A 57,671-nucleotide genomic window follows, 5' to 3' on the forward strand; every position below is an offset into this window, starting at 1 on the left:
CATTGGACGCTGTTTTCAAACAAAGTCATTCTCAACAACAGCCCCTTAATGTTGGTTCTGTGAAAACAAATATTGGCCATGCAGAGGCAGCAGCTGGTATTGCAGGCTTAATTAAAGTTGTGCTGCAGCTACAGCATAAAGAGATTGCTCCCCATCTCCATTTTTGTCAGCCCAACCCTTATATCGATTGGGAAAATGTGGCGATTTCTGTCCCCCAAGGACGAACACCTTGGTCAGAGGGCGAGCACCCGCGCATGGCAGGAGTGAGTTCGTTTGGGTTTAGTGGCAGCAATGCTCACATTATTGTTTCCGAGCTGTCAACTACTGAAGTCGCTTCTTCCCAGGCATCTACTAGTTCACCTGCGGCACATACATCACCGAGCCCACCGCTACAAATATTAAAACTATCGGCTCGGACAAAGACAGGACTCCAAGCATTAGCCCAACGCTACTGTCAATACCTTAATTGTTACCCTGACAGTGACCTTGCTGATGTCTGTTACACAGCCAATACTGGGCGCGCAGATTTTAACCATCGGTTGGCCATCTTAGCCCCATCAAAGACAGATCTCATTGCTAAGTTAAACCAGCTTGACAATCATCAAGAGACTCCAATTGTTCACCTCTACAGGGGGCAGGTGACCCGCCAAACTGAACCTAAAATTGCATTTCTGTTTACAGGCCAAGGGTCACAATCTGTAGACATGGGGCGACAACTTTACGAGACAGTGCCTCTCTTCCGACAGACCTTACACCAGTGTGATCAGCTTCTACAGCCCTATTTAGAGCAACCGTTACTCGATATTCTCTATCCATCTGACCATTCAGCAGCAAATCTTCTGCACAAAACTGCCTATACCCAGCCTGCACTCTTCGCCTTAGAATATGCCCTCTACCAGGTTTGGAACTCTTGGGGAGTGCTACCCACGGTTGTTATGGGACACAGTGTGGGTGAATATGTGGCAGCTTGTGTTGCTGGTGTGTTTAGTCTGGCTGATGGCCTGAAGCTGATAGCGGCACGCGGGCGGCTGATGCAACAGTTGCTGACTGAAGGCAAGATGGTTTCTCTAATGGCCTCCCAGGTAACGGTGGAAGAAGCGATACAAGCCTGTGAAGTGTCTGAGCTGAGTATTGCCGCTGTAAATGGCCCCCAAAGCATCGTGATCTCAGGGCCAGATTCTGAAATAGACACTGTCGTCGCAATCTTAACGCAGCAGGGAATTAAAGTGACTGGCTTGCAAGTTTCCCATGCCTTTCACTCAGGGCTAATGGCCCCGATGGTAGATGCCTTTAAACAAGTGGCACAGCAGGTTGATTATACCCAGCCACAACTCAAGCTGGTCTCTAATGTCACTGGGACAGTAGCCACTGCAGAAATCGCCACGCCTGATTATTGGTGCCGTCATGTGCTGGCACCGGTAAAGTTTTATCAGGGAATGAAAACGCTGTCAGCCTTGGAAATCTCCACCTTTGTAGAATGTGGTCCCAAACCGATATTACTGGGGATGGGGCGCTCATGTATCTCTGAGGACACTGGGGTATGGCTGCCTAGTCTCCGCCCCAACCAGGAGAACTGGGCAACCATGGGTGCTAGCCTGGGTCAGCTATATGTACGGGGTGTTGAAGTTGACTGGGATGGCTTAGGACGGCCTCACCAGAAAGTAGACCTGCCAACCTATCCATTTCAGAGACAATCCTATTGGACTGAAGCGACTACTAATGGACGAGAAGCACCCGCTGCTACCCTTCCAGCCTTGCCTATTATAGATCTCCTGAATCAGGGAGACAGTGATAAATTAACCCAACTTCTGGGTAAAAACTCCGCTGACCATCGAGAGGTCATTACTAGTTTGGTGCAAGAATATCAGCGCCAGTTGACGCTGGCGACCTCAGAAAATTGGTTTTACACCGTCAATTGGCAACCACAACCGTTCCTCCCTGACCGGGCAGTGGTGGCTAGTGGTGATTGGCTGATCTTTGCAGATAAGCTAGGTGTGGGTACTGTCCTGGCTGAAAAACTCACTCAGCAGAGCCATCAATGTACCCTTGTGAGCGCCCAGACGGCAACAGATGATCTGAACGGGATCGAGCAGGGCATCTGCGAGTATCGTGGACTCCAACCCGGTGACGCTGAGGCGATGGAGTCTTTGATTAAATCTTGGCTCAGTAGCGATCGCAGCCCCCGAGGCATTGTTTATCTGTGGGGATTGGATGCCCGTACTACGGCTGAAATGCCAACAGATAGCCTGGAACAAGGTATCACCTACAGTTGCCAAAACCTGCTCCATCTGATCCAGAGTCTGGCCAAACATCAAACGCCTGATTGTCGTTTTTGGGGCGTGACCCACAATGCGGTAACTTCAGAAACCCCAGCTACCGCATTAGCCCAGGCTCCCCTATGGGGACTTGGCAAAGTGATTGCCCTAGAACACAGCGATCTCTGGGGTGGATTGATTGATTTAGCTCCCACGCTCCCCGTTGCTACCCAGGCCCAACTCATTTGTCAGGAGATTGGTCAGCGTCTCCCTACAGATGACCAGGTTGCCTACGATGCCAGTGGGCGTTCTGTTGCCCGGCTGCAAAACCACCCATCTCCACCTATTCAGACCCTAAGCCCAGATCAAATCGGCAGTTATCTGATTACTGGTGGTCTGGGGGGGCTAGGGCTACAGGTGGCTCAATGGTTAGCCAGCCAAGGTGTGAAACAGCTGGTTTTGACAGGAAGGCAGATTGATCGGCCCGACACTGAAGCTGCACTGACTGCTTTAGAGCAGACAGGTACTCGGGTAAAAGTGATGGCTGCTGACGTCACCTCCCAGGCAGCCATGGCTCGGGTCATGAAGACCATCGAAACGTCATTGCCGCCTCTGAAGGGAGTGATTCACATAGCAGGTGTTTTAGATGATGGAATTTTGTTGAGTCAGACCTGGGAGAGCTTTAGCCGAGTCATGGCTCCAAAAGTTCAGGGCACCTGGATTCTTCATCAGCTAACAAAAACACTGCCCCTGGACTTCTTTATTTGTTTCTCATCAATTTCGGCCCTGATGGGAGCGCCTGGTCAAGCCAACTATGCTGCTGCCAATGCCTTTATGGATGCCTTTGCCACCTACCGGCAAACCTTGGACTTGCCAGGATTGAGCCTTAACTGGGGGCCGTGGTCACAACAGGGTATGGCGGCACGGTTAGAGTCAGATTATCAAAATCGAATTGCAGCGGTCGGTTTTCGGCCCTTTAGTGACGCCCAAGGTATTCAACTGTTGAGTCAGGTGCTACAGCAGCAGCGGCAGCTAGGAATTGTTTCTATCGACTGGGATACTTGGTTAGACCAGTTTTCCGGTCGACAGCGCGACTATTTTTCCACGGTACAGACCCAAAAAACAGGACAACATAACCTTAGTCAAAGGCAGGGGGATCTGGACGTAATTGTGGCATCGCAGCCCGAGCAGGCTCCCTTAGATATGTTGCGAACAATGCCAACGGCAGAGCAGTATGCCTTTTTAGTTGATTACTTTAGTCGAGAGATTGGTCAGGCTTTGCTATTAACTCCCGAGGAAGTAGACAAGGACGAGTTTCTAACGCTGATGGGCTTTGATTCACTGATGTCTTTAGAGTTACGCAATCGGTTGCGGACTCATCTCGGGGTAGATATCTCAGTTACTCAGTTGATTGAGGGGATAAGTATTCATACATTGGCGACGATAGTGCAGCAAAAGCTGTCTCAGCTTCTAGATCCATATGAAGCTGTTGAACTCAATGGAACAACTGAGCCGCAGGCGGTTATGTCCGGTGTTGTAGATGGTCAGGAGTGGTTTAGCGAGGGAGAACTTTGAATATGAATACCGTTGAATGGTTACAGCATCTTTCAATCCAGGGGTGGCAATTTTGGGCTGAAAATGGCCGATTGCGCTACCGAGCCCCTAAAGATGATGCAGAAGAGACTATAACCTCTGTACTGGCTAAACTCAAAGCGCAAAAAGCAGAAATTCTGGATATTTTGCAGGATACTCCTGATGTGGCAAATGTCTACCCGTTGTCCCACGGTCAGCGATCGCTCTGGTTTCTATGGCAGTTAGCGCCTGAGAGTGCTGCCTACAACCTTGGCTATGCTGGACGTATCCGTTCAAAGATAGATATTTCAGGATTAGAAAAATCTTTTCAAATTCTGGCGCAGCGTCATTCGGTCTTGACTAATGTCTTCCCTCGCTTAGATAAAGAACCTGTTCAACAGGCTCGTAGCCTGTCTGCTATTGCCATTGAGCAGATAGATGCAGCAACCTGGTCAGAAATAGAACTTGAAACAAACGTAACTGCAGCCTATCGTCGTCCCTTTGATTTAGAGAACGGCCCAATCATTCGAGTCCAGCTGTTTACCCGTTCATCTGAGGACCATGTTCTTTTGCTAGTCATTCATCACATTGCTTGTGATGCTTGGTCCATCGGTGTGCTTTTAGAGGAGTTAAAAACCCTTTACCCTGCTATCAGTCAAGGGCTTCCTAATCCTTTACCACCTTTAAAGTATGCCTATCGAGACTATATTTCCTGGCAGCAACAGATGCTAACCAGCTCAGAAGGAGAATCCTCTGGACATTATTGGCATCAACAGTTAGCCGGTGAACTGCCGGTTCTAAATCTACCAACAGATTATCCTAGACCGCCTGTTCAAACTTACCATGGAGCCTCTTATCCAATTACTATTAGCGAGGCATTAACTCAACAACTTAAACAACTTGCTCGACAGACAGGGGTGACCCTGTATACCCTTTCCCTAGCCGTCTTTAATGTTTTACTTCATCGTTATACAGGGCAAGATGAGATTTTAGTCGGCACACCAACCTCAGGGCGAAGTCGCTCAGAGTTTGCATCTCTACTGGGATTCTTTGTTAACCCGATTACGATGCGGAATAATCTCCCAGGAAATGTAACTTTTAAGGAATTTTTGGGACAGGTTCGCCAAACGGTTTTAAGTGCTCTAAGTCATCAGGACTATCCTTTACCCTTACTGATTGAGCGTCTAGAACTGAGGCGTAATGCAAGTTACTCTCCACTTTTCCAGGTTTCATTTGCACTTCAGAACCTACGCCAATCTCAAGACTTGAAAGCCCTTCATCTCCATCAAACGTCAGCTAGTGTAAATTGGGGGGGATTAGAGTTAGAACCGTTTTTAACGCTTCAGCAGGAGGGTCACTTTGATCTCTCCCTAGAGATGGTCGAGGCAAACTCAACTCTGACAGGTCACTTTAAGTACAATACCGATCTCTTTGAGGAGCAGACTATTGCTCGTCTAGAGCAACATTTTCAAACGTTGTTGGCAGCGATTGTAGCTGATCCTGATGCGCCCATTGGAAAACTCCCAATTGTGACTGATTCAGAGCGAGAGCAGCTACTCATTCTCTGGAGTGGAGCAAGTACTGTCCAATCACTTAAATCTAAGCAGTGTCTGCCTGATTGCTTTGAAGCTCAGGTAAAAAAAACACCTAACAGGTTGGCAGTGGTCTGCGGCGATCAAACACTAACTTATCGGGAACTCGATCATCAGGCTGATCAGTTAGCCAGTTACTTGCAACAACTTGGCGTTGGCCCTGATAAACTTGTTGGCCTTTATCTACCCCGCTGCCTCGATCTAATCGTAGGGATTATAGCTATTTGGAAGGCGGGGGGGGCTTACGTGCCGCTAGATCCCAACTATCCTGCTGAGCGGTCGGCCTACATCCTTGAGGATTCTCAAGTTTCTGTTTTACTGACTCACAAAGAGCTCCAGACGAACGTTAGTCCCTCTGAAATCCTGCCTGAACAAAAGATTATTTGTCTGGATCGAGATTGGGAAACTATTGCTGGTGCCAATTCCCAACCTGTCTCGCGCCTTACCCTGAAGCCTGGCCATCTTGCCTATGTTATTTACACTTCCGGTTCCACAGGCCAACCCAACGGGGTAATGGTAGAACATTCCTCAGCTATTAACCTTTGTGAGGGGTTAGAGCAGCGTCTCTATGCAGACTACTCAGGTATTCCATTGCAGGTGAGCGTCAACGGTTCCATAGCTTTTGATACATCTGTGAAGCAGATTGTTCAGCTGTTGCAAGGACGCACACTGAATGTCATTCCAGACTCAGTTCGCTTAGATAGTCACGCCCTCCATGCCTATTTGGAACGTTATCCTGTCGATGTTTTTGAATGTACTCCTTCCCAGTTAGAGCTTTTGCGAACAGGCGGATGGCTGGTAGACAGTGGCCCCTATCCTAAAATGATTTTGCTAGGGGGAGAAGCAATTTCGGAGTCTACCTGGCAATTGCTAGCTCAATCTGGCTCGACCCGCTTTTTTAATCTTTATGGCCCCACGGAATGTACCGTTGATGCAACCGTTGCCGAGATTAAGGTGACAGCTGCTAAGCCAATGTTGGGGACTCCATTGCCCAACGTAACAGTTTATGTTTTAGATTCCTATCGTCAGCCTGCGCCCATTGGAGTCATAGGAGAGTTATACATTGGCGGTGCGGGGGTTGCGCGGGGATATTTAAACCATCCCAAACGTTCCCAGGACAGATTTATTGATAATCCGTTTCAGCCCCAGACCCGGCTCTATCGGACTGGCGATTTAGCCCGATATCGCCCCGATGGCAGACTTGAGTTTTTGGGACGGACCGATGACCAAGTCAAGATACGCGGTTTCCGGATTGAGTTAGGAGAGGTTGAGTCAGCATTGAGTCAACATTCCCAGGTCAAGGAAGCAGTCGCTGCTTTGCGTGAAGATCAACCTGGTATTAAGCGTTTAGTTGGTTATGTAGTGCCTCAAACAGAGAATGTATTTTCTCCAGAGGCAGTCCGACGCTTTCTAAAACAGCATCTACCTGAGCATATGGTCCCGCTGGTAGTGGTGCCCCTTAAGCATTTGCCCATGACGCCCAATGGCAAGATAGATCGTCAGGCACTGCCTGTCCCTGACACTGTTTCCCGAGCCCTAGAAACACCATTCGTGGCCCCTCGAACACCGATAGAGATTACCCTAGCTCAAACTTGGCAAGAGGTTTTAGGGGTAAAGCAGGTGGGTGGCCAGGATAATTTCTTTGAGTTAGGTGGAGATTCTATTCTTGCTATTCAGATTATTGGTCGAGCTAAGCAGGCTGGGCTGAAAATTTCTCCACGGCTGCTGTTTCAATACCAGACTATTGCCGAACTGGCGAGTCTGGCTCAATCAGCACCTGTGATTCAAGCAGAACAGGGGCTAATTACAGGCCCTGTTGACCTCACACCAATTCAACAGCGATTTTTTGAACACGGTCATCACAATCACTTTAACCAGTCGGTTCTGTTGGAAGTAGGCACTGCTCTGGATACCCAAACCCTGCAGCAAGCGTTAGATGTGCTGGTAGCTCATCATGATGCCCTACGGTTGAGGTTTACGCTTCAAGATGGAGAATGGCAGGCCGTAAATGCTGGATATCTGGAGAATATTCAGAAAGCTGTGCAAATTGTAGATCTCTCTGCTTCGACAGCGGAGCAACAAACAGTTGCCATGCAGGCGAGGATCGCAGAAGTTCAAAGCAGTTTGAATATTACCACGGGGCCAATTTTGAAAGCATGTTTGTTCTATTTAGGGGAAGGTCAAACGGGGCGATTGTTGCTGACTCTGCATCATTTGGTAGTGGATGGTGTTTCTTGGCGGATTTTGTTGGATGATTTAAATCTTGCTTATGGTCAGGTTGCTCAGGAACAGCCTGTGCAGCTACCGCCTAAGACCACGGCTTTTCAAACCTGGTCTCGGCAATTACGAGCATTTGCTCAAACCTCTCAACCCTTGTTGGCAGAGGCTGGTTTTTGGTTGACGATGGGAGATACTGCAGATCCTTTACCTGTGGATTACGCGGATGGGCTTATCGCTAATACGGAGGCCTCTGCGCGACAACTATCGGTTACCCTGGGGCAAACTCAAACGCGTGAACTGCTGCAGGATGTACCTGCCACCTATAACACTCAGATTAATGACCTGTTGCTGACGGCATTGTTATTGAGTTTTAGAGCTTGGGCAGGAGTGAGATCGCTCCACATCGATCTTGAAGGTCATGGTCGAGAAGATCTTTTGGAAGGCGTTGATCTATCTCGCACCGTTGGTTGGTTTACTACCGTATTTCCAGTCCAGTTGAGCCTGGGGACTATTACTGAGCCAGGAGAGGCAATTAAAGTCCTCAAGGAGCAGCTGAGGCAAATTCCTCAACAAGGTATTGGCTATGGTTTACTACGATACCTCTGTCCCGACCTTGATCTACGTCAGCGACTACAGCAGCGTCCTATTGCCCCCATCAGCTTTAACTATTTGGGGCAATTTGATCAGCTCCAGCCGACGGACTCAGACCTTGTCTTGGGTCTGGCTCCCGAATCAGTCGGTCCCTTACGGGATCCTCAGGCTCATCGGCAACACCTTTTAGATATTACGGGACAGGTTTTAGATGGCCAGTTGCAAATTATCTGGACATACAGTGACCAGGTCCACAAAACCGCCACGATTGAAGCTTTGGCTGATCAGTATCTGCAGACGCTACAGCAGTTGATTGAACACTGTTTATCGGCAGATGCTGGCGGGTTTACACCATCCGATTTTCCATTAGTAAATTTAGACCAGACTCAGCTTGATCGGCTGTTACTCTCCCGTCAACCCATTGCCGATCTCTACCCGCTCTCCCCTGTTCAAGAAGGAATGTTATTTCATTCCCTTTATACGCCAGGCTCAAGCGTTTACTTTGAACAGTTCAATATCACTCTGGAAGGGGAGCTCAATATTTCAGCCTTTCAACAGGCTTGGCAACAAGTGGTTAACCATTACCCAATTTTAAGGACAACCTTCATAACCGAACTGGAACAGCCACTTCAGGCTGTTTGTCAACAGGTTTCTATCCCCTGGACTCTGTTGGATTGGCGAGAGGTGCCAGCAGTCCAGCAAACTGAACAACTCCAAACCCTGTTGCAACAAGATATTGTTCAGGGGTTCTCGTGGGAACAAGTTCCCCTAAGATTTACCCTGATTCAGCGTAGTCATAGTCAGGTCCAATTTATTTGGAGTTTCCATCATATTTTGTTTGATGGCTGGTGTCTTCCCCGCCTAATAGAATCAGTTTTGAGCTGCTATGAAGCTATCTGCAAGGGGACTCGGTCAGTTCTTCCTACAGTACGACCCTATCGGGACTACATCGCCTGGTTACAACGGCAAGACCGTGCCCAGGCAAAAATTTTCTGGCAAGGTCAGTTGGCAGGTTTTGAAGCCCCTACCCCCCTGGGTATTGATCAAGCTAGTACGTCTTCTCGCCAAACGGGTAAACGAGCGGTTGAAGCACACCAGACACTGCCATCTTCCCTAACAGCAGCTCTTAAAACTTTAGCCCAGCAGCATCGTTTTACACTATATACCTTGCTACAAGGGGCCTGGGCCTTGTTGCTGAGCCACTACAGTGGCGAATCCGATGTGGTGTTTGGTACGACTGTTTCAGGGCGCACTCCCGATATTGAGGGGATTGAGTCCATGATTGGTCTGTTCATCAATACTTTGCCAGTGCGGACCCAGGTCAGCGATGACACTGTGCTGCTAGACTGGCTAGCTCAATTACAAACTCAGCAGGTAGAACGGGAACATTATGCTGCCACAGCCCTGGTTGATATCCAAGGGTACAGTGAGGTCCACCGAGAGTTACCCCTGTTTGAAAGTCTGTTGGTGTTTGAAAATTATCCTGTCGATGCGGCGCTACAAGATAAACAGACAGGAGGATTAGTGCTCAAAGAGTTAGTATTTTTTGAGCAAACCAACTATCCATTGGCATTAATTGCCACACCTGCCCCTGAGTTTTCTTTGAGGGTCAGCTACGATCCAGAAAGGTTTGACGCGATCAGTATTGAAAAACTGTTGAGTCATTTACACTATCTGTTGGCGTCAATGGTGGATAATCCAACCGGTCAACTTGGTGAGCTTACACTTTTATCTGAGAGCGAGAGACAACAGATAGTTGTGGGCTGGAATCAAACCCGGCGGGCCTATCCAACTGATGGTTGTGTACACCATTGGGTAGAAAATCAGGTGCGACAAACTCCGGATGCGATCGCACTCTGCTACGAAGAGCAGCAGTTGACCTATCACGAGCTAAATACCCAGGCCAACCAACTGGCCCATTATCTTCAATCCTTAGGCGTTGGTCCTGAGGTACCGGTTGGCATATGTGTGCAGCGATCCTTAAAAATGGCTGTAGGAGTGTTAGCCATTCTCAAAGCAGGGGGAGGCTATGTCCCTCTGGATCCTAACTATCCGGAAGAGCGACTGAAGTTTATGCTCTCAGATACCCAGGCTCCGATCCTGTTGGTTGACAGTCAAACCCAACAGAAATTACCCTTCGACCTGCTCCAGCAGCGTCAGGTTGTCGTGGTCGACCAAGATTGGCTCACCATTAGCCAACAACCGGAGACCAATCCACTCACGCTAGTGGAGCCCACCAATCTTCTCTACATCATCTATACGTCTGGGTCGACCGGTCGCCCCAAGGGCATTCCCATTGCCCATGACGCCCTGGGAAATCTAATTCAGTGGCATTTGGAGACCCTGGAACCTGGTGGCATTCTTCAATTTGCCTCGCTAAGTTTTGATGCTAGCTTCCATGAGATCTTTGCCGCCTGGTGTGCCGGGGATACCCTGTACTTGATTCCCGAAGAGTTGTGTCAGGATACAGAAAAATTAATTCACTTTCTTAGCGATCATCCTGTACAAAAGGTAATTCTGCCCGTTGCCCTCTGGCAACAGATGACTGAGATGTATGGTCAACAGCCTCAACTCTTTGAACAGCTTACTGCTGTAATCACGACGGGTGAACAATTGCAAATTACCCAAGCGATGATCGAGCTAGCTAAGAAGCTCCCTCAATGCAGGTTCCATAACCACTATGGTCCGTCTGAAACCCATGTAGTGACTGCTTATACCTTTAGCCCTGATGCAGATGCCTGGCCGCTCTACCCCCCCATTGGTCAACCCATTGCCAACACGCAAATCTATGTTCTCGATAGTCGCTTTGAACCAGTGCCGGTGGGCGTGCCAGGTTTTCTCTGGATTGGTGGCGCAAATTTGGCACGGGGATATCTCCACCGACCGGTGCTAACCGCCGAGAAATTTATCCCCAATCCCTTTGGCCCAGGACGACTTTATCAAACTGGCGATCGTGCCCGTTATCTTCCTGATGGACAAATTGAATTTTTGGGTCGAGTTGATGACCAAGTTAAAATTCGAGGATTTCGGATCGAATTAGGGGAAGTGGAAGCTGTGCTGAATAAATGCCCGACTATTAGCCAAGGCATTGTTCAAGTTTATGGCACTAGCAGTTCCCACCGTCAGCTCGTTGCTTATTTGGTCGCTAACCATGATCAACCGTTAGTAGTTGAGAATGTGCGACAGTTTCTCCAGCAGCGGTTGCCTGCATATATGATTCCTTCAGTCTTTATGGAATTGGAGACCTTACCCTTAACCGCCAATCGCAAAATTGATCGCCGTGCTCTTCCCAAACCTAATCTCTCCAGCGCTATTCAACGGGCCTACACTCCTCCCCGTACCCCTACCGAAGAGGTGATGGTTAATATCTTTGCAGATATTCTAGACATTGACCGTGTGGGTATTCACGATAACTTTTTTGATCTGGGTGGGCATTCCCTATTGGCCACACGCATTGTTTCTCGCATGCGAGCAGCATTTCAGCTAGATATACCGCTGCGCTCTCTTTTCGAAGCCCCAACTGTGGCTGAACTAGGACAGGTGGTCCAGGATCTACAACACACGGAGGAAACACCTCCTCCCTCGATTGATGCTGTTTCTCGAAATCATAATCTGCCTCTTTCCTGGGCCCAGGAAAGATTGTGGTTCTTGGATAAATTAGAAGGAGCTAGTCTCACCAACAATATGCCGTCAGCCGTGGAGATCAACGGTTTACTGAATATATCAGTTCTAGAAGAGGCGCTAACAAAGTTAATTGAACGTCATGAAATTTTGCGGACCTGTTTTCCCACCGTCAATAACTCACCGGTGCAGTCTATTATCCCCGCCATACCCATCACTGTTCCAATAGACGATTGGAGCAAGCTACCTAGCTCTGAGCAACAGACCGCCATCCAAACACGGTTGGATCAGGAAATGAAGCAGTCCTTCAATCTGACAGATGGCCCGCTGATGCGGTTGCAACTAATTCAGTTAGGAGAGCACCATTATGTCTTGATTATTACGTTTCATCATGCCATCTATGATGCTTGGTCTGGCAGCATCTTTATCCAGGAACTGGCAGAGCTCTACCGTAGCTATCTCAGACAATCTTTGCCAACCCTGCCTCCCCTACCGATACAGTATGCTGATTTTGCGCTATGGCAACGACAGTGGTTACAAGGCCCCTGTCTGGAGCAACAGCTACATTACTGGCGACAGCAGCTGGGGGGAAGTTTACCAATTCTACAGTTTCCAATGGACTATTCTCAGCCTACTGTCCAAGACTACCGTGGGTTGCAGGAAACTTTCCTATTAGAGGTATCCTTAACAGATCAGCTCAAAGCGCTTAGTCAAAAAGCAGGGGCTACATTATTTATGACCTTGTTGAGTGCCTTCAAAGTTCTGTTGGCGCGTCATACAGGACAAGAAGATATTATTGTGGGTACCCCGATTGCTGGACGTAATCATTTGGGCACTGAAAACTTAATTGGCTTTTTTATCAATACTCTACCCCTACGCACTGATTTATCCGGTAATCCTAGCTTCCAAACATTGTTGGCGCGGGTGCGAGACGTGACCCTCGGAGCTTACGGACATCAGGATCTACCGTTTGTAAAACTAGTGGAGACTTTGCAACCGGAGCGCTCCCTAAATCGTCATCCGATCTTTGATGTGATGTTTAATTTCATCAATACACCGGATTCTCCCTTAGACATTTCAGGATTAACCTTCAAACCCCTGTCACTGAATGAAACCGAATCTCGTTTCTTGATGACGCTTTATTTGCAAGAGCAAGCAGATGGATTAAAAATTCGCCTTGTTTATCGTCAATCGCTTTTCGCACCTGAGCGCATGAGGCTATTGATGGCTCAGTTTCGGTGCTTACTGGAGCAAGTTGCGATCGCACCTGATACAGGAATATACAGCTACTCTCTTGCTAATACTTGGCGTGAAGACGATCTTCAGAAAATTCTCCCTGATCCAAAGGACGCTATCCCAGAGCCTTTTTATCCGCCTATTATCAACGATGTTTTGACTTGGGCAAAAAAACACCCGACCTATACGGCTTTGCGGCAAGGGACATCTGAGTGGACCTATCAACAGCTCGTCAGCCAATCTCAACAAATTGCCCTCCACTTAAAACACCAAGGTCTGCAGACGGGAGATGCCGTTGCCCTTTGCGGGTTACGCAGTTTCGGTTTTATTGCCAGCATGCTCGGCATCCTTCAGAGTGGTGGTGTGCTGGTGACTGTAGATCCAACCTTGCCTCGTCAGCGTCAACAGGTCATTCTGGAACAAAGCCAAACAAAATACCTAGTTATCGTAGGTAAACTTGCCAACAGCGTTGTGCTTGAACAACCATTGCCCGTTGTTCAAGTTGATCCCGTTAACACAACATCGCTGGCTAGTGTCGACGACGTGCCACTTCACAATGAGTTACCCACCCTCCAACCTGATGATCTTGCCTATATCTTTTTTACATCAGGCAGTACAGGCACACCAAAAGCGATGCTCGGAATCCACAAAGGGATTTCCCACTTTATCCAATGGCAACGAGAAACCTTTAAAATTGGTCCAGACGATCGAGTAGCTCAATTGATTCGTCCCTCCTTTGACGCGATTCTAAGGGATGTTTTTCTTCCCCTTAGCAGTGGTGCCACCCTTTGCTTACCGAATACAGAGGCTGATCTGGCACCGAAGAACTTACTTCATTGGCTAGAACAAGAGAAGATCTCTTTACTCCACACCGTACCGACTATTGCTCAAAACTGGCTAGTGAGCGTACCAGAGCCACCTAACTTAAAGTCTCTACGTTGGATATTCTTATCTGGTGAACCCCTCACTGACGCTCTTGTGCAACAGTGGCGACAAACATTCCCAGAGTCCGGGCAGATCGTTAATCTCTATGGATCTAGTGAAACAACGATGATTAAGTGTTTCTATCCGATTCCTGATAAGATACTAAGGGGAGTCCAACCCGCAGGATGGCCTCTGCCCCAAACCCAGGCTCTGATTGTTAATAGCGATCAGCAATGTTGTGGTATTGGTGAAGTCGGTGAAATTGTTATTCGCACACCGTTTCGGACCTTAGGTTATCTCAATGCTCCTAAAGAGCAACAAAAGCGATTTAGGCCTAATCTTTTTAATCCTGACCTCCAGGACTTACTTTTTTATAGTGGCGATCGCGGTCGTTATCGTCTTGATGGAACGCTTGAGATTCTAGGGCGTTTAGATGACCAACTTAAGATCCGAGGGATTCGGATTCAACCAGGAGAAATCGAATCTATCTTAAATCAGCATCCATCTATTCGTGAAAGTGTGGTTGCAGGTCAGCAATCCCCACCAGTCTTAGTGGCGTATCTCGTACCTAACCTTTCCGATAAATTAGATCTGAATGAGTTACGAATTTATCTCAGACGTCACCTACCTGAGTTTTTGATCCCTGCAAACTTTTTAACTCTAACGGAGCTGCCCCTGATACCCACCGGAAAAGTTGATCGGCGTGCGTTACCTAAACCAGATATAGTACAAGAAGATGAGGCAGAAATCGTTGCCCCTCGTAATCCAACTGAACAAAAGATCGTTGAAATCTTTGCCGAGATTTTACAACGGGAGATAGTTAGCATTCACGATAATTTTTTCGAAATAGGAGGTCATTCACTCTTAGCAATTCTAGTTTGCTCTCGATTGCTGGAAACGTTTGAGAGAGAAGTTCCTATCCGCAGCATTTTTGAATTTCCAAGCCCAGCAGGATTATCAACAGAGATTGAACGTTTGCTGATAGAAGATGATAGTACATCTGCGACTCCTCCTCCAATTACTAGAGTTTCGCGTGCGCGGCGTCGAGCAGTACTCTCGTCAGATGATGACCTACAATTATCTGATTCTTTGAGAGAAGAGATCTCTCAAAAGCAATAAAAACCACCTGCCATTATTCTACTCAGGAGATACACATGACTCAAAATAATCTAGAAGACAACGTAGCTTACCATGTTGTCATTAACCAAGAGGGACAATATTCGATTTGGCCTACTCATCGTAAAGTTCCATCAGGTTGGAAAAAAGATGATAAGACTGGCACAAAAAAAGATTGCCTTGATTATATTGCTCAAGTTTGGACAGATATGAGACCCTTAAGTCTAAGAAATATGACGGATAGCTCGTCTTCTACGTAGACTAAAAAATAGTTTTTACCGAGCTGATTGATATTTAATATCTCCACTGGATTTCCTGATTGTATTAGATGACTTGGTGTAAGTATTACAGTTATCTAAAATTTGTCGATCAATCGATCGATCGCTTCGCCTTTTATAAAGATATTACTGGAGACTCACCTATGCTTCGTGAAAGCAGCAGCATTGGAAATAGATGTTTCCAAGAGAAACCAATGTTAGGTGTTATAGGAGGAATGGGGCCATTAACTTCAGCAGAGTTTATCAAGACAATCTATGAGTTAAATCTCACAGGTAAGAAAGAGCAAAACGCACCTAGAGTGATTCTTTATTCTGATCCCTCTTTTCCCGATAGAACTGAGGCATTTCTTAAAGGTGACAATGAGTTATTGCTAGGCCTGTTAGTCAACGCTTTGAAGAATCTATATGCTTACCACGTATCTGAAGTTGTCATTTGCTGTATAACGTCTCATTACCTTTTACCTGATCTACCGTCATACTTAAGAGTGCGTGTGACTTCACTGATAGATATTGTTTTAAGTAAAGTTATAGAGAATAAAGAAAACTATTTATTGCTATGTACAAAGGGAACTAGAAAACTAAAGATATTCCAAAATAATAATTTATGGCAGTCTGCTAAGAACTACATCACATTCCTTGATGAACATGACCAAGACTCTATTCACAGGATGATATATCAAATTAAAGGTAATAGATATAAATTGGAAGACGTGGTAGGCTTTCTCAAAAAAATGAAACACAAATATCGAGCAGACTTCCTAATTGCTGGCTGTACAGAATTTCATATTCTTAATAGGGACACACTTCTACAAAACAATCAAGAATGTCCCCTTTTTTTAGATCCGCTGACTATTATTGCCGAAAAAATGTCGAGCTTAGATTTTTAGAAAATTTAGTATATAGGGCCAGCGGTGGCTCACTCTCTGAGGTTTTATACCGTGGACTATTTGCGCACCAAGGCAGCTACCTACCTAAGTTTTGCCCAAATTAACGGCAACCTGCTCTGAGGAGAGCAGGTCTTCCAGTCCCTGTATCCAAGGTTTGACAAGTGAATCCTCTGCATTGAGTAGAATTTCAATCAAGTCTCCTTGTTCGTTGAACACGAGTTTGCCAGTGGTGGTGAAGACATCGCGTATCAACCGGACAAAGCCAATGTGTTTAAGAGTTGGTTTTGCCGCTGTCAGCCACTGGTGAGCCCACACTAAAACATTATGGGCTAAGACTTCCAATTGCGTGAGCATTTGTTGAGCTTCAAAGCGTTTCTTGTTGCGCTTTTTAATCTTGAGGGCTTGATTATCTTGTTTGAAGGAGGTTTCGACGGCCCCACCACGTTGGTCATAGCAATTGCATATTTTCACAACTTCGGGCTCTTGGCGACTTTTGATACTGGTGGCGAAACATTCCTTAACCTGCCGATTGTTCCATCAGTTTGACGAACTGAGAAGTACGTGTGGCCTCTTGGGGCATGCCATTCAGCCAGTTATGGATGCGCTTGACATTAATTGCTGTCGCTGTCATCAGATGTTGCAAATGGGTTTTAGCCAAACCGATATAACGCGCCCGACGTAACCCATGAGCCCGGACACCCTCCGACAGGGTTCCTTCGATACCTGCACGTCGTGCATACTCTTTTTGGTACGCAGACGTGTTCTCTTGTTGTCGTCTCATTTCCAGCGCTTTATACTGAGCTTCTGGGCGAATTGTTACGGTCCGTCGTTTGCGCTGACTACGGGTACATAACTCTAAACTCGGGCAAACAGAACAATCGGCACTAGCAAATTTGATTTTGATGACCTCATTATCTCGACCATCAATAGCAGGTGTCCAAGAGGCACTTGTTTTTCCCTCCGGGCAGGTCAAGGAGTGGTTGTTCCAATCGACAGTAAAGTTAGCGGCTGCGAATCCTTGCGCATCGTTAGCCTGCTATCGATGGTCGGAGCGAGTCGGCCCAAATAAGTCTACTTGATAGTTCGCCTGAGTCGTAACCAAGAGTTCAGCATCGAGATATCCCGTATCCACAATATGTTTATCTGGAAGTAAGTTGTTGTTGTCGAGTGATGCATGAATGACCTCAGTCATATCTCCGTCATCAACTGGCCCTGCTGTTGTTTCAACGTTAGTAATCAAATGCAACTCACCAGGTTCACAAGTCTCACTTAAATGTACTTTATAACCAACCCAAGATGTTGTCTTTTTCTTCGCATAGTGAGCATCTGGCTCGTAAGGAGAACTAATCATTACTGATGCAGGAGGAATCTCACCCTGTATGCGCCAACGAATCTTGTTGTTGAAACAATAATATTGTTGAATCCACACTCGTCGTAATGTCTCTACTGCTGGAATGTGACGTAACCATTGAGGACTTGTGCTTTCAAAAATAGCATTCAACAGTCGAAATCCATCATTTCCATACAGTTCCGCCTGTTCCACTCGTTTCTTTTTAGACTTGGGCAGATGATAGTCTTCAATTCGCTCACTGTAGCGTTCTATCCACTCTGGTTGACTCTGAGGTCGCAACCAGTCTGGTGCGGCTACTGCCAAGGCATTTAACGCCACTCGAAGGGTTTCTCCGACACATTCCAGTCGAGTAACGGCACGAATAGCCGCTAAGACATGGGTTGAGTCTGTTCGTTGACGAGTTCGGGCTTTGAGCCAACCTTTGTCCTGGCACAGTCTCAGAAGTCGCTCAAATACTAAGCACTCAGCTTGTGCTGTAATCAGGCGAGTTCGAAACTCGCTCAACACGGTGTGATGAAAACCCACATCAGTCAACTCCAGACAGAGCAAATATTTCCAGTCAATGCGGCTACGCACAGCATCAGCCGTCTGCCGATCTGTTAAGCCTTCGACATACTGTAAAATCGTGACTAATGCGAGCCGCCAGGGAGATTCGGCGGGTTGACCTTGAGTCGAAAAGATTTCACTGAAATCCTGATCGCTCACAAACTCACTTAACGTATCGGCTAGGGTGAGGCAGAGGGTACCTTTTTGAAAAACTGCATGGGCGACTTTAGCGGTTTCTTCAGGTACCGTATATTGCTCTTGTGGTTGCAGTGACATCGAACAAAACCCCTGATGGCATTGATGTCTGACCATCCTACGGAATTCTTAATTAGTGTCCATGCATACGTTAAGGAATATTTCGCCACCAGTATCAAAAGCGGCCAAGAGCCCGAAGTTGACTGTGAATCACCTGCCGAAGTGAGTGTGATTTTGCACTGATAATGTCTACCTGCTCTTTCTGTTTCAAACGTAGCTCGTTCTAACCTTTGTTGCCAGAGCTTATCGAGTTCCCTACGGTCTTGTTCAACATGGGTTGCTACCGACAAAGACAGTTCTAGAGAAGCGGGTTGCAACGCCGCCAGTACCTGCTGAGTGACGTACTCATCTAAGCAACTTCCTGATAAGAACTGGCAGATAGGCTCACCCCGGCCAGAAACCCTACTACGACAGACATAGTTATGAGCATGAGGCCGATGATATCCTACACCCATACGAATCTCACACTTTTGGCAAACGACTAGCCCGGAGAGTAGTGCTTTGCCTGGACGCGCACTTCCTCGTTCACTCGCGTGGCTACGATTGCTTTTTAGCTGAGATAAGTTCCGTTGATACTGCTCCCAAGAAATGTAGGCAGGGTGGTGATCTTTAATCAACACCAACCACTCCTCAGGCGGTTTTACGACTACACCAGAACGAGACTGACCTTGCTTCTGTTTACGCGCATCTGTTTGTTTTCACCCATACGCGTAGGCTCCTGCGTAAATAGGATGATTTAACAGACTCATCAGAGTTGTACGTTTTGGTGAGCGCCATTCAAGTTCACCTTGGTTGAATCCAGTACGTGCTCGTATCCCTATCTGGACTTGGGAAGTCACGAGATAACGCAAGAGCGCATGGACAGTTCCTAGTTCCTCGAATTTACGAAAGATCAGGTGAACAACTTGTTGAGCTTGTTCATCTGGGTCGAATTCAATTCTTCCAGATGGGTCGTAGACATAGCCAATCGGTAATCCAAACTTGAGTTCACCACGCTGAGCTTTATTCAGTCTGCCTTTTAGCATCCGTTGCTTGATAATATGGAGTTCCGCTTCTGAAAACGTCCCTTTCAACCCCAGCAAAAGTCTGTCATTGTAGTCACTTGGATCATAGATACCATCTAGATCTGCTATCAGCGTACCGAACAATGCACAGATCTCTAGCAGCTGATGCCAATCTTTAGAAGAGCGCGCTAGCCGAGACATCTCAATGCCCAGAATCAGACCGACATGATTCAGCCCAACCTCTGTCACTAGACGCTGGAACCTAGCCCTGCCTTCTACGCTACTTCCAGATTTCCCCAAGTCATCATCAATCGTTAGGACTCTGTCTATTGACCATCCTAGGGCAGTCGCTCGCTGAGCTAGACCATATTGCAACTGGGTCGATTCTTGATGTTCTGCAACCTGGCGTAGGGTTGACTGGCGGACATAGACCACTGCTAGGCGTTCCAGATGCACTGTCTGTATCTTTTCCGAGGGCCAGTTACCCAGCTCATTTCTGGGGTTCATTGTCCGACACCTCCTGCATTTGTCTGGCTACTTGTGCTTCCAGCATTTGGCTGAGGACATTGATGATGCGGTTTTACTTCACCTGGGGTAACTGGCTCCACAGCGAAGCTAGTGGATGAATCGGTGGGGGGGCTTGATTGGCTTACACATGCAACCTCTGACAGTAATTGTGATGCTCTTATTTTGGCAACTAAGACGACTAAACGTTGTAAGCCATAAATCCCGATGACGGTTTGATCTAGTGACGAAGATGTATTGATGAGGGTATTGCAGTCAGTAGGTCGAAAGTCTCCGTCGCAAGCCCCGTGCTTTTCTCTACTGCCAATGGCAAACGGAGCTTTTGCCCAATGACCAGTGGCGATCTCTATGGGACTCACTCAAAACAACGATGGAGCCTGATAAAGCCGCTCGATTGATCACCGAAGCCCTCTATATTGCAGCGCCCCAAGACAACGAATCCCAGGTCGCCGAGTACTTACACCTCCAATTGGAGCAGGCCAGTCTGAGTGTGGCGGGACTACAACGGGCCTTTGATGCCACCCTAACGACCGACCAATGTCCCACCGTCACCTCAGTGCAACATGATTTAGCCAGCTATGACCAACTCCTCAACACCGCCCCAGGACGTGCCCTATCAGACTCTGATGAGCACCCTCAAACACCTCAAGCTCAAACACTTTCTCGACCAGTGGCAATCCCTCGAACACCAAGCCACCCAGGAGCATTGGTCCTACGCCCAGTTCCTGTTGGCTTTGGCCCAGGGCGAAGCCAGTCGGCGCGAACAAAATCGCATCACCCGCGCCCTAGCCGAAGCGCAGCTACCGTCCGCAAAGTCTTGGACCAACTTTGAGTTTGACCACCTCAGGGAGTTCAATCCAGCTGCGATGATGGCCTTCGCTCAATCGATTGACTGGATAGAGTCAGCTAGCAATCTCTTGCTATTTGGACCCAGTGGGACCGGAAAAACTCATGTTTGTGCGGCCTTAGGACGCTCCATTGTTGAGCTGGGCAAACGGGTTAAATTTGTCTCCGCGACCGCCTTAGTCCAACAGCTCCAACTGGCTAAGCTCCAACTCGAATTACAGGCCGCACTGGCCAAACTTGACCGCTACGATCTCCTCATCATTGACGATCTCGGCTATGTCAAAAAGTCTGATGTGGAAACCTCAGTTCTGTTTGAACTCATTGCCCATCGCTATGAACGAAAGAGTGTGATGATCTCTGCCAATCAGCCCTTTAGTCAGTGGGATACGATCTTTACCGACTCGATGATGACGGTAGCCGCCATTGACCGCTTGGTGCACCATGCCACCATTTTTGAGTTTCAGGCTCACAGTTTTCGTAAACAGGCCGCCGCTCAACGCTCGGCTAACACCCAAGCGTCACTCGCAGGAGGGGCACCCTCACAATAATCCCATTGAACTCCTGGGATAGGGAGCAATCGAGACGTCACCAAAACACTCGATGAGGGGATGATGTGACCGTTTCGATAATTGTCATCGACGCTCTGGCGCGATCTCCTGGGATAAATCATCGAAACGAGCGTTTTCTGGTGGCTTGAAAAAATACTTTTTTAGGTCCATGAGAAACGCTCAGAATTACCCCCTTTATTCCTTACTCTTTTCTCGCCTATGTAATTGACATTTCACACCCTATATTCCCTAAGATTTTTTTATCTTCCTGGGACGGTTACAGCTTAGCTGCCTCACAACCGAATTTTTACTCAAATAGCATCTCAGCCATAAATAGTGTTTTGAGAAATCTTTTTCAACGTTTATGCGGATGATTTTTTGAGAAAAGTAGCTTCCATAATGCTTTCTTTACGGGTTTCTCCTGGGATTTTTCAAAACTTTGAAGAGAGAGTCGTATTTTGAGGGAGTGTTTTTTCCTATATAACTACGAGAATACAGGTATCTAAAAATACAGAAGGTAATAATTGATTGGTAATGGCTATGTGCCGTTTCGTTGTGCAGTCTTATCGCTGTGTGACGAACAAGTGCATGTGTCTAGTATTTGAATCCAACCAAAAAGTTCTTCGTAATCTTTCTCCTACTTCTCTAAAACTCCTCAAACCCATGGTGCAGTTTAAGCTTGTTTTTGATCCCAATGTCAGTCTGGAGCAACGATTGGGCTTTCAAATGGCAGCCAATATTTGGGCCAGTTTCCTGATTGACAATACCAACATTAACTTGCGTATCGGGTCTACTGATGAGCTGGGCGAAAATGGTCAGGCCGTCGGCGGTGCTATTCCCATTTTTCATGAGACTCACTACGGTGTCTACAAAGATTACTTAGAAGATGACGCCACGTCCAATGGAGACACTCAGGTCCTTGATGCTCTTCAAGTTGGCAATACTGTCGATATCTTGGTAGATGACGAACTTGTCAACGAGAATACTAGCATCATGCTTACCCGTGCCCAGGCCAAAGCCTTAGGCATGGAGGAGGAGCTGATCCTTGAAGATGGCAATACTTGGGACCGAGATGTCTTACAAGACCCCAACGCCCTTGACGGCTATATTCAAATCAATAATAGCTATAACTGGAACTACGACTTTACGAGGGAATTCGAAGCCCCTGAAAATACCCTCGATTTCTTGACCATGGCACTCCATGAGATTGGCCATAATCTTGGCTTCGTCAGTGGTTTAGATGGCCTAGTGGAAACTTTTGAATTGCACTCTGGCGAGACTCGCACTGAGGGTTTTACGTCCCTCGATCTGATGCGATACAGTGAGACTAGTGCCAAAATTGAGAATCCTGATGGTAAGGTCAGTGACCTCAGTTTTGGTAGTTCTGCCTACTTCTCCATCGATGGTGGTATTACTACAGCAGCTGAATTTGAAGAAGGGAATGAATACCAAGCTAGCCATTGGCAACGCTTTCAAAATGCCTTGGGCATCATGGATCCGACCCTAGGATACCAAGAGCGCACTGATATCTCCTATTTAGATCTGCAAGCCTTTGATGTACTGGGATGGGACGTAAACTACACTGCGCTGCAGCAAAATTTGGATTTTCAGACCCTTCATACACAATCACAACAAGTTGCTATTACTAAATTTGGCGATCGTGAAGGTGCTAAAATTGCCTTAACTAATACCCAAGACTGGCAAATCTTAGGATACGAGGCCTGGTTTGAAGCCTTTCAAGGGCAAATCCTGGAACAGGGCTGGGGCAGTTGGTTTCAAAACCTTGAATCGCGCATCTTTGAGCAAGGTTGGGGCACTTGGTTTCAAGATTTTGAAGCCCAGCTGTTAGAGCAAATGTGGGGTACCTGGTTCCAAAACTTTGAGGCACAAGTACTAGAACAGGGCTGGGGCACTTGGTTCCAAAACTTTGAGGCACAAGTACTAGAACAGGGCTGGGGCACTTGGTATCAAAACTTTGAAAGCCAAACTTTAAACCAAAACTGGGGTACCTGGTGGCAAGAGTTTGATGAGCATATACTCAATCAGAGTTGGGGTACTTGGTTTCAAAACTTTGATACCCAAATCTTAGAACAGGGTTGGGGTACCTGGTTCCAGAAGTTTGAAGCGGAAGTATTAGAGCAGAGCTGGGGCACTTGGTGGCAACAGATTGAGCAGTATAGTGAAATGATTGATGCTGCTGTCGCTACAACAATCAACACAGAGGAGCTTCAAGCGAATATAACTGGAGGGCATGCTGATGATATTCTCGCAGGCAACTATATTCAAAACTTGATTAGTGGAACTGGTGGCAATGACCTACTTGATGGAGAAGATGGGGATGATATTATTTTGGGAGGTGAAGGGAATGATATCGCTTATGGTTGGAATGGTCAGGATATTCTCTTAGGTGGCAAGGGAGACGATCTTTTATTAGGAGAGAATGATAATGATCATGTCTATGGAGAAGATGGTCATGACATTCTTGCAGGTGGTCGAGGAGATGACATTTTAGATGGTGGTAACGGGCGTGATGTCCTTAAAGGTGATACGGGGCATGATGACCTAAATGGGGGGGCTGGAGACGATAAGCTGACTGGCAATAGTGGCGAAGATCTCCTCATTGGTGGTAAAGGACAAGATACGTTGGAAGGAGGTAATCATGATGATGTTCTCTATGGCGATGATTACTTCATCCCACTGATTGGAACTAAGACTATTTCGAACAACCGACCCAGGGGTAATGCCGTATTTGACTCAGTCAATCCTTTAGTCGATTTGGACTTCTGGACACGCCTTGAAGTCGAAGATATGAAACTAAGAAATTATAGTAAGGATGATCAATTTGGAGCATCAGGCAGCACAGTTGTCAAAACCCAGGGTAAAGGGACTGCAAAAACCAAATTTAATGGTCCTAGCGGTATTTATGATCTAATAGTGGGCTATGAAGATCAAGCAAGAGGCTCTGCCGAAATCACCTTAGTTGTTATAGGGAAAGAATCGCAAAAAGAATATACTTGGCAGTTAGACGGGAATGCAGGACCCGGCACCTACACAATTACCGGAATTTCCTTAGAAACTGGAGACACCATCAAACTCAAAGGGAAAGCGGATGGTAAAAAGGATCTTGCTCGTTTGGATTACGTTGACATCATTACCTCAAAGTCCGCTATCGGTGTGGATACAAACATTCCTTCTAATGATAACTTTTATCAATACTTAGGAGGGAATGATGGTCAGCCAGCAGATCTTCGTATAGAAGCTGAAGATCTGGAGCTGACTGGCGGTTATACACAATTCGACAGTGAGTCTGCTTCAGGTGATATGGCTATCACTACCCTGATGGGGCTGACAGGTATTGCTACTTATACCCACACTGGGTCATCAGGTATTTACAATCTCTACGCTAACTACTTTGACAGTAGTGCTGGCAATGCTCAGGCTGAGGTGTTTTTGAATGGTGTTAGTTTAACTAGCTGGGAATTTAACCTGGACGACGACGCTGCCCATGAGAAGACTTTGGGGTTAGGGATTACTCTGAATACGGGGGATGTCATTCAAATTCAAGGGCAAGAAGGGTTTGGGGCATCTGTTGCCAGTCTTGTTACCAATGGCAGCTTTGAAAATAACTCAATAGCAACGAATAGCTGGGGATTGGTTAATAGCTTACTGGGTTGGTCATCTACAGGGCAGTCTATGATTGAAGTACAGGAGCTTACTAATTGGTTCGGTAATGCCGACGAAGGCGGAGCATGGCTGGAGCTAGACAGTAACGGAAATGGCGGCGTCGCCCAAACATTAGCCACAACTACTCAAGCTGAGTATCAACTCTCTTTCTCCTATAGCCCTCGCCCTGGGATCGCGAGTGCAAGTAATGGCATCGCTGTATATTGGGATGGGCGGTTGTTAGATACTATTAGCCGTTCAGGAGGCAGTCAAAACGCTTGGCAAACCTATACCTACGATGTCACAGCAAGTAATAGCAGTACAGTTTTAGAATTCCAGGCCATTGGCAGTAGCGATGGTGTAGGGGCTTTTCTAGATAATGTTAAGGTTCAGTCTATTCTCGCAACCGATCAAGCGATCATTGATTATTTGTTGTTAGAGCAAGTACCTAATACTACAGAGGACGAACCTCTCGCACCAAATATTAGTGCGAGTGCACCTAAACAACTATCTCTATTTAATGGAGTATACGTTGATGCATCAATAGACTTGCTCAACTTTGATGGCAGCAACGACTATGGCGAACTAACAGGTACTGAAACAGGTGGTGCTATGACCTTCTCTGCGTGGGTAAATTACACCAATTTCAATCACTGGTCTCGTATTTTTGACTTTGGTGATGGTGCTGCTCAAAACAATGTTTTGTTAGCCAATGAAAGAACAACCAATAATTTAGTCTTTGAAGTCCATGCCGATGGAGCACGCCACAGACTCACCATTAATGATTTCTGGCAAGCCAATACTTGGATGCATATTACCGCCACTATAGATGAGTCGGGGCGCATGCGAATTTATCGAGATGGAGCCCTAGCTGGTGAAACCACTAGTAGCATCATTCCGAGTGTCAAAACGCGTATCAATTATATTGGCAGAAGCCATTGGTCCAATGATGGGTACTTTGATGGGCAACTCAAGGATGTTGACTTGTTAAACGAGGCGCTGGATGAGGCAGCTGTTCGGTCGCTGTACAGTGAAGGACTTCAAGAAAGCAACGTTAATGTAGAAACAATTAACAATCAACCTCTAGACGCGATCACTATTCAGCTAGAAGTCGAAGACATGGATTTGTCTGGCTTGAGAGAGACCGTTGAACGAAGCTTTGCTTCAGGTGGTAGCTATATCAGAACTGCCACAAAGACAAATCTCATAACTGACTATGAAAACGTCTATGTATCTGATGACGACGACGATGACGACGATGACGACGATGGATACTGGACAACAAGACCGGTCTACAGAACTGAAACAACCGCTACAGGGATGCAAATCAGTTCTACTAGTCTATTTTCAGGTGAAACTGGAACTTACGATGTTGTCGTAGGCTACTACGATGAAAACGATGGTGCAGCAGAAATCATCATTAAAGTTGATAACCAAGAGGTAGATCGGTGGTTTGCGGATCAGAACCTGGGTAGCAACGAGCCAAATATCAGCACATTCACGACCCGCACAGTGGTCCAAGGTTTACAAATCAGCAACTTGGACTTGATTGAAATTATTGCTATTGGTGATAATGGAGATAGGGCAAACCTTGATTATATTCAGTTTATTAAAGCCGCAGAACTACCTACTCCAGGTGTCTCAGATACTCTTCCTATTCTACCATCTGGTGCTCCTTCCGGTAATGATGACGTCCTGCAGGGTGGGGCAGGTAATGATACAGCTTATGGCGGTGAAGGGAATGATATCGTCTACGGAGATGAAGGAAATGATATCTTATATGGTGATTTTGCTACGATAGCTCCCTTTTCTCTTCAAAATGGTGCTCAGGTCAATGCCGCTACAGGTGTGCTTAGTTTTGATGGTAATGACGATTATGGTGAAATATCATCTCTAGAAACAGGTGGGTTAATGACCTTCGCTGCCTGGGTAAATTATGACAGTTTTAATTATTGGTCTCGTATTTTTGACTTTGGTGATGGTCCAGCCAACAACAACATTGTGTTGGCCAATAAACAAGGGACAAATACTTTAGGGTTGCATATTTATGAAGGCAATCAAAGTGTTGGTGTGCTTGAGATTGAAAACTTCTGGCAAACTGACACCTGGATTCATGTAACTGCGACTATCGATGCCTTGGGAACTATCCGGATTTATAAGAATGGAGCTTTAGCTGGTGAAGCTGTCAGTAATGTTGTGCCAATATCCAAAGTCCGCACTCATAATTATATCGGCAAAAGCCATTGGACACAGGATGGAGCTTTCGATGGTGAATTACACGATGTCCGGGTGTTGGATGGTGTGTTAAACGAGAATGCTGTTCAAGCTCTATATAATGAGACATTGTTGAACTTCCATGGTGAAACTCATAATGGAAGTCTTTATCTATTGACAGATTCTGTTATGACTTGGGACGATGCCCAAGCTTATGCTGAAAGTTTAGGAGGTAACCTGGTCACCATCAATGATCTTAGGGAAGAAGCTTGGGTGCAGAGCACGTTCGGTACTACAGAAGGTTTTTGGATTGGGATTAATGATCGTCTTGTAGAAGGCCAATTCGAGTGGGTAAGTGGAGAAGCTATAACCTATACGAATTGGGCACCGGGAGAACCAAATAATTATGACGGTAATCAGGATTATGGTTGGATAAACTATGGTAGTGCCAACCAATGGGATGATACGTCTTCAACCAATAAAAGACGTGGCATTATTGAAATTAAGACAATATCTGAGTTAGGTAATGACACTCTTATCGGCGGTGCTGGGCACGATCATCTTTACGGTGATGGGGGGAATGATATCCTAAATGGGACAGATAGCGTTGCCATTGGCTCCAACGAACAAGATCACCTAACTGGGGGAAGTGGTGCAGATCAGTTCATCTTGGGGGATATCAACCAAGCCTACTACAGCAAAGATAGTGAACTGGACTATGTTATCGTAACCGATTTTACTGTCGGTATAGATATGCTGCAGCTTCATGGAGCAGCTGCCGACTATCATCAGTCTTCACAAGGGAACGATGTTTTCCTTTATTACGGAACTAGCCAAGACTTAATTGCTCGGCTTGACAACATCTCCTCTCTCGACCTCAATAGCAGTGTTACCTTTGTTTGATGGGTGTCAGAGTCTGAATAGCCTTCTGTTGCGATCTCAACAGAAGCAACTTTATTACTTTAACCAGTATCTATTCAAACCATGAAATCCGTACTTCCTTTCTCATCTAAAAGCGATATTAGTGATTTATCTGCCTTAGTACAACACGAACTACAATATCCCCTTAGTAGCCTACAGAGAGTAGTTCAACGATTGAGTTCAGGTCAGTTTGGGCAACTCTCTGGAGAAGTCAATCATCTACTAGCAGCCGCCATGATAGATATAGAGCGGTTAACTCGTCTGGCCAATGCCTTTGAAGCTAGGCCAAGCGTTCTGTCAGCGTTGTTATCTCTTGATCAGGTGCGACTACTTCGTTTGAAGCAAGATCTGCCATCAGCTATCAACAACAAAGAGATCTACCTGGTTTATCAGCCTATCGTTTGCAACAATGCCAATACTGTCTATGGCTTTGAAGCCCTCGCGCGCTGGCAACACCCCACCTATGGAACAATTTCCCCTACGATATTTATGCCTCTAGTCGAGGAAAGTAGTTTCATTCATCAGTTGGGCCAACAATTGATTACCGAAGCTTGTCAGCAACTGAGTCAATGGCAATCGTTATCATATCCTTCACAGTCACTGACCATGAGTGTTAATTTATCTGCTATGCAGTTGTCCCAATTATCCTTGGCCAACCATGTGGAAACAATGCTAAACACCATTCAGATTGATCCCAACAGTCTCAAGTTTGAAATCACCGAAAGCGCCCTGGTTGAAAATAGTGAAGTAACAACGACAGTATTGCAAAAGCTCAAACGTTTAGGAGTACAGCTACATTTAGATGATTTTGGCACAGGCTATTCGGCTTTGTCCCGCTTAAAAGCACTACCACTCAATGCTCTGAAAATTGATCGCTCTTTTGTTGCCAACAAAAATTGGGATATTTGTGAAATCATCCATGCCCTGGCAGAGAAGCTAGACCTAAACGTCATAGTAGAGGGCATTGAAACCCAAGACGATGTCCATAAACTAAATACCATTGGGTTTCGATATATGCAGGGTTATTTCTTTTCTCAACCCCTTCAAGTAGAGGCTGCTGAAGCTTTTCTATCAAATTTTCAAGCTGTTTCTAACCCCCCTATCAAAACTTAGCTGTCAGACAACGTACTACTAGCTAGCTAATCTCTAGCTTGATGGTAATGAACCATATGTTCTGGGCATGTTGATCAGTATAAGGCTTCCACATAAGACTCCAAAGTAAATTCTACGAAGTAACCGACTATAGAAAATACCATTACTTAGACATGACACCCTGGGGTAATCATAAGACCTGTGTCGCGACCATACTGTGGGGGTTCGCTTTATTTATAGCATCACCAGCAGAGGCACAAACTATTCAGATTGACGGTAGCACCCCAACTCTGGCAGGGGGCACTACCGCTTGTTCAGGAACCTGCGCTATCACTGGTGGCACCCAGGCAGGTCGCAACCTTTTCCATAGTTTTCAACACTTTGGTGTAGATACAGATGCAACGGTTACGTTCATTGACCCAGGGGTACAAAATATTATTACCCGTATCACCGGCGACAATGCCTCGTTGATTGATGGCCTTTTGCAGACATCTGCGAATAGCATGGCCAATCTCTTTTTGTTTAATCCTAATGGTGTCATATTTGGAGAGAGCGCTAGTTTACAAATAGGGGGTTCCTTTATTGCCAGCACAGCCAGTGGCCTCCAATTTGAAGATGGTAATTTTAGCCTCACAGATAACAGTGCTGCTAACTCTCTACTAACCGTTAATATTCCACTTGGCTTGCAAGTCGGTGCAAATGCCGGAGATATTGTGGTCGAAGGCCATGGCAATCAACTCTTTATCAATCCAGATTTATCCGTTGTTGATTTTTTGGCTGCGCCTGATCTCCAAGTAAATCAACAAACCCTTGCCCTAGTAGGCAACAATGTCATCCTAGATGGCGCAAATTTAGTGGCTCCAGGGGGGCGGATCGAACTCGGCGGTGTAGATGATGGATTAGTTAGACTCAAACCGGTATCTACAGGGTTTCAACTGAATTATGACAACGTCAATTCTTTTGGCGATATTACCCTTGAAAATGCTGCTGCACTTAAGGTTAGTAATTTTAGTGCTGGCAATGTGCAATTACAAGGTCAACTGGTATCACTGACGGGCGGTTCAGCTATCTTGGCTAATACCTTAGGCAGTGGCAGTGGTGGACTAGTCCAAGTCAATGCAGAATCCCTAACTCTTGAGGGGGCATCTTCTTTTGTTCCTGTTTTTATCCCACCAATGTTTGCCGATTTTGTGGTGATGCCTAGCGGTATCTTTGCCAGTGTAGGCTCAGGTGCATCTGGCGATGGCAGTCACATTGATCTCAATGTAGCCCAACTGACACTGACAGCAGGAGCTCAAATTGCAGCCAGTACTTTTGGCGATGGTAGTGCAGGAACTTTAACAGTAACAGCAGAAACCATAGCAGTTGATGGGGGACGTCCTGCTGGTCCGAGTGGTTTATTTACCACCGTTGCTCCTGGACCAAATGGGGGGCCAGATGGCTCTGCAACAGGTAATGGAGGCAGCCTAACGATTGACGCGGATGTATTATCTATTATTGATGGCGGTCAAATTTCTGCAGGTACCTTTGGCGCTGGTCATGCAGGCAATTTGATAGTCAAGGCAGACCAAGTCGAGATAGTTGGTAGCTTTGGCACACCCGGTGCCGGGGGGCCTAGTTCTCTACGCTCTGCATCAGAGCGGCCATGGTCTGGGAACGGAGGCGAGTTAATGGTCAACACTCAACGCTTACTCGTAGCTGATGGTGGTCAAGTTGTGACTGGAACCCTGAGCCCAAACCCAGCAGGAGATTTAATTATCCAAGCTTTGGAGCAGGTAGAACTCAGAGGTGGCGATGCATTTGGGCAAAGTGGACTGTTCGCCAGTGCTCTTTTAGGTCCTGGTAGCGGTGGTAATGTCATGGTTGAAACAGGGAATCTCAACCTACAGGATGGAGCAACAATCAATGTGAGTAATAAACCCAGTACTCCTGGTTCTAGCCTTACTGAAGGTACTGGCCCTGCAGGTAACCTAGCCATTAAGGCTGAAAACATTCTGTTAGATAATGGTAGTTCCTTCTCTGCAGATACTGTTGATGGTAACAACGCTAACATTGGCATCAATGCTCGAACCCTAACTCTTCGCGATAGCACTATCAAGACCAATGCCAGCGGCACTGCTCCTGGTGGAAACATTACAGCCACTCTTGATACGTTGACGATGCTAGGCGATAGCTCTATTACGGCCAATTCCGAAAATAGTAATGGTGGACGGGTAAGCATCACAACTGAAGCGTTGCTTCAGTCTTCCGATAGCCTGATCACAGCCACATCTGCCCTAGGTTCTGAATTTGATGGTATCGTTGAGATTAACAGCCCAGATCTACCGCCAAACAACAATCAGAAACACACAGAAAGCCCTGCTGACACACAACAGATTATCACTGCCTGTGAACAACTGACGGAAAATGAGCTGGTGGTGACTGGTCAGGGAGGGTTACCCACCGATCCAACTCAAATCTTAACAGGGCAAGACCTATGGGCTGATATTAGATCTCTCGGTAATGTTGACACAGCTAGTGAGTTTGTATCAGTGCACGCTAGGCCGATCGAAACACAAGCACCCAACCAACTAAATAGGGCCCAAGGGCTGGTACGAAATGAACAAGGTCAACTGATGTTAGTAGCCCAAACTACTCAAATCAATTATCCAACCTCAGCTTTTGGACAACAAACATTGCCCTGTCAACGAGGATAAAGCATGAAATTGAAACATAGTTCTTCCCATCAAATATCATGTTATACAATGAGGGTGGCTGGAGGGATTATATTGGCAGCCCTCTCTACGACAGCAGGCTATGCTTTGCCTTCCACACCAGCGAATCTAACTCAACCACTAGAGACAGAATATGTTCGTCTTCCTCAAGCTCAGGAAGCCTACAAGTCAGGTCTCTATGAACAAGCTCGTATAGCTTGGGAATCTGCCTATAACGAGTTTGAACAAAGTGGTAATCTATCACAACAAATCTCGATTCTTAATGCTCTGTGTAATACTTACCTACAATTAGGGAACTGGCAGCAAGCCGAGATTACAATTCAGCAAAGCATTGAATTATTGGCCAAGATCGATACTAGCCAGCGAGAAGGAATCCTGTTACGGGCTCAAACCTTAAATACCCAAGGGATGCTATTGCTAGCCATGGGGCAACCAGAAGAAGCGCATATTCTTTGGAAGCAGGCTGAGGAGCTATATCAGCAGTCTGAAGATCATCAAGGTAAATTGGGTAGTCGCATTAATCAGGTGCAGGCGTTACAGTCTATGGGGCTTTATCGACAAGCCTACCTCCAACTTGTCGAGATTCAGGAACAGGTTGCTGCACTGCCAGCCTCATCCTTGAAGGTAGTTGGCTTAAAAAGTTTGGGAAATGTCTTTCAAATTACTGGGAATCTTCAGGAAGCACAGGTTGTATTGAAGGAAAGTATTCAGCTTGCAGAAGCAATTGGGGATCAGGACACCATTAGTTCTGCCTGGTTAAGCTTAGGCAATGCCTATCGAGGTTCAGAAGTATATGATATGGCTATACAGGCTTATGCTAAGGCAGCTCAGACTGCTTCTACGCCTCTATCAGAGACTGTTGCTATCAGCAGTGAGCTATCACTGCTGATCAAAGCCGAAAACTGGAATTTGGTGGAGAACCGTCTGTCAAGACTTGATCAATTGGTATTTGAGCTAGAGCCTAATCGTATGGGTATCTATGCCCAGGTGAATCTAGCAATTAGTTTGCAAACTCTTTTGCAGAAGCATCGTTTATTTGAAGCTGTACCCACACGCTCACTGAGTAAGATTGCTCAATTACTGGCAACTGCGGTAAAGCAAGCTCAGTCTATAGATGACCAAAGAGCTGAATCCTACGCATTAGGACAACTTGGGGCGCTATATGAATATGCTCAACAGTACAGTCATGCACTTGAGTTAACGAACGAAGCCCTAACCCTATCAAAGAGATTAAATGCTAAAGATATCGACTACCGTTGGCAATGGCAAAAGGGGCGTATTCTCAACGCTCAGTTTAGGTTAACTAACAATGGCAATCAAGCTAATCATTTAAGAACTGAGGCAATTTCAGCATATAAGAAATCTGTAGACACTCTCAAACTGATCCGTGCTGATTTATTGGCAACAGATAGCGTTGTTCAGTTTTCTTTTCGAGATACTGTTGAACTAGTTTATCGAGAGTTAGTTGATTTGCTAGTGACGGAAGATTCAGATGAGTCTGATTTACGGCTTGCTAGACAAACTATTGAGGATCTACAACTTGCAGAACTCCAGAATTTTTTCCGATCTGCCTGCTTAGACATTGAAACTCAGCAAATTGATCAAATTGATTCTACAGCAGCAGTTATTTATCCTGTGATTTTGCCAGATCGCTTATTAGTGATCACATCAATTCCTGGTCAGACCCTTCAACACAATTCCATACCGATTACAGAAGCATACTTAAATCAGACTGTAAACAATTTTTTACAGGCGCTCAATCCAGTCTTTTCTAAGACTGAGCAATTGAGAGTGGCTCAGACCCTCTATCAGTGGCTGATTGAGCCTTTACAAACAACTCTCTATGAACAGCAAATAGAAACTTTGGTGTTTGTTCTAGATGGTTCCCTAAGAAGTATTCCAATAGCTGCTCTTCACGATGGAGAGCGCTATCTAGTTGAAGATTTTAATATAGCTCTGACCCCCGGGTTGCAATTGATGCCTCCACAAGGATTATCTGAAGAACATCCTAATATCTTAGCCGGGGCCATTACGAAAGCTCACCAAGGATTTTCAGCCTTACCAGGTGTAGCTCAAGAAATTGATGAGATTACTGAAAAATTTCCTACAACAGTATTTTTGAATGAAGATTTTACAACTGACAACCTGCAGGCAGAGGTCAATCGTAACGATTTTCCCATACTTCATCTGGCAACCCATGGACAGTTTAGTTCTGATTTGGATCAAACATTTTTGCTTGGTTGGGAAAAACCTTTAAAGATTAAGGACTTTCAAAGTCTGATAAGGAAGCATTTACCTCATATCCAACAACCTATTGAACTATTGGTGCTAAGTGCTTGTCAAACTGCCGAGGGGGACGATAGGGCTGCCTTGGGGTTAGCAGGTTTTGCAGTGCGCTCAGGGGCAAGAAGTACCTTAGCAACTCTATGGTCAGTCAATGACAAGTCAACTGCTTTGATTATTTCAGAGTTTTACAACCAGCTTGCTCAACAAGGCAATACCTCTAAGGCAGAGGCTCTGCGACAGGCACAAGTTAGTTCGCTCAACAATAGCCAGTATAGCCATCCATTTTACTGGGCTCCGTTTGTTTTGGTAGGTAACTGGCGTTAATAGAGTTGGCCGTTTCTATTAGTTTAGGGAGACCTTTTAGTCATCTGAGAGAATAGATTTCTGGAATTTGAACTAATTAGGGTTTGCTGTTGAAGTCCAGCTTTCATAGTTTGCAAGGGTTTCATTGTATTGAGATGTGCTTAAGTGCACGAAAAAGTGGCTAAAATGCTTAAAACCCTTGCACCTACTCAGGGAAATGTACCGACAATCATCACCTGGCCAGTTATCTTTCGAAGATTTTTATCTACCGTTTGGGGGCAAATTATCGTCGGAGAATCGCTGGGTGAAACTGGCCGAGATGATCCCATGGGATGAGTTCGAATCAACCTATGCTAGCCAGTTTAGCGAGGATATGGGAGCGCCAGCGAAGGGCTTTCGGATGGCTCTGGGCGCATTGATTATCAAAGAGAAATTGGGTACCAGCGACCGAGAGACGATAGACCAAATACGAGAGAACCCGTATCTGCAATATTTTCTTGGACTGCATGAGTACAGCGACACGCCCCCGTTTGATGCGTCGATGCTGGTTCATTTTCGCAAACGAATCCGTGTCGACCTGGTGTCAGCGGTCAATGAGTCGGTGGTTGAAGCAGGCATGGCCCCCGCCTCCGCCTCATCTGAGGACAGTGCATCCGAGAGCGATGATGACTCAGATCCACCAGCCCCGCCATCGAGTGGCAATCAAGGTCAATTGATTGTGGATGCGAGTTGTGCGCCTGCCGATATTCACTATCCGACTGACCTCGATTTACTCAACCAAGCGAGAGAGCACAGTGAACGGCTCATTGATGAGTTGTATCAACAGGTAGCAGGCTGTCTTCCAAAGAAGCCTCGAACGTATCGACAAACCGCCCGCAGAGACTACCTCAGGATTGTGAAACGGCGCAAGAAGTCACGCAAGTTGATTCGTAAAGGCCTCCGACAACAACTCAACTATGTGCGACGAAACCTAGGGTACATTGACCGGTTAATCAAAGCAGGCGCAACGCTTGCAGCGCTGAATCCACGAGAGTACAAGACCCTGTTGGTGATTTATGAGGTCTATCGCCAACAACAGCCCATGTATCAACACAAGCAGCGACGGATTAATGACCGCATTGTGAGTATTTCACAGCCCCATGTACGAACCATTGTGCGCGGTAAAGCCGGAACCCCCGTTGAATTTGGAGCCAAATTCGCCATGAGTTGTGTGGCGGGCTATGTGTTTCTCGACCGTCTCAGTTGGGATAACTTTAATGAATCCGAAGACTTGATACCCCAGATAGAACGCTTTCGCGCCCGCACCGGACACTATCCCGCCTCAGTGCATGCCGACCAGATTTATCGGACACGCGATAACTTGAGGTGGTGTAAACAGCATGGCATCCGTCTGAGTGGTCCGCCCTTGGGCCGACCGTCACTCGGTGAAGCTCAACACGCCTTCCTCCGACAACAAGCCCGAGACGATGAGAGTATTCGAGTCACTGTCGAAGGTAAGTTTGGTCAGGCGAAACGACGATTTGGACTCGGACACGTCATGGCCAAACTCGCCCAAACTGCTGAAACCCTGATTGCCATCACTTGTTTGGTGATGAACTTGGAGAAACGGCTACGCCGTTTTATTGGCTTGTTTTTGATGGGGGTGATCCGCTTACTCCGCCGCTCTCAGGCAGATGTGAGACCCTTTACAGACACCTTAAGCAAGGACTGGCTGAAAAGGCTCGACCCTGGGAAAGGGGCTACTGACCCTGCCTGGCTGCTGGATAATCCCTGAGATTTCTATTGAGTTTTTCAGCAAACCCTAATTAAACAACAAATTTAGTTTTTACTACTCTTCTTGCATTCCATAAAGCGTGTATCAAGTAACTATCTACTTTTTTATAAGTCTTGGTAGAGAAGATTTCAACCATTATCACTTTAGATTTCAAGGTTTATACTGCTAAGTAAGAGCAAACAAATATTCTCACAACATGCGTACATTATATTTGCAGTTGTTTTCGTCCTACTTTGAGAAAATAGCGGTGCAATCTGTAGAGCCTCGCTAGCAAATTAGAACTTTGCCTTTAAAGAGAATGCCAAGATCTTAACTTTTGCCTATTTCATATAATTCGCCAGGGGAGCAGTTTAAAAAATCATGATGATTCGGCTTACATCAATTTTTCTTATTTCTTCTGCTATTTTATTGACACCAGTCGAAGCACTCTTTGCAGAGACTATGGCTTCATTGGTCAAGGCTACAACCTTTCAATTTAATCCACCAGATGATGGTATCCCAAGCAACACTACTGGCGGAGCATCTCGAAATTTATTTGGTTGCCGTCGACAAGAAACAGCGACTAAAGCCTCTAATATTACGCTGCTAGTTCCAAGTTCATTTATGGGATTAACAGTCTCTGCTCATCCTGAATTCTTTCTCTATGCTGAACAAACTTTAGCAAGGCAACTTTTTGTGAATATTCAAGATGAGCAAGGGGAAACTATTTATCAGGGTTATAAAACATTGCCTGAAAGCACTGGTTTAATTAGCATAAAGGTACCTGAAGAGGCTTCTGATTTGAGCTTGGAAAGCACTTATCGTATTGCTGTTGTACCTGTATGTGGAGATTCTTTGCAACCTGATGATCCTATTTTGATAGGATATGTTAAACGAGTATCGCTACCCCAATCTGTTCAAACTGCCCCTCTAACATCTACATTTGAGAAGGTAGGAATTTATGCAGAATTAGGCATCTGGTATGACACATTGATGATGTTAGATCAAATCCTACGTAGTGAACCTGCTAATTCAGATGCAGTTGTGGCTTGGGAAACATTACTCACTATAGGAGGCTTAGAAAGCTTTGAGTTAACTTTTAGTGCCCATTAATATAGGTGGTTTTTCAGAGTTGCATAGAATCTGAGTTAAGGTCTAATAAGGATTAGGCTTGTTGTGAAATAAAAAGCTGATCGGGCTAAACATATTGTCAGGCAAGAATTTCGAGCAATTTCCTGGTGCACAACTTAAATCTTTTGATAATCAAGGATTTGAGCTACTTTACCCATCGATTTTACAACAGTTCTATTTTAGAAGAGATCCAAAATACCTGAAGAGGTTTTTCATGGAACGCCTGTACGTTAGAAATATAGAGTCTCATTAAATCTGTATTCCTTAAGACTATTTCATATACAAAAAAAGTCAAGAAAAATCCTGGGTAAACTGAGCAAGACTAACAAAGCTATGACAGTTGGACTTTAGCGTGATGACCATCAGGTTTAGCGATCTACTTTTATTGAAGCAATGGCAATCTAGCCATCAAAAATCTCTGTCTCCTGGAGTAGTGTCTATTACTATTTCCTTGGTTGTTACAGCTTGTATGATACTGCTAAACTCGACAGGCTGCTTCCAGGTTTTGGAATGGTTAGTTTTTGATAGCTATTTTCGTATGCGTCCAGAGGCTGAATCGGCAGATCCTCGAATTTTAATTGTTACTATCGATGAACCTGATCTGTCTCAACTACAGCAATGGCCACTTTCGGATCAGAGATTAGCCCAGGCATTAAGTCAAATTAGCCAACATGCTCCTCGAGTTATCGGCTTAGATATCTATCGTGATTTTTCTGTTCCTCCTGGAACAGCTGCGCTAGAAACAGTATTTAGAAATACACCTGATTTATTTGGAGTTGAGAAAGCAGGTGAAACACCTGTTGCCCCTCCTCCGATCCTAGCGGAACAGAATCAGGTAGCTATGGCAGATATTCTTATGGATGATGATGGCAAGGTGCGACGAGCGCTCTTATCTATCCGTCAGCAAGGCAAGGTTCGGATGAACTTAGGTACAGCTGTCGCACTACATTTTCTGCAACATGAAGGCATTGTTCCACAACCTATACCAGGAAGTGAGAATAGTCGTTTAAAGAACGTTGTATTTCCTCGTCTACAACCAAATGATGGAGGCTATACCCATGCTGACAACAGAGGATTTCAAACCATTCTGAATTTTAGAGGACCAGATAATCAGTTTGAAACTGTCTCGATTATTGATGTTCTAGAGAACCAAGTATCAGAGGATTTGATTCGAGATCGCATTGTGCTGATTGGTTCAATCGCCCCAAGCTTAAATGATTTTGTATACACTCCCTACAACACAAGTCATTTAACAGATACCCCCCAAAGCCCTGGAATTGCCATTCATGCACACGTCGCTAGCCAGATTGTCAGTGCAGTTTTAGATGGACGTCCATTGATCCGAACATGGCCTACGGAAGCAGAGTGGGGATGGGTATTGCTATGGTGCAGTTTGGGCTCTGGCCTGATTATGATGCAGCGATCTCAAATGCACAGTGGTCTAAGAGCGTTCTTATCCTTGATGATTCCAATTTTGGGGCTAAGCTTTAGCGTATTTATTGTTAATGGTCTATGGTTTTTTAACGGATGGTGGGTGCCTAGCCTGCCAGCCCTGTTAGGACTCATTACATCGGCCATTATTGGCTTAACCGCAAGCAATTTAAGACTGATCAAGGATGCCTATGTGGATGGCCTGACCAATGTACTAAATCGAAGAGCTTTTAATCAACACATGGCCGATGCTCAGAGAAAGTTGAAAGATATTGCCATCATTTTATGTGATGTAGATTTTTTCAAAAACTTCAATGACTTTTACGGCCACCCGATGGGGGATGAGTGTCTTCAGAAGGTGGCCAAAGCTATTCAACAGGCTGTTCGAGCACAAGATATTGTGGCCCGTTATGGTGGGGAAGAGTTTGCTGTTATCCTCCAGGTTACATCAACTGAAAAAGCATGTGAGATTGCCGAACGTATGCGTGAGAAAGTACACAGCTGTCAAATACCCCATGCTCAATCTCAAGTGAGTTCATATGTAAGTATCAGCTGTGGGGTAGCGATGTATTTTGCAGACAGCAACAGCTCATTAACAAAAGTCATGACTCAGGCCGATAAAGCACTATACAGAGCTAAACGTGCTGGTCGTAATAAAATTACTCTTTTTAATGGTGATCAGTGCTGATGGATTTAATCCAATTGTCTTCTCATCTCTAGAAAAGATGAGCATTGACAGCAAACAGGAAGCCAGATTCTTGCAGGGTATCTCCACTATTATTGTCATTCGCTAAGGGCACAGCGTAATCGAGTCGGGCTGTAAATTTGTCGTCAATCTGAAAGATTAATCCTGCACCGATAGAGGCCAGATGTTGTGCATCCAAGGGTTGATTATCTTGATTCCAGCCAAAACCATAATCAACAAAAGGGGCTAGGGAAATAGTGACATCTTGCTCTGGCCAACGCATAACAGGAGTTTGGAGTTCCAGAGAGGCAAGAACTCCGTTATCCGATAAGATTGTATCTTTGCGGTAACCTCGAACATTGTTAGCACCACCTAGGCCAAATAACTCTGAAGAGACTAGGGCATGATCAGAAATTTGTCCAGCAACTCGGCCAATTAGGAACCAGTTTGGGGCAAATCTCTGGAGCCAGAGTGCTTGTGCCTGCCAGGAAAAAAACTCGGTGCTTGGTTCAGTTAGGTCAGGATTATCAGTTGTTCCCAGCCAGTCTGTCCCAAAATTTAATTGGGACTTTACAAAGATTAATTGGTTAGGTGTTCGATGCTGCCATTCTTGGCTAAATTTCAAAATTGTTAACCGGGTAAGCCCATCTTCTGTGGCTCCAGAACCAGGGAAACCGAAGGGAGTTTTTAAGAGATCAGGGGGCTGAATAAAGCTTCGACTAGTTCTTTGCTCTAAATGAAACCCAAGGGTAACTTTATCTTTTGGAGTTTCTAAGATCGGTTGACTAATACCAGCAGACCAAATATGGGCTTCAGACTCTGGGGAAATCAAGGAAAGCGGCGATTCTAAAATTTCACTACTGGTAAAGGTGTAGCTTAAATCGAGACTGCCATTATAAGGATTGATTGGCAAATGATAGTCTGCTTCAAAAACATTGCTATTGCCGGCATGTTGATAGGTAATTGCAAAAGAATCACCATAACCACTGAGATTTTCTTCTACAGCTTCAATTTTTTGCTGAAAAGTTTCGAGTAAGGGACTTTCAGCATTGTTCAGCTCAACATTCACTGAAAATGTTGAAGCTTCTTTGATCTGAACAACCAGCATATTCTCACCCGGTTTTGGAGTAGCCACTAGCTCTGCAGAGATAGTCTCAATGATAGGGTTCAGTTGCAGAAGCTGGAGTGTCTCGAGCAAGTTTGAAATATTAACAGGGGCACCTGTAGCAAGACCAATACGACTCTTGATATAATTTGGCTTAAGCCGTGCAGCACCTTCTACCTTAATCTCAGCCAGTCTGCCTTCTAAAACTTGAATTGTGACTATACCCTCTTCAACAACTTGGTCAGCAGGAATAAATGCGCCTGATGAGATATAACCTTGGTCGACATAAAGTTGAGTGATGACATCGCATACCTCTAATAATTCGTTAAAAGTTAGGGGGCGATCACGAAATTTATCCAGAAAAGCTGAGAGTTCTGCCTGATCGAATACGGTACTTCCCAGAATATTAAAATGCCTAACAAGAACAACCTCCTCAGTTGTGGTTGGAGAAAACCTTATTTCGTCTGAGAGGGAAGACTCAGGTATAGAACGTAACAAATCTTCTGGATTTTGAAGATGTTCTACACCTGGTGGAATTGCTGGTAAAGGCGCAGGTTTATCCGCAGGAAGCGGTAGCGAAACTGATGGAATCTGAGCAACTTGTATCTGATGTGTAGAGATCGCAGGCTGAAAATTGGCTTCAGACACAGTAGGAGCACCAACGATAGCTGCCATTCTTAAGATAGATGTTGTTGTTAATACGAAGGGAGACACAAGGATGGCATTGACTACACAATGTCTGATGGTGTCTACACTGTAGACTGAACTATCGGGATTAGGATGGGCGATATCACCTATATCCAATTACAACAAGAGTTTGTATGTCAATAGCCCGGACACAATAAGGAGATTTTGGACAGAGAAGCTGCCCGCCGTGTAGGGTGTCATTACCAAACAAACACGTCAAGCGGACAGCTGATGGACACTATAGTACAAGCTCTACTGCGCAAAGTAGGCCGTTTAGCAAACCTCGTCGACAATTTTTAATCACCCTGTTTACGACGATTCATCTGATGTGTGGGAAGGTGACCTTCACGAACCTGAGTCGCTATAGGAATAAGGACTCTATAACTTCCAGGTTTACTAAAAGTAGATAAGATGGCAAGACAGCTGTCTCATTATCGTTATGGTAGCCCCGTATCCCGAGGAAATAGAAATACAGATGCAACGCTATTATCACTCGCTGTCAGAAAAGGATCGTCGACGATATGCGGGTATCGAAGCGTTGAAACTAGGCCATGGCGGGATCCGTTACATGAGTTGTCTCCTGGGCTGTGACGATAAGACAATCAAGCTGGGAATGTCGGAATTGACAGATGAATCAGTTCTCCATGAACCTGGTATCCGTCGTGCGAGGGGTGGGCGAAAATCGTCATTCGAGGTGTTCGAAAACTTGGATGACGTCTTTTTACGAGTGATTGCACCGCATACGGCGGGTTCGCCGATGGATGAGCAGATTAAGTGGACGAATCTGAGTCGACCTAAAATTGCCGAATTGCTGGCAGCAGAAGGCATCAGTATCAGTGTGACCGTGGTTGATCAACTCCTCGAAAAACACAACTATCGTCGCCGTCGGATGCGCAAGACCCTATCAACGAGGAATCACCCCCAACGTAACGAGTAATTTGAGAACATTAAACGGCTACGAGAGGAGTACGAAACGACCGGCAACCCCATCCTTAGCATGGATACCAAAAAAAGGAATGGATAGGTCCGTTTTATCGGGAGGGTTACAGCTACAACACCGAGGTCATCGCTGTCTACGACCATGACTGGCAATCCTTGGCAGAAGGAGTAGCCGTCCCCCATGGGTTGTATGACCTCAAGCAAAACAAAGGGTACGTCCAAATTGGTACCAGCCGGGACACCACGGAGTTTGCCTGTGATTCTATCTACCCCCTTACAGGGTGACAAGGAACTTACAGCCTATATTTGGCAATGATTTGAGAAAATAGGAAGGCAAAAAAATAGGGGACTATGAATCCCCCACAAAAAATAAAATGTTGCCTTCAGTATACCCAACCATCTGCCGTAAGCATCTGAGCGAGCCGCAGTATCTAACGCTAGAGCTGGTGTTACTTTTGATACAAGCGCATCGTCAAGTCACGCTCGCTACCTTAGCCAGTCTATTTCCTCACCCGATCAAATATGCGAGTCGTAAACGGAACCTACAGCGGTTTTTAGTCCTCCCTCGTCTGAGTCTTACCGTGTTGTGGTTTCCGCTAATCAAATATTGGATTCGCCAAGCTCAAACCGGTCATTGTCTCAATCGAGATCAGCGTCGTCGGTTAAAAAAAAGCTCATCAGAAGTATGGGTATTGGTTGATAGCGATAGACCGAATGCAATGGAAAGGGCGTAATCTGTTTATGGTGACCCTGGTATGGGGTACCCATGCATTACCGCTCTATTGGGAGCTATTAGACCATGTAGGCAACAGTGATCTGAGGACCCAAAAACGAGTCTTAAAAATTGCTCTGAAAGTATTGAAAAACTACCCAACGTTGGTGATAGGAGACCGAGAATTTCATAGTCCTAAATTGGCCGAATGGCTGGACCAACAGGGAGTATACTTTGCCTTACGTCAGAAAAAAGACTTCCATTTCCAACAACACCCTGGTGACGAGTACGAAGTCCTCAAAGACCAAGGATTCAAGCCAGGCATGTCTCAATTTTATGTCGGCATTAGAGGGAACAAAGGAGACGGATTAGGTCCCTTTAATCTGGCTGTTTATTGGAAACGTAAGTACCGCAAGCAGGGTCCGAAAGACCCCTGGTATATCCTGACAAATCTCCCCACCCTCAAGCAAACCTTAAAAATTTACCGTTGTCGCTGGGGAATAGAACAATTTTTCAAAGATTGCAAAACCGGGGGCTATCATCTGGAGGATACCAAGGTGAACGACCGTCGCTTTTTAGCCTTGGTGGTGGTCATTGTGCTCGCCTATAGCTTGGCTACGATGCACGGACAACGCATGCAAGCATTACGGATAGACGAGTACGCTGGATGTATCAAAAAGCACTCAAACAAGGCTCCCTATCACAGTGATTTTAGCTTGGGTTTGTATGGGCAACGGTGGATAGTTGCCATGGATATATGGGTTGATTGGGCCTTGAAGTTGATCGCTCTCAAACCTAATAAACGACTCTATTTTCAACGTGGTTTTCTCGCTCTGTCCCTTATGGAACATGTTTTATAGCTACGCTGTCACCCTTTAAGCTGCCTGCCGTTTTCTCAGCAGTTGTAAGAACTCATCAGCTAGTTCAACTAACAGTGCTAAGTCTTCATGCTGCTTGACTAACTTTTCTAGTAGTTCAGTCTCTTCTGCCTGCCGGTTCTCTGGTCTGAGCACAACTAAGTAGGCGGCTTGACGTGGGGTGAAGGGTGGTGTCTGCGGATCAACCACTTTTGGTAGCGCTTGATTGACTTTAATCCTGACGGGCGGTAATCCTTGAGCTTCTCGCAATCCACTGATATAGCGCTGCAGGGTACGAAGTGAACCTTCAAACCCACAGGGCTTGAGTAATGTTATCAAGACGCTAGGCTCTCTGATGCCTGCATTCCACCACTCTAAAAGCTGTTGCTTATACGGGTCGAGTACACTCCGTCCAAACGTGGGACGACGAGCGGGTAGTTCTGGAAAATCTGGTAACCGCTGTAGCGTTCAACCGTCTTGAGACTGACGCCAACCTTCTGCGCAGTAGCAGTTTGAGTCCATCCCTGCGCTCGCAAGGCTTTAATAGTCTTCTGTTGTTCTATCTTTCGTTGTTGGTTCTGCCGTATTCGTTGCTGCGACTTTTCTGTGGCGGTTGGCTTGGTGATAGCTAGGACGGTTTTTTCAGGGGCCTCGACAACAGTGGCTTGATGTTGTGATTGTTCAGCTGCGTTTAGCTCACTTCGGTAGCTGCCAAACGCTTTCTCTAAGGTTTCACTTAAGTTCTTGACCAAGTGAAAGCGATCCGCGACTTGGATGGCATCAGGGGCACCTTCGGTCATCGCACGTTTGTAGGTTTTGGAGCGGTCACGCGATAGCACGTCTACGCCCGGATGCGCTTCTAGCCAGGCGACTAACGTCTCTGCTTTACGGTCTGCAAGGAGAGCAATTGGCTGATGTGTTTCTAAATCAACCAGAATCGTGCCGTAATTATGGCCTTTGCGGACAGCAACGTCATCGACACCCAGCACTTTGGGCGTCTGAAACTCCGGTAGCTTGAGCTTACCGAGTTGGTTCAACAGCGTACTGCCGCAGCTAGCATAGCCAAGGCAATTGCCTAATCGAGAACCAGCTGCTCCCCCGAGGGCTATCCCGATTGACTGCAACCGCTGTACAAACCTGACTGTCTGTGATGACACCAGATGCAACAATTTGAATGCTGGTCAGGGTTTCACAAAAAAAGACATTAGCCAAAACCGTTGTTGCCATGATGCGAATACCGGAAACAACAGGGATAGCAGATGATACTGGCAAATTTTGCAAAGCCTGGGTAAACAGCACTAAATGGGGTGCTGAAGGTGGGCGGGGCTCCGTGAGGAGCTTCGCCTAGCTAACTGCAGCACCCCGTGTAGTAAAAACACCAGGATGTTATGCGTTACTGTTAGCTCGAAGCAAGATAGGTTCGCCAAATAGATAAACCTGATTGTTAAGAACGATTATACCCTCCTCGTCATTACACAAGTAGATGTCATGACCCCGCTGTGCCACAAGCTTGTGTGCTCTCTGGAGTTCTGCCTGCTGCTTTGTTGCATGGGGTGCAAACATAAAGCTAACTAAGCCAAGCGATGAGAAATCACCAAGTCCAATGTGGTTCACATCACCACAAAGGGTGGCGGACTCTATCGTTGGTGTAAGCAGCATTGCCCCCGCACTCACCCCAATAAAGACACCATCCGATTGAGCAAACTCGATCATTTTTTTACCTAAACTGCGAGATTTCAGTGAATGAAGAAAACGATAGGTGTTGCCACCGGATAGATGAACAATCGGTTTGCTGAATACCCTATCCATTAGAGTTTCATCAAACCCATCTTCAAAATCAATGTAAGTATCAAGATTGACCCCTATGGATTGGTAGACATCTCGCGCCTTGTTGAAGAAGTATCGCTCCATATCTGGCTGAGATGCTATAAATGCTGCTGAGATGTCTTTAAGTGATAGGGATTCAACTAGAAACCTAATTGCGGTAGCACCGCCTTCAGTTTCCTGGTTACTAAGAAGAACCCGTTTCATTCACATACTCCTTTAAGGTGTGCCGCGTAACGGTAAAAGCAGTTATATGGCTGATAACTTTAACAATCTCACCAGTGACTCTAGCCCGCTCTTTGTTTTGCAGTGTTGGACGGCTGGCATTACCAGTTTACAACTAAGTTTTGAATCTGAGATTTAGCTTTGTTTAATCCCCGCTGTTTTGCTGCATCTCCTAAATTTAATCCATCTGCATTAATGAATTGAATGTTAGTCGTTCGTCCCCCTTCCCCGCTGCAATGGATCGCTTTAATGACCTGACTTTATTTGTACGAGTCGCTCAGGTGCTGAGTTTTTCGGAGGCAGCTCGACAGCTGGGCATGTCGCCATCGAGGGTAAGCCGAGCAGTGCAGCGACTGGAGGAACGGTTAGGCGTGTGCCTGTTGCAGCGGACAACGCGGAGTCTATCGCTAACGCCGGATGGAGCGGTCTATTTTGAACGAGGGCTGCAAATTCTAGAGGAGTTGGAAGAGTTGGAGGTAACCTTATCTCAGACTCGATCGGTACCCAGAGGTGTGCTCAGAGTTGATTTGTCAGCGGCCCTGGGACGCATTCATATTGCTCCGGCCTTGGCGAAGTGGGTGATGCAGTATCCCGAACTACAGGTGAAAGTGTCTCTCAGCGATCTCATGATCGATCTCAACGAAGAGGGCATTGATGTATCCGTGCGGGTGGGGAGCAGTCCTGACAGTCGCTTGATTGCCTATCCTCTGGCCAAGGTGCCGTTTACAGTCTGCGCCGCCCCGGACTATTTGGCCCAGCAGGGTCGCCCAGAAACCCCGGCAGATCTGGCTAGTCATAACTGTATTAACTTTGTCTATCCCCAGTCGGGGCGGCGATTCGAGTGGTTGTTCGAGCAATCCGGTCAGCCTTTTGAGCATGCCGTGACCGGGAACCTCGCGTTTGATAGTATCGGGGCGATGTTAGAAAGTGCGATCGCATGCGCAGGCATTATTCAGGCGCATGACTACATTGTGGGCAAAGCCTTGCAGGACTACTGGAACCGCTACTGGCAGAGTACAAAGCTGAAGGGAAGCCGATTACCGTGGTGTACCCACAAAAGCGCTATCTGTCTGTCAAGGTTCAGGTATTCATCACATTTATGAAAGCGCTAATGGCCGATCTGCGAATGCAAAACATGGTCAGTTAAGCTGGTTTTGGATATCTACAAGGCCCATTATGCCCCCATCAATTGCTGATCTCCAACGGGAAAATGAGCGCTTAACGACGCAATGCCAGCAACTTGACGCTGAACTTACGGAGCTACGACAGCGCTATGAACGGGGCCGTCAATCAGAAGCTCGAGATCATGCCGCTGAGGAACGGGCTAAGCTGCTGTCTACCGTGGCACAAGTAGCGAATTTGCTATTGCGATCTCAGGACTACACCACCGTTTTGCCAGACGTTGTCCGTCTGCTAGGGGAAGCGGTAGGGAGCGATCGCTGTGCGATTACGCAGGAAGTGTTGGGCAACACAGATCATCTGTCTCGGGTGCGATTGCTCAATGAATGGCATGGAGAAGGCATACTCAGTGTGTTGAAGGGATCACCAGAGTTTTCGCCAGGTGTTGAGATTGATATACCCGCTAGCTTTCATCAACCGCTATTGAGAGGGGAATCGGTCAATTTTGTGGTGGCCGAGTTGGAAGAATTGGCTTGGAGGGAGTTTTTTGAGGCGCACCACAACGTTGCGATGCTGATTGTGCCGATTATGTTGTCAGAAGACTGCTGGGGGCATATTGGCTTTGATAACTGTCAGGATGCTAGCCTATTTGACGAAGCGGAAATTGCCATCTTACAGGTTGCAGCAGAGAGTATTGCTGCTGCAATTGAGCGACAGCAGCAGGACGAAGCACTACGAAAATCAGAGAAACGTTATCGCACCCTGTTTGAACTGAGTAGCGAGGGCATCTATCGAGCTGAGTTTGAGAAGCCTGTTCCCCTTTCCCTATCGGTTGATGAACAGGTAGCCTGGCAGTACCAGCATTTCTATGTAGTAGAAGCCAACACTACCTATCTGGAAATGTACGGACTAGACAGCATAGAATCTCTCCAGCGACTTAGGCTAACCGACATCCATGTTGAAGGCTCTGAAAAAAAACTAGCCTTTATGAGAGCCTTGGTTGAAAACGATTGGCGTATTCGTAATTACGAAAGTGAAGAGATCGACTCTACAGGCAATCTTCATTATTTCCTTAATAACATTGTGCCAGATATACGTGACGGCTACGTCTACGGTAACTGGGGCACTCAGATAGATATCACAGAGCTACGGCAAGCCCAGCAATCACTTCTTCAAGCAGAGCAAGAAAGAGCCCAAGAGCTAGAACGGTTCAATGCTGAACTACGGCAGGCATTGGAGCAGTTGCAAGCGCGCGATTGCATCCTAGAAGCCACGGCTGAAGCGGCCAATGCGCTGCTGAGTACAAATAACCTAGACAATGCCGTAGACACAGCCCTGCAAATCATTGGTCAAAGCTTGGATACCGATCGCGTTAACATTATTGAAATTGAGCCATTTAATCAAAGTTCAAATTTATCTCAAGTCGGCTGGCAAATTCTGAACGAGTGGACGTCTACTTTTACCGTTTCTCAGTGCTCACATCCAATCTACCAACAGGGAGACCATACCGGGATTGAAGAATGGCTAACACTCTTTAGTAGCGGCCGAAGCGCCAGCTTTTCATTAGAAGAACTACCTGAACCGTTCCGCTCTGGCCAGGCTGAGATCGGTGTGAAAGCGTATTATACTGTGCCAATCTTTTTGGAAGGACACTATTGGGGCAATCTGGGCATCGACGATTGCCGTGAGGCGAAACACCGTGATCCGGCGGAGCTAGCCGTTTTGAAAACTGTTGCAGCCTGTATCGGCAGCGCCATTGAGCGAGATCGCACCCAAAAAGCTATTTTGCAGGGCCAGCAAGATCGCGTTGCCGAACTTGCAAAAACCAATCAAGCGCTCAAAAACAGCCTAGATAGACTGGCGGCTAATCCTGACCTAGACGCCTTTTTGGGTTATGTTCTCACCGAAATCTCTCAACAGTTTGACGGCAAAGTAGCAACGCTGTATCGTTTTGACCTAGTCCAACAGACCCTAAATCTACACCATTGGGTGGAACGGGGAAGCATATATGTTCAACAAGATCTACATCGGTTCGGGCCGCTAGCTGAGCCCATCTCAGTCGCTGGCAGTACCGCGTGGGCGTTTCTGCTCCAAAATAAGTTCCCTCTGGTGATTAACCACGAAAATGCCTATGAGTACATGTTTCCAGGCACCGCAGACTGGCAGTTTGACTGGGCTGAACAAGAAAATTTACGTTCGGGCATTAACATTCTGCTCAGTTCCGGCGAGACGCCACTGGGATTAATCTGTATGTTCTCTGCCAATCGTAGCGAATTTACATCTGAAGAGTTAGAAATTGCCCAGTCCCTCTCTCACCAGGCGACCCTGGCTATCCAACTTACTCGTCTCGCCGATGAAGCACAGCAGGCGGCAATTCTGGGCGAGCGCAACCGACTGGCCCGCGACATTCATGACACCTTAGCCCAGTCCCTCGGCGGTATTGTCTTACATTTGCAAGCGGCTGACAGCATGTACACAACTGATCTGCACGACAAACAGACCCACTTCACGCAAGCGCGTCAGCTTGCAAGACAGGCCCTGAGCGAAGCGCGGCGTTCAGTACAGGCTCTGCGCCCACAATTGCTAGAACAGGCGACGCTTGATCAAGCTCTCAATAGCTTGTTGGAGCAGCTCACTCGCAATAGTCCCTTACAGACTACTTATCACCTGCACGGTAATCCCTATCGCTTGCCCCCTGATGTGGAAGAGCATCTACTCCGCATCAGCCAAGAAGCCATTACCAATAGTTTGCGCCATGCCCAGGCAACTGAACTGGTCGTTGACTTTACCTATGAGCCACGCCAGGTGCAGCTCCAGATTCAAGACAATGGTCAGGGTTTTGATACGACTCTCCCCAACTTTGGCTATGGTCTCATTACCATGCAAGAACGAGCCCAGCAAATCGCGGCCCATCTGGATCTCAGCAGCCAGCTGGGTCAAGGTACGATAGTACAGATCACTCTCCCAATTGCCACCGCCGGAGCCTTCTATGACTGATGCTGTGATCCGTGTTTTAATTGCCGACGACCATCCTGTCGTGCTGCATGGCCTCGCCGCAATTATCGGTCGTCATCCTCAGATTGCCGTCGTGGCTCAGGCCAGCAATGGTCGCGAGGCAGTCTCACTCTATCGCCAGCATCAGCCCGATGTGGCTTTGATTGACCTCCAGATGCCAGAGATTAGGGGCATTGAAGCAGTCGCCATGATTCGGTCAGAGTTTCCCAAAGCGCGAATTATTGTGCTCACAATCTATGACACGGACGAAGATATCTATCGGGGGTTACAGCTAGGGGCCATGGCCTATTGGCTCAAAGATACCCCACCCGAGGAAATCATTGAGGGCATTTTGCAGGTTGCCAGAGGAGAGCAGTGTATTCCGACATATATTGCCAATAAGCTAGCGAAGCGCCTGACTCGCCCTTCTTTGACGAAGCGTGAACTTGAAGTTTTGAATCTGATTGTACAGGGGCAAAGCAATCGTGAGATTAGCCAGAGTCTGATCGTGTCTGAAGGTACTGTACGTGCTCACGTCAATAACATTCTGACCAAGCTAGAAGTGCGCGATCGAACACAGGCTGCGACCCTAGCTATCAAACAGGGTCTCTGTAGCTAACGTCATGTCCTAACTAGGAGACTTCAACGACGGAATTCGGTGGAAATTGGCTCTATTTTTTGGATATACCTCCTGAAAAACAGTTGCAGTCACTGGGTGGTCACGATCCTGAGACGGCCTGAGAGACAATCTCAAGGTCACTGATCCGCACAGGTGATGTCCACCCTAGAGCAGGTACAAGTGATCTTTGGCATCGCCACCAATTTTGCACAGGACAGTTGTGCAATCTAGTCAAAGCTCCATGGGTGAAACTAGCCAAAGGTTCAGTATTGAGATTGGTCATTTGGCCTAGTTAAAAACCCACGCTCTGACTAATAGAGACACAGGTTTAGTTTCAATATACTGTGGCTTATCGAGTAGTTCGTAGGGCAATGCTAGGTTCCGATAAGGTTGAGAGGAGATCAATCAGATGCTGCTAGTAACTCCCGTCAGCGATCGAGACCATATTCGAGGCAGTCAAATTGCTGTCATGACGGTGGTGAAATATGGCGACTATCAATGCCCTCGTTGTCAGCAGGCCCATGGTGCAATTCAGATCTTTCGCGATCGCTTAGCGGTCATTGATCCGAAGTTGTATACTTCTCTACGCTTTGTGTTCCGCCATTTTCCCGTTGTCCCCTTACATCCTTTTGCTCAGTATGCTGCCGAAGTCGCCGAGGCTGCCGGTGCCCAAGGCCAGTTTTGGGCCATGCATGACTATCTGTTTGAGCATCCTTTAGAGCAGGGGAATGGAGCCCTATTTGCGTTTGCCCATCGATTGAAGTTAGATGTTCATCGCTTTGAGCAGGAGGTCGCTGAACACACCCATCTTTCACACATTCAAAAAGATATTGCCAGCGGTATTCAAAGTGACGTGAATGGTACGCCCACCTTCTTTATCAACGGCCATCGATATGACGGTGATAACAGCCCGCAAGGTTTATGGACTGCCATTAAGTGCGCCAGTCAGTAATTGAAAATTGTTTGTTTTTGTTAGCGATCACATTCGCAAAAGTCTTCCCAAAGTAGAGTGGTCTCGTTCAAAATAGTGAGTCATATGCAATCTCATATCCTTTTAATTAATCTTCAGGCGACACTGGCTGCTTCTTTAGAAAAGGTCTTATGTAAGCAAGGCTATCGAGTGAGCCAGATGAGAGAGACTATTCCAGAACCTATTCAGGTACAGCAGTTTTATCCTGATTTACTCATCATGATGTTGCCAGATGCTGATAACGTTGGCTTAGCGCCCTGCCGTAGATTGTTTGCTTTCTTCAATGCGATTCCGATTATGCTGCTGGGGCATCACGATCACGAAACTCGTGTTGAGAGTCTTAATGTTTGTGCTAACGACTATTTGCTGATTCCGTTTGCGATGGAAGAATTTCTGGCGCGGGTCAGGGCAAAGATGTGGCGAGTGAGTTGGGCTCAAAAGGATGAACTGTTGGTAACGCAGGATTTGCAATTGGATACGCAATCTCGCGAAGTCTATGTTGGAGATCGCGCCATTGAGCTGACTAACAAAGAGTTTGACTTACTGAAGTATCTGATGAGCTATCTCCGACAGGTGATGACCCATGAACAAATTGTAAATGAAGTCTGGTCTGGTTCTCTCTTGATGGATGAGAACAATATTGTGCAGGTGTATGTGAGATCGCTGCGTCAAAAGCTGGGCGATGCCAAAGACCTAATTCAAACCGTGAGGGGAGTGGGGTATATGTTGAAAGCGCCTGCTGCGTCGATGACCGAGTAAACCATTGTCTGCTGTTGTTTAAACCAACCGAACTATGGAATCAAATACTGCGATACCCCCAACAGAGAGCCCTGCTTTTAGTCAAGAGCCAATACACCAGCGAAAGTGGCTGTGGCTGCTAGCGGGGGTGCTTAGTCTCACGGGTGGATGGCTCATCTGGAGTCGGTTTCAGCAAAGTAAACCCCCGACAGCGATAGCGGCTCAAGCTACCGCTGTCGAGACTCAGACAGTACAGCCTGCAACAGTGAGAACAGCATCTGAATTTATCGGAGCGCTAGAGGCGCAAGAACGAGTAACCCTGCGTCCAGAAGTCTCAGGGAAAATTACTCAGGTCTTGGTGTCGGCGGGCGACCGCGTCACGGCGGGGACACCGATTTTACAGCTTAGCCCCGATCGTCCTAAAGCGGTAGTCAGTGGGGCGATGGCTGATATTGAAGTCGCCCGCGCCGCTCGTAATACTGCCCAAGCAGAAATCTTGGAAGCAGAAGCCCAACGCGACAGCGCCATTGCCGATCGCACTCTACAAGATACGGAATATGAGCGCACCCAGGCACTCGTCACCGCTGGAGCCCTGGCTCAGCAATCTCTCGATCAGGTAGCTCGCAATCGAGATGCCGCGATCGCCGTGCAAACTGCTGCTGAACGACGCATTCAAGCCGCCCGTGCCAACCTTGAGGAAACGACAGCTGTGCTGCAACGAGCCACTTCAAATGCTCAAGTGGCGAACGAAGATTTGTCTGACTATCAAATAGTTGCCCCGATTGATGGCGTGGTCGGTGACTTGCCCCTCAAAGTCGGTGACTTTGTCAGCACTGGTGAGCCTGTGACGACTCTGACAAATAATCAGGCCATGGAACTGCGCCTATCGATTCCAGTAGAGTACAGTCGCGAACTCCTGACCGGTCTGCCAGTAGAACTGCGCATACAGTCTGGTGGTCAGCCGCTGGTAATCGGCAGCATCAGCTTTGTCTCTGAGCGTGTTGATGATAGTGCTCAATCCCTGCTGGCGAAGGCCAGCTTTCCCAATCTGAATGGTCTTCTACGGGACGAGCAGTTTGTCCGCGCCAACGTGATTTGGTCAGAAAATCCTGGTGTTCTCGTACCGACCACATCCATTGCCCGCATTGGGGGCCAAAGTTTTGTTTTTGTTATGGCACCGTCTGAAGAAAACGGGGACGAATTTGTTGCTCTACAGCGCCCGGTACAGTTGGGTGAGATCGAAAACAACCGATATCAGATTATTAGTGGCCTAGATCCTGGCGAAACCATTATTACTGCCGGGATTTTACGACTGTCTGATGGGGCTTCGGTTATCTCCGATGAGGGCGATGGGGGCAGTGAATAGAAGAGGTTTTGTTCTTAGTTCTCTGCGACGCTTTCGTAGTTCTTGGCCTGCTAAAAAAATCAAAATTCAAAACTCGAAATTTAAAGTTCTTTTACCTGATTCACTTAATTCTCTAACGAGCTATTCTTCATGACGCCTTCTGCTTCTCCATCCCCTGAAACGACTCCTGTTTCTGCCATGTCTTCGAGTTCCGAACTGGTCGCCATTCAGCAAATAATGAGCGAACTTGCGGTTCTCCGAGAAGAAGTCGGCAAGCTATCGGCGTTGCCCCAGCAAATGCAACAGTTGGAACGTCGCCTGATAGTAGTGGGTGATCTTTATCGCTATGAAACGCTGCACCAGCAACTCACCAACCAGGAATGGTTTGCCGCCGATAAAGAAACGATCAAAATGATTACCGATATCGCTGGCGTTTCTGACTTGGAAGATTTAAGTCCCCTAAAACTGCGCAGTTTATCTTGTGGTGAGTTGGCCGTCATCGATCGCCTCTGGACAACCTACAGTAATGGCCACTTTGGCTTCAGCCCTCAGGTGCAAATCTATCAGCAGATTGGCGGCACGCTGGATACCACCATTGGCGAAAATACCAAGCTGATCGAGCGGTGGGGCGCGACTTTGGGGTGGCGCGATGGCGTGAGTGAACAAAATCCGGAGGGCAATCGCTGGCGCAAATGCGATGAACTAGATTTTTCTCTCACTGCCCCTAAAGGTTGCCATCCCTCCCGTTGGTGGAATTCACCCTATGGCTCTCGGATGACGAACTATTTTCTCAATCGACTGATGATGTGTGCGTTTTGAGGACTCTTTGTTCATATGTTTGTCGAAACCTTTATTCGCCGACCGGTTCTAACAATGGTGCTATCCATCATCATTTTTATGGTGGGGGCGATTGTCATTCCGACCCTGCCCGTAGAACAGTATCCCGACATCAGCCCAGTGCAGGTGGTTGTCAGTGCCAACTACATTGGGGCCAGCTCCGAAGTTGTGGAAGAAACGGTGACCACTGTTTTGGAACGGGAGATTAACGGTGTCAATGGCATGCGCTACATGAACTCTATTAGTAGCGACGACGGCACTAGTTCTATCACGGTTACCTTTCGCCAGGGGTACAACCTCGATATCGCGGCGGTGGATGTGCTGAATCGAGTATCGATTGTGACGCCACAGCTACCGCAAGAGTTGCAGCGTACTGGGGTAACCGTGCGAAAGCAGTCCAGTAGTGTGGTGGTCGGGATGACCATCTATAGCGAAGAGGAGGGGCTGTATGATGACAACTTCATCAGTAACTATGCCGATTTGTATGTGTTGGATGCCTTGCGGCGCATTGAGGGGGTGGCCCAGATAGAACCCTTTGGCGAACGCCGCTACGCCATGCGACTGTGGCTTGACCCGGCCCGGATGGCAGCACGGGGCATCACTACTGAGGATTTGGTCAGTGTCATTGAGGAGCAAAACCTACAGGTGGGGGCGGGTAGCATTGGTCAACCCCCAACAAATGAAGGGCTGAGTTATCAACTCACCTTGCGATCGCAAGGTCGATTGGCAGAGGCATCTGAGTTTGAGAATGTAGTCCTCAAAACCGAAGCTGATGGCACGCTGGTTTATTTGCGAGACGTGGGCCGGGCGGAACTCGGAGCTGAAAGCTACAATACCTTTGCTCGCTATCGACGGCAAGGGGCTATCGGCTATCGGATTTTGCAAACACCCGGAACCAATGCTTTAGACGCGGCAAACTCGGTGAAGGCCACATTGGCAGAGCTGTCTGAAAACTTCCCGCCAGGTTTGACTTACTCCGTACCGTATGACCCTTCTTTATTTGTTGTTGAGTCCCGAAAAGAAGTGGTCAATACGTTGGCACAAGCCATCGCCCTCGTCGTTCTTGTACTCTTTTTATTCTTGCAAAACTGGCGGGCCACGATTGTCCCAGCAGTGGTGATTCCAGTGGCGCTGATTGGCACCTTTGCCTTCATCAAGGCGTTCAATTTTTCCATCAATAGTTTGACTCTATTTGGCTTGATTTTGGCGACGGGTATGGTGGTAGATGACGCGATCGTGGTGGTCGAAGACATTGCTGGAAAGATCCAAGAAAAGGGCATGCGGCCCCACCTGGCAGCGATCGAAGCCATGCGGGAACTGACCGGTGCAGTGATTGCGACGTCTTTGGTGTTGTTGGCAGTGTTTATCCCTGTCGCCTTTTTCCCCGGAACAACGGGCCAACTCTATCGCCAATTTGCGCTGACCATTGCCTTTGCTATCACCATTTCTACTTTCAATGCCCTGAGTCTGACGCCTGCGCTCTCAGCGTTGCTGATTCGGGCGGGGCAACAGCCCGGTGGCTGGCTAGGTCGCTTTTTTGGCTGGGTTAATCGGGGCATTGACGCGATGCGGTGGACCTATCAAGCGAGCCTTGGTCGCCTTGTACATCTAAAGACAACGGTACTACTCTTGTTTGTCGCTGCCTTGGGAGCTGCTGTTTGGCTTTATAACTCAGTGCCCACGGCGTTTTTGCCAGAAGAAGATCAGGGTTTTGTGATTAGCCTTGTGCAGGGGCCAGAGGGCTCCTCAGTGGACTATACCAGCGACATTATTGATCAGGTTGACCAGACTTATCTAGAAATTCCGGAAGTTGAGGGTACGTTTTCGCTCGGTGGTTTTGGCTTTAGCGGCAATATTCCCAACAATGGAGTCATCTTTTCACCTTTAATTCCCTGGGGTGATCGCCCCCGCCCCGATCAATCTGCTCAAGCAGTATTGGGACAGGTTTGGCCCCAGTTCGGCCAGATTAAAGAAGCCAACGTAATCGCTTTCAACCCCCCTACAATTCAGGGGTTGGGTGCCATCAGTGGCTTTGTTTTCCAACTACAAGACCGGGGTGACAACGAGCTGCAGATCTTCTTGCAAGCTAAGGACGAACTGGTTGCCGCCGCGAATGCGGCCCCCGAAATGCAAAATGTTTTCACCACATATACGGCCAATGCGCCGCAGCTCGAAGTGGACATTGACCGCAGCTTAGCCAAAGCTATGCAGGTGAACATCGACGAGATTCTCAACACCCTGCAAAGTTTCTTAGGCTCGCGCTACGTGAATGATTTCAATGCCTTTGGCCGTACCTACCGAGTCTATATTCAGGCCGATGCGGCCTTTCGCTCTAATCCCAACGACATTGGCAATCTCTACGTACGGTCGGAAACAGGACAGATGATTCCACTAGACACACTGGTGTCAATATCACCGACTACTGGTCCCCAAACCATTAACCACTACAATCTGTACCGCTCGATCGAAATTAACGGTTCTCCAGCTCCAGGCTATAGTTCAGGCCAAGCGATCTCAGCCATGGAGCGAGTCGCCAACGAAGTGTTACCTAACAGTATGGGCTTTGAATGGTCAGGCATTTCCCTCGAAGAGTTGGAATCGGGTGGGCAGGCTCCGATTATTTTTGGCCTGGGTATTATCTTTGTCTTTCTTGTCCTGGCTGCCCAGTATGAAAACTTTGTTGATCCGGCGATTATTCTGCTTGCAGTACCGCTAGCTATGCTGGGAGCACTGTTGGCAGTTTCGTTACGGGGTTTACCGAATGATGTTTACTGTCAAGTTGGGCTCGTCATGCTGATTGGCTTGGCCAGTAAAAACGCGATTTTGATTGTGGAATTTGCCAACCAATTGCGTGACGAAGGACTATCAATCGCCAAAGCTGTTGTCGAGGCTGCGCAACAGAGATTGCGACCCATTATCATGACAGCTATTTCGACCCTATTGGGCATTTTTCCTTTGGTGATTGCCACAGGAGCTGGTTCTGCTAGTCGTCAATCTCTCGGCACTGCTGTATTCGGCGGTATGATTGTTTCCACTGTACTGAGTTTGTTTGTCGTGCCTGTGCTCTATATTGTCATCGTTGGCTTCTTCTGTCAGTTCAAAGATACCTGCCGTGACTTGTCTCCCCTCCCTGAATTGCC

28 protein-coding genes and 3 pseudogenes (2 of these 31 cut by a window edge) are annotated in these 57,671 nt (G+C 46.8%); 23 read left to right on the forward strand and 8 right to left on the reverse strand.

Annotated elements, in window-relative coordinates; all coding sequences use genetic code 11:
- From U2F10_RS36380 to U2F10_RS36395, 4 genes are all read left to right on the forward strand, one after another.
- Positions 1–3,830 carry the 3' portion of a type I polyketide synthase gene (locus U2F10_RS36380; RefSeq protein WP_499874946.1) on the forward strand. The gene continues 1,063 nt to the left of window position 1, outside the view, so only the last 3,830 of its 4,893 coding nucleotides appear in the window; the start codon falls outside the window, past its left edge; it ends in the stop codon at positions 3,828–3,830.
- Between the two features lie 2 nt (positions 3,831–3,832).
- Positions 3,833–15,130 (forward strand): amino acid adenylation domain-containing protein, encoded by an 11,298-nt coding sequence (locus U2F10_RS36385; RefSeq protein WP_499874947.1) that lies wholly within the window; start codon positions 3,833–3,835, stop codon positions 15,128–15,130.
- Positions 15,131–15,165: 35 nt separating this feature from the next.
- Positions 15,166–15,387: an MbtH family protein gene (locus U2F10_RS36390; protein ID WP_499874948.1), complete on the forward strand. Its 222-nt coding sequence runs from the start codon at positions 15,166–15,168 to the stop codon at positions 15,385–15,387.
- Between the two features lie 161 nt (positions 15,388–15,548).
- Complete coding sequence (locus tag U2F10_RS36395; RefSeq protein ID WP_499874949.1) at positions 15,549–16,292, forward strand: aspartate/glutamate racemase family protein; 744 nt, start codon at positions 15,549–15,551, stop codon at positions 16,290–16,292.
- An 84-nt stretch (positions 16,293–16,376) separates the two neighbouring features.
- Here U2F10_RS36395 and U2F10_RS36400 read toward each other — a convergent pair whose 3' ends face one another.
- The 4 genes and pseudogenes from U2F10_RS36400 to U2F10_RS36415 form a co-directional block, all read right to left on the reverse strand.
- Complete coding sequence (locus U2F10_RS36400; protein WP_499874950.1) at positions 16,377–16,763, reverse strand: hypothetical protein; 387 nt, start codon at positions 16,761–16,763, stop codon at positions 16,377–16,379.
- A 46-nt stretch (positions 16,764–16,809) separates the two neighbouring features.
- Positions 16,810–18,465 (reverse strand): annotated as a pseudogene (locus tag U2F10_RS36405) (IS1182 family transposase).
- On the reverse strand, positions 18,369–19,064 hold the full coding sequence (locus U2F10_RS36410) for a recombinase zinc ribbon domain-containing protein (RefSeq protein WP_499874951.1): 696 nt from the start codon (positions 19,062–19,064) through the stop codon (positions 18,369–18,371). The pseudogene U2F10_RS36405 and the gene U2F10_RS36410 overlap by 97 nt, the downstream one beginning before the upstream one ends.
- A 78-nt stretch (positions 19,065–19,142) precedes the next feature.
- The gene (locus U2F10_RS36415) at positions 19,143–19,955 is read right to left on the reverse strand and encodes a recombinase family protein (protein ID WP_499874952.1); all 813 of its coding nucleotides are present in this window, start codon (positions 19,953–19,955) and stop codon (positions 19,143–19,145) included.
- Between the two features lie 644 nt (positions 19,956–20,599).
- Between U2F10_RS36415 and istB the strand changes: the two genes are divergently transcribed.
- The 8 genes from istB to U2F10_RS36455 all read left to right on the forward strand — a co-directional run bounded on the left by istB (position 20,600) and on the right by U2F10_RS36455 (position 39,563).
- Positions 20,600–21,367, forward strand: a complete 768-nt coding sequence (istB, locus tag U2F10_RS36420) for an IS21-like element helper ATPase IstB (protein WP_499874986.1) — start codon at positions 20,600–20,602, stop codon at positions 21,365–21,367.
- Between the two features lie 663 nt (positions 21,368–22,030).
- Positions 22,031–28,147 carry an NF038122 family metalloprotease gene (locus U2F10_RS36425; protein ID WP_499874953.1) on the forward strand — a complete coding sequence of 2,039 codons (6,117 nt, stop codon included), beginning with the start codon at positions 22,031–22,033 and terminating at the stop codon, positions 28,145–28,147.
- Positions 28,148–28,228: 81 nt separating this feature from the next.
- Positions 28,229–29,278, forward strand: coding sequence for a putative bifunctional diguanylate cyclase/phosphodiesterase (locus U2F10_RS36430; RefSeq protein ID WP_499874954.1), 1,050 nt, complete (start codon positions 28,229–28,231; stop codon positions 29,276–29,278).
- 152 nt (positions 29,279–29,430) lie between these two features.
- Positions 29,431–31,953 (forward strand): filamentous hemagglutinin N-terminal domain-containing protein, encoded by a 2,523-nt coding sequence (locus tag U2F10_RS36435; protein WP_499874955.1) that lies wholly within the window; start codon positions 29,431–29,433, stop codon positions 31,951–31,953.
- A 72-nt stretch (positions 31,954–32,025) separates the two neighbouring features.
- Positions 32,026–34,581: a CHAT domain-containing protein gene (locus U2F10_RS36440; RefSeq protein WP_499874956.1), complete on the forward strand. Its 2,556-nt coding sequence runs from the start codon at positions 32,026–32,028 to the stop codon at positions 34,579–34,581.
- Positions 34,582–34,777: 196 nt separating this feature from the next.
- Positions 34,778–36,334, forward strand: coding sequence for an IS5 family transposase (locus tag U2F10_RS36445; protein ID WP_499874957.1), 1,557 nt, complete (start codon positions 34,778–34,780; stop codon positions 36,332–36,334).
- A gap of 360 nt (positions 36,335–36,694) precedes the next feature.
- Complete coding sequence (locus tag U2F10_RS36450) at positions 36,695–37,426, forward strand: DUF928 domain-containing protein (RefSeq protein WP_499874958.1); 732 nt, start codon at positions 36,695–36,697, stop codon at positions 37,424–37,426.
- A gap of 451 nt (positions 37,427–37,877) precedes the next feature.
- Positions 37,878–39,563, forward strand: coding sequence for a CHASE2 domain-containing protein (locus U2F10_RS36455; RefSeq protein ID WP_499874959.1), 1,686 nt, complete (start codon positions 37,878–37,880; stop codon positions 39,561–39,563).
- Positions 39,564–39,591: 28 nt separating this feature from the next.
- Here the strand turns inward: U2F10_RS36455 and U2F10_RS36460 are convergent, their stop codons facing one another.
- The gene (locus tag U2F10_RS36460; RefSeq protein WP_499874960.1) at positions 39,592–41,340 is read right to left on the reverse strand and encodes a ShlB/FhaC/HecB family hemolysin secretion/activation protein; all 1,749 of its coding nucleotides are present in this window, start codon (positions 41,338–41,340) and stop codon (positions 39,592–39,594) included.
- A gap of 451 nt (positions 41,341–41,791) precedes the next feature.
- On the opposite strand from U2F10_RS36460, the gene U2F10_RS36465 reads away from it, so the two are divergent.
- From U2F10_RS36465 to U2F10_RS36475, 3 genes and pseudogenes are all read left to right on the forward strand, one after another.
- Complete coding sequence (locus tag U2F10_RS36465; RefSeq protein WP_499874961.1) at positions 41,792–42,289, forward strand: ISAzo13-like element transposase-related protein; 498 nt, start codon at positions 41,792–41,794, stop codon at positions 42,287–42,289.
- 80 nt (positions 42,290–42,369) lie between these two features.
- Positions 42,370–42,576: pseudogene (locus U2F10_RS36470) on the forward strand (ISAzo13-like element transposase-related protein); the annotation flags it as partial.
- A gap of 89 nt (positions 42,577–42,665) precedes the next feature.
- Positions 42,666–43,863, forward strand: a pseudogene (locus U2F10_RS36475) (IS4 family transposase).
- A 15-nt stretch (positions 43,864–43,878) separates the two neighbouring features.
- Here the strand turns inward: U2F10_RS36475 and U2F10_RS36480 are convergent.
- The 3 genes from U2F10_RS36480 to U2F10_RS36490 form a co-directional block, all read right to left on the reverse strand.
- On the reverse strand, positions 43,879–44,199 hold the full coding sequence (locus tag U2F10_RS36480; protein WP_499874962.1) for a hypothetical protein: 321 nt from the start codon (positions 44,197–44,199) through the stop codon (positions 43,879–43,881).
- A 35-nt stretch (positions 44,200–44,234) separates the two neighbouring features.
- A complete protein-coding gene (locus tag U2F10_RS36485; protein ID WP_499874963.1) occupies positions 44,235–45,017 on the reverse strand; it encodes a transposase in 783 nt (260 codons plus the stop codon).
- 229 nt (positions 45,018–45,246) lie between these two features.
- On the reverse strand, positions 45,247–45,891 hold the full coding sequence (locus U2F10_RS36490; RefSeq protein ID WP_499874964.1) for a Type 1 glutamine amidotransferase-like domain-containing protein: 645 nt from the start codon (positions 45,889–45,891) through the stop codon (positions 45,247–45,249).
- 254 nt (positions 45,892–46,145) lie between these two features.
- On the opposite strand from U2F10_RS36490, the gene U2F10_RS36495 reads away from it, so the two are divergent.
- The 8 genes from U2F10_RS36495 to U2F10_RS36530 all read left to right on the forward strand — a co-directional run.
- Entirely contained in the window at positions 46,146–47,012 is an 867-nt protein-coding gene (locus U2F10_RS36495; RefSeq protein WP_499874965.1) for a LysR family transcriptional regulator, read from the forward strand.
- A gap of 73 nt (positions 47,013–47,085) precedes the next feature.
- Entirely contained in the window at positions 47,086–50,025 is a 2,940-nt protein-coding gene (locus U2F10_RS36500) for a GAF domain-containing protein (RefSeq protein ID WP_499874966.1), read from the forward strand.
- Positions 50,018–50,641, forward strand: coding sequence for a response regulator (locus U2F10_RS36505; RefSeq protein WP_499874967.1), 624 nt, complete (start codon positions 50,018–50,020; stop codon positions 50,639–50,641). Before U2F10_RS36500 ends, U2F10_RS36505 begins: the two co-directional genes overlap by 8 nt.
- 409 nt (positions 50,642–51,050) lie before the next feature.
- Positions 51,051–51,593 (forward strand): DsbA family protein, encoded by a 543-nt coding sequence (locus U2F10_RS36510; RefSeq protein WP_499874968.1) that lies wholly within the window; start codon positions 51,051–51,053, stop codon positions 51,591–51,593.
- An 84-nt stretch (positions 51,594–51,677) separates the two neighbouring features.
- Positions 51,678–52,370, forward strand: a complete 693-nt coding sequence (locus U2F10_RS36515; protein ID WP_499874969.1) for a response regulator transcription factor — start codon at positions 51,678–51,680, stop codon at positions 52,368–52,370.
- Between the two features lie 34 nt (positions 52,371–52,404).
- The gene (locus U2F10_RS36520) at positions 52,405–53,715 is read left to right on the forward strand and encodes an efflux RND transporter periplasmic adaptor subunit (RefSeq protein WP_499874970.1); all 1,311 of its coding nucleotides are present in this window, start codon (positions 52,405–52,407) and stop codon (positions 53,713–53,715) included.
- A gap of 129 nt (positions 53,716–53,844) precedes the next feature.
- On the forward strand, positions 53,845–54,513 hold the full coding sequence (locus U2F10_RS36525; protein ID WP_499874971.1) for a GUN4 domain-containing protein: 669 nt from the start codon (positions 53,845–53,847) through the stop codon (positions 54,511–54,513).
- Positions 54,514–54,528: 15 nt separating this feature from the next.
- Positions 54,529–57,671, forward strand: partial view of an efflux RND transporter permease subunit gene (locus U2F10_RS36530; RefSeq protein ID WP_499874972.1) — the 5' portion only. Its footprint extends 43 nt past the window's final position; 3,143 of the gene's 3,186 nt are visible here — the first part of the coding sequence; the start codon lies at positions 54,529–54,531; its stop codon lies beyond the right edge, outside the window.

The sequence above is a fragment of the Leptothoe sp. EHU-05/26/07-4 genome, from assembly GCF_043421015.1.
In the GTDB taxonomy this organism is placed as follows: domain Bacteria; phylum Cyanobacteriota; class Cyanobacteriia; order Phormidesmidales; family Phormidesmidaceae; genus Leptothoe; species Leptothoe turfae.

What these genes read in the sequence shown, in the direction of transcription:
- U2F10_RS36385 (WP_499874947.1), top strand. Translation starts at nt 3,833, where the DNA reads ATGAATACCGTTGAATGGTTACAGCATCTTTCAATCCAGGGGTGGCAA.
- U2F10_RS36390 (WP_499874948.1), top strand. Translation starts at nt 15,166, where the DNA reads ATGACTCAAAATAATCTAGAAGACAACGTAGCTTACCATGTTGTCATT.
- U2F10_RS36395 (WP_499874949.1), top strand. Translation starts at nt 15,549, where the DNA reads ATGCTTCGTGAAAGCAGCAGCATTGGAAATAGATGTTTCCAAGAGAAA.
- U2F10_RS36415 (WP_499874952.1), bottom strand. Translation starts at nt 19,955, where the DNA reads ATGAACCCCAGAAATGAGCTGGGTAACTGGCCCTCGGAAAAGATACAG.
- istB (WP_499874986.1), top strand. Translation starts at nt 20,600, where the DNA reads ATGAGCACCCTCAAACACCTCAAGCTCAAACACTTTCTCGACCAGTGG.
- U2F10_RS36425 (WP_499874953.1), top strand. Translation starts at nt 22,031, where the DNA reads ATGGTGCAGTTTAAGCTTGTTTTTGATCCCAATGTCAGTCTGGAGCAA.
- U2F10_RS36430 (WP_499874954.1), top strand. Translation starts at nt 28,229, where the DNA reads ATGAAATCCGTACTTCCTTTCTCATCTAAAAGCGATATTAGTGATTTA.
- U2F10_RS36435 (WP_499874955.1), top strand. Translation starts at nt 29,431, where the DNA reads ATGACACCCTGGGGTAATCATAAGACCTGTGTCGCGACCATACTGTGG.
- U2F10_RS36445 (WP_499874957.1), top strand. Translation starts at nt 34,778, where the DNA reads ATGTACCGACAATCATCACCTGGCCAGTTATCTTTCGAAGATTTTTAT.
- U2F10_RS36450 (WP_499874958.1), top strand. Translation starts at nt 36,695, where the DNA reads ATGATGATTCGGCTTACATCAATTTTTCTTATTTCTTCTGCTATTTTA.
- U2F10_RS36460 (WP_499874960.1), bottom strand. Translation starts at nt 41,340, where the DNA reads ATGGCAGCTATCGTTGGTGCTCCTACTGTGTCTGAAGCCAATTTTCAG.
- U2F10_RS36465 (WP_499874961.1), top strand. Translation starts at nt 41,792, where the DNA reads ATGGTAGCCCCGTATCCCGAGGAAATAGAAATACAGATGCAACGCTAT.
- U2F10_RS36490 (WP_499874964.1), bottom strand. Translation starts at nt 45,891, where the DNA reads ATGAAACGGGTTCTTCTTAGTAACCAGGAAACTGAAGGCGGTGCTACC.
- U2F10_RS36495 (WP_499874965.1), top strand. Translation starts at nt 46,146, where the DNA reads ATGGATCGCTTTAATGACCTGACTTTATTTGTACGAGTCGCTCAGGTG.
- U2F10_RS36500 (WP_499874966.1), top strand. Translation starts at nt 47,086, where the DNA reads ATGCCCCCATCAATTGCTGATCTCCAACGGGAAAATGAGCGCTTAACG.
- U2F10_RS36505 (WP_499874967.1), top strand. Translation starts at nt 50,018, where the DNA reads ATGACTGATGCTGTGATCCGTGTTTTAATTGCCGACGACCATCCTGTC.
- U2F10_RS36510 (WP_499874968.1), top strand. Translation starts at nt 51,051, where the DNA reads ATGCTGCTAGTAACTCCCGTCAGCGATCGAGACCATATTCGAGGCAGT.
- U2F10_RS36515 (WP_499874969.1), top strand. Translation starts at nt 51,678, where the DNA reads ATGCAATCTCATATCCTTTTAATTAATCTTCAGGCGACACTGGCTGCT.
- U2F10_RS36520 (WP_499874970.1), top strand. Translation starts at nt 52,405, where the DNA reads ATGGAATCAAATACTGCGATACCCCCAACAGAGAGCCCTGCTTTTAGT.
- U2F10_RS36525 (WP_499874971.1), top strand. Translation starts at nt 53,845, where the DNA reads ATGACGCCTTCTGCTTCTCCATCCCCTGAAACGACTCCTGTTTCTGCC.